This window comes from Candidatus Latescibacterota bacterium (assembly GCA_020633725.1).
GTDB lineage: Bacteria > Krumholzibacteriota > Krumholzibacteriia > JACNKJ01 > JACNKJ01 > VGXI01.
Genome location: JACKDC010000004.1, coordinates 287,235 through 329,223, shown reverse-complemented (window position 1 = coordinate 329,223; position 41,989 = coordinate 287,235). Strand labels below are relative to the sequence as shown.

Sequence of the window (41,989 nt, the reverse complement as noted above, 5' to 3'; positions counted from 1 at the left end):
AGCTGGTGGCCGTCGCGGCGGGCGACGCGCCGCTGCCCGCGCGCGCCGTCGTGCTCACCTTCGACGACGGCGACCGCAGCGTCTACACCCAGGCCTGGCCGCTCCTGCGCGAGTACGGCTTCAAGGGTGTGCTCTTCATCGTCGACGGCTGGATCGACGGCATCGATCCCCCCGAGGAACTTGACCTGATGAGCTGGGACGAGATCCGCGAGCTCGCAGCCAGCGGCGACTTCGAGGTGCAGAGCCACACGCACGCCATGCACTACAAGACCTGGCACGAAGACGCCTACTACGCCGTGGCCGAGGTCATGGACTGGCTGGATCGTCCCGACGCGCTCGACGCGGTGGTCACCGACCTGCGCGAGAGCCGCGAGAACCTGGAGGCCAAGCTGGGTGAAGCGCCGCGCTACCTGGCCTGGCCCTACGGCAGCGCGACGGCCCGCACGGACTCGCTCGCGCGCGAGGCCGGCTTCACGGGCAGCTTCGGGCTGCGCTTCGGACGCGTGTCGCCGGAGGACGTCTCGCCCATGAGCCTGCCGCGCTACGCCATCACGGCGCGCACCAGCCCCACGCTCTTCGCCGATCTGCTGCGGGGCGAGTAGCTTCCGCAATCTCCACGCCACGTTCATGCAAGCTTGATTTGCCTGAGTGACGGGGTCTCGGGGCAAGATGCGGCACGTCTCCACGCGCATCCGCGCGAACACCACACGTGCTCACGACCCCGAGAAGGAGAAAGCGAATGACCGCAGTCCGCCTGACGCGCACACCGCTGCTCGTGACGGGCCTCCTGTCCCTGCTCCTGGCAGCGACGACGGACGCCCTCCACGCGCGGCCCAGCCTCGACATCGAACTCACCCCTGTCGGCGAGTACCGGACAGGCATCTTCGACGATGGGGCAGCGGAGATCTCCGCCTTCTGCCCCTTGACGAAGCGTCTGTTCGTGGTCAACGGGTCGACCAACGCGGTCGACGTCCTGGACTTCGCCGACCCCTCGCAGCCCGCCTACCTATTCAGCCTCGACCTGTCGCCCTACGGCGACGGACCCACGCACGTCGACGTCAGCCTTGGCCGCGTGGCGGTTTCGGTGGAGTCGGGCCAGGCGCCGGGCAAGGTAGCCTTCTTCCGCACTGTCGGCGACTGCGACTTCGTGATCGCCGTCGAGGTGGGCGCGCTGCCCGACATGGTCGTCTTCAGCCCCAACGGCCGCTGGATGCTCACGGCCAACGAGGCCGAGCCCAGCGACGACTACGGCGTCGACCCCGCCGGCTCGGTGAGCGTGATCGATCTGCGCAGCGGCCTGGCCCACGCGACGGTCGCCACGGCGGACTTCACCGCCTTCGACGGCCACGAGGACGAACTCCGCGCCCAGGGCATCCGCATCTTCGGCCCCGGCGCCAGCGCGTCCCAGGACCTCGAGCCCGAGTACATCGCCGTCTCGCACAACAGCCGCACGGCCTGGGTGGTCATGCAGGAGGCCAACGCGATCGCCGAGGTCGACATCCACGACGCCAGGGTGACGGACATCTGGGCCCTCGGCAGCAAGGACCATTCGCTGCCCGGCAACGGCCTCGATCCCAGCAACCGCGACAGCGGCATCGAGATCGCGAACTGGCCGGTGCACGGCTTCTACCTGCCCGACGGTCTGGCCGCCTTCCGCAGCCGGGGCCACAGCTATCTGGTCACGGGCAACGAGGGTGACAGCCGCGACTACGGCGGCTACAGCGAGGAAGCACGCGTGGCGGACGTGGTCCTCGACCCGACGGCCTTCCCCAACGCCGCCGCGCTGCAGGACAACGCCGCCCTGGGCCGGCTCAAGATCACCACGGCCAACGGCGACGACGATGGCGACGGCGACTTCGACCGCCTCTTCAGCTACGGCGCGCGCTCCTTCAGCATCTGGAGCACCGACGGCGAGCAGGTCTTCGACAGCGGCGACGACTTCGAGCAGATCACCGCGACCCTTCAGCCCGCGGACTTCAACTCGGACAACACCGAGAACGACTCCTTCGACAGCCGCAGCGACGACAAGGGCCCCGAGCCCGAGGGCGTGGCCATCGGCGAGATCCGCGGCCGCAGCTACGCCTTCATCGGTCTCGAGCGGATGGGCGGCGTGTTCGTCTACGACATCACCCGCCCGGCGGAAGCGGAGTTCGTGAGCTACGTCACCACGCGAATCTTCAGCGGCGACCCCGAGGCGGACACGGCGGGCGATCTCGGCCCCGAAGGGCTGCGCTTCATCCCCGCCTGGCAGAGCCCGACGCACGAGCCGCTGCTCGTCTGCGCGAACGAGGTGAGCGGGAGCGTGAACGTCTACGCGATCTCGGTGGACGATCACCACGGCGGTCATCACGGCGGCCATCACGGCGACGACCACCTGGCGAACCGTCCCGGCGGCGTCAGCCTGGGGCAGAACAGCCCGAACCCGTTCAACCCGAAGACCACGATCCACTACTCGCTGCCCGACGCGGGCCGCGTGCAGCTGGCGGTCTTCGACGTGCAGGGCCGGCGCATCGCCCAGCTGGTGGACGACGTGCAGTCCTCCGGCGAGCACAGCGTCGACTTCGACGGCCGCGGCCTGGCCAGCGGCGTCTACTACTACCGGCTCAGCACCGAGCAGGGCTCGACCACGCGTCGCATGACCCTGCTGAAGTAGGGATTCCGGCCATCCGTGTGAGGAAGGGGAGCCGCGGGGCTCCCCTTCTTCGTTGCGCGTCTAGGGCGTGCCCAGCGTGATCACGTCGAGCAGCACTGCGGTGTCGTAGGTGCTGTCGCGCACGTCGAGCACCTCGAAGCGGATCGTCACCGTGCTGCCCGCGTAGGGCGCCACGTTGACGGCGCTCATGCGCCAGCCGGTGCTGTAGACGCCCGCGTCGTCCTCGCTGGGATACTGGTCGAAGGCGATGCCGGCGGGCGTGACGGCGTCGCAGAGATCGGCGATGCGGCGGTGGAAGAGCCGGTGGGGAATGCCGTTGGCGTCGGTGAGCCAGAGGTTGAACTCGTCCTGGTTGACGCTGTCGCACCACTCCAGGAACTCCTCCGAGAAGAGGTTCCAGTCGAAGCGCAGGCTGTCCACCGCCTCGGGCAGGCAGAGCGTCTGCGCGATGGACCCCTCGTCCACCGTGAAGCCGAGTCCCGTGGAGATGATCGCCATGTAACGGCCCACGGCGGCCGCGTCGCCCAGGCGGGCGATGACGCGCCCGTCGCCCTCCACCGTCCAGCCGGCCAGCTGCCCGCTGTCGAAGTCGCCGTTGCTCAGGCCGGGCCCGAAGTAGAGCTGAGGGTTGCCGTCGAGCGTGAACTGCGCGTTCGCGTGGCCCGGATCCACCTGCGGCGCGACGGCCGCGTGCGCGTCGCCGGCCGTGAGCCCCTCCTCCACCACGCCGCGCCAGAAGGCGCGCGTCACGTCCACGGCGTAGTCCAGGCCCACCGTGTCGTCGAAGCCGCAGACGGCGCCCGCGCCGGCGTCGAGCAGCATCTGCCCGAACCCGCCCGCGAGGCCATGGCAGGCGGCCACGTAGACGAGGCTGTTGGGAAAGCTCGTGTTGCGCGTGGCGATCCAGTCGACGGAGGCGGCGAAGCGCCACACGCCGTCGGCCTTGAGCAGGCCGAGCCCCGGCGTGCCGCCGCGCAGGTCCCAGTAGTTCGCGATGAACGCGTCGAGCGTGACGACCTCGCCCGTGAGCAGGCAGTAGCGCTGACTCGGCAGCTGCGAGCCGTGGGTGAGGATGCAGACGGCGCCGTAGGCGTCCAGGTTGGCGAAGGCCTCCAGGTCGGCGGCCGCGCCGTAGCGCGTGTCCGGCGAGAAGGCGGGGCAGTCCGCGGCGGCGAAGACGTCGGTGACCTCGTCCGCGGGGTCGCCGCCCTGATCGACCAGCCAGGCGTGCACGGGGCTCAGCACCAGCGCCTGATTCGCGCCGGCGAGGTCGGGGTCGTCCGCGCGGGGCGCGAGGGGCCGTGGGACGGCCGCGACGCCGGACTCCGGGCTGGCGTTGGCGGGCTGACGGCCGCCCCCGCCGAGCACGGGGCCGTCGTCGAAGCGAGGCAGGTAGAGGCCGGCGCCGAGGCCGCCCGGGTAGGTCGCCCAGAGCGTGGTGCTGTCGGCCGAGATGCTGGCGGACGAGACTCCCGGCTGCGCGGACAGCCAGCTCGCGAGCTGCGCCTTGGCCACGTGGTCCGCGGTCCCGGCCTCGACGAGGCCCGTGTAATCGCTCTCGGCCTGGTCGAGCAGGGCGAGGATCGCGTCCAGGTCGGTCGCGTCGGGCTGCGTGGCCACAGGGATCTGCAGCAGCTCCGACCACAGGGTCGCGCGGCCACCGTTGACGCCCTCGGCCGAGGCCAGCACGCGCAGGCGCAGGGTCTGCGGCGTGTGGTGGATCACGTCGTAGAGGCGGCCCGTGTAGACGCCGTCGGCCTCGATCTCGTCGCCGTGGATGAGATCGCCGTCGTCGTAGAGCCCGCCGAGGTAGGCGAGGCTGTCGCCCCCGGCGGTCACCGTGTAGAGGCGGAGCTCGGTGAGCGTCCAGTCGTCGAGCAGCTCCGGCTGCACCCGGAAGGTGAGCGTGGTGCTCTGGTCGACGAAGAGGCCCAGCGGCGTGACCTCGGGGCCCGCCCCGAAGCTGATGGGGTCGACCGGCGGGATGACCGGCGCGGACGGCGTGCCGCCCTTGTCGCAGCCCTGCGCCGCGAGCAGCAGTCCCGCGAGGAGTCCCAGACGCTGTCTCCAGAGTCGCGCCGGCTGGCGCATGCCGCTCTCCCCCCTTCGCCACCGCCGGACTGGGATGGCGAAAGGGAGTCTATCGGCTTCCCGGCGTGGACGTAAACCTCGAACCCGCCGCAAGCGCAGAATCCGGACCAAGCGGTCCTACTCGCCCCCGGGGGCGGCTACTTCAGCAGCAGCAGCTTCAGCTTGCGGCTTTCTCCAGCGACCTGCAAGTCCGCGAAGTAGACACCGCTGGGCAGGGCGTGGCCGTGGTCGTTCTCCGCCTGCCATTGCAGCCGCGTCTCGCCGGCCGGGAGCGACACCCCGTCGAGGATCGAGACCACGCGGCGCCCCGCCACGTCCAGCACGCGCAGGGTGACGCTGCCTGCCGCGGGCAGATTCAGGCGCAGCGTGGTCGCGGGATTGAAGGGATTGGGATGTGCCTGCAAGGTGAGCGCCGCAGACGTCGCGGGCGCAGCATCGGTGGGCTCGCAGCTGCCGAGTGCCCCCATGAGCACGCCGCAGCTGTTGTTCCCGGGCAGGCAGGGGGACTCTCCGAGGAGGTGCAGGTCGGGCAGAGCGAGGTCGCAGTAGGCCGGCCAGGCGCTGATGTTGCCGTTCAGCCCGGTCTGGTCCGCCAGCTCGCCGCCGTAGTTGCCCGGCGTGTTGCCGAACACGTTGCTGCACGAGACCCCCGGCAGACTCACCGCATCCTCGGCGTGGATCCCGCCAGCCCCCCCGCTCGCGACGTTCAGCGTCGCCAGCACGCCGTCGAGTTGCACGAGGCTGCCGCTGCCGGCATGGAGGGCACCGCCAGCTCCCTCGGCCCTGTTCTGGTGGAGGGTCACCTGTTCCAGGAGGGCAACCGCGCCGTCAGCAAAGGCCAAAGCGCCGCCGGCATCCGCGGACACGTTGCCGACGCACACGACGCGGCGTAGCGTGGGCGCGCTGGACTGGAGACAGCAGATGGCCCCCCCTGCGCCCGCAAGAGTTTCGTTGTTCTCGAGCCAGGCGTCCTCGAGCGTGAAGCTCGATCCTCCTCCGAAGATCGCACCACCCTCGGCGCTGAGGGAACGGCAGGACTCGAGTACCAGATCCTGCAAGCGTGGGGACGAGTCGATCATGCAGAGTGCGCCGCCGCGGCCATTGCCAGGGTACGCGCCGTTGACTCGGCCGTTGCGGAGGGTGAAGCCGCGCAGAGTCTCGTCGTCACCTGCGTCAACCATACGCACAAAGCGGCCGTCGTTCTCGAGGTCGATGATCGTCTGGGCCGCGCCGGCCTCGGAGATCAACACGAGGTCGAGGTCACCCCACTCGAGGTTGCGGAAGCCCGGACCGGCATAGGTGCCGGGCGCCACCAGGATCGTATCGCCGGGTGCGTAGGCCGCGAACGCGGCCGCCAGCGTGAGGTAGTCCCCGGGAACATGCAACACGCCACGGCCGGTGCCGAGATAGTCCTGCCCGAGAAAGTCGACCTGTGCATCGACGTAGTCTCGCGACGGCGGATCGAAGGCGAGGCCCTCACGCTCCGGCGTGAGCGTGCCGCTCCAGCCTTGGTCCACCACGAGGGAGTAGCTGCCGTCGACTGCCGTCAGGCAGTCTTCGGGGCCACCGAGGAGCGAAACATTGGCGAGCGGTACGCCGGTGGCGGATGACACGGCGCCGCTGATCGTGAAGTGATCGTAGGCCTGGTAGTCCTGATCGGCGTGATCGTCGCCGAGATTGTTGTATGTGCGCGACGCGGGTGTGAACCCAAGGTCCTCGCGCATCGGAGTGACAGTGCCCGACCAATGAACTGGCGCCGAGAAGCTGTAGGTTCCGTCCGCGGCGGTTTGCGCCGGCTCGTAGGCGCCCAGGAGCTCGACGAGTTCAACCGGCGCGCCGAAGAAGTCGACGACACGGCCGGAGACCTGCAACCAGAGGATGTCGCAGCCCACGTCGTGCCGGCCGATGGTCACGCCGCAGCCGTTGTTGGCCGCAGCGCATGGCGAGTCATCATCCAGGCCGAGGGGCTGATCTGGGTTGAACACGTCGGTGCAGAAGAGCGGGTCCTCGCTGAGGTTGCCATTGATGCCCGTCTGGTCTTCCAACAAGCCAGCGTAGTTGCCATCGAGGTTGCCGAAGACGTCGGAGCAGGCGACCGTGACTGTCCCGCCCGCGAGATGGATCCCCTCGCCATCGCAGTCGGACACGATCGTGGTCTCGATGGCGCAGCTGCCCGACGCGAGATGGATCGCTCCGTTCACGTTCGAACCACCGTCTATCGAGACACGTTCGATGGATGCGACAGACCAACCGTAGATGGCGGCGCCGGAACGGCCGCTACAGCCCCTGAACTCGCAGTCGGCGACCCCACTGCTCTCGCCGAGGAGATAGAGGGCCCCTCCCCGGCCGGCTCCCGATTGAGCCGGGTCGAAAGCCGCCCCGCACGTGTCGAAAGTGCATCCGCTGACCGTGGTCACCGCATAGGTGTAGAGGGCCCCACCGTTGCCGCCGTACCAGTTGTTGTGGAAGTCCACGCTGCCGATCGCCCTGCACAGATGGAAACTGCAACCCTGTAGCGTGACCTGAGCGCTGACGTAGTCCGGGAGGTAGCCACAGATGGCCCCTCCATGCTCCGCGCGGCAGTCCTCGAAGGTGGTGCCGACACAGGTGAACGAGGAGTCATCCTCGAGGTAGACAGCGCCGCCGAATACCTGTTCGCAGCGCTGGATGACCGAGTCCTCCAGCCGAGGGGAGGCACCGTCCGTGCACCGGATCGCCCCGCCACCGGAAACGATGTCGCCGATGGGATCGGCCCCGCAATCCTCGATCAGCAGGCCGCGGAGGGTGGGCGAAGTTCCGCTGCACCTCACCGCGCTCGCATCCCAGGCGCGATAGCGGCGGATGACGAAGTTCTCGAGCACAGCCGCCGGGCCTTCGCCCGACCCGAAGTACACCGCGTTGCCCAGACTGTCCTGGCCATCGAGGATCGGACGCCAGACGCCGCCGTAACGTCCTCTGACGACGATCTGCCGGCCGCCGAACGAGAAGCTCACCTGGTTGTAGTTGCCGGGCGCGACCGAGATCGTGTCCCCATCCGTTGCGGCCGTGATGGCTGACTGGATCGAGGTGAAATCCTCGGGGACCCGCAGAACGGTGGCGTTCACGGAAAGCGCGCGACTCACCAGAGCCAGGGTCAGGCAGCAGAACGCGGCGCCAGTTCTCATCACGCACCTCCCAGGATCGCAAATCATTATACCAGCGCCGGCGGCCAGCGCCAAACGTCCCCTTGGCAAGCGCCCGCCGACATGCTTGCCTCCGGTCGTCCCCCACCCGGAGGAAGCCATGCGACGACTCCCGCTCCTGCTGACCGCGAGCTGCGCCCTCGCCGCCGCCTGCTCGAGCCCCGCCAGCGACTACCGCGCGGAACTGCTCTCCGACGCGCTCCACAAGCCGCTCTACCTGGTCCAGGCCCCGGGCGACAGCGTGCGCAGCTTCATCGTGGAGCAGAGCGGGCGGATCCGCGTCATGGTCGGCGACGCCCTGCGCGAGGCGCCCTTCCTCGACCTGAGCGGCGAGGTCTTCGACCCCGACGCCCGGGGCGGCGGCGAGCGCGGCCTGCTCGGCCTCGCCTTCCACCCGGGCTTCGCCGACAACCGGCGCTTCGTGGTGGACTACACCGACCGCCGCGGGACCACGCAGATCGTCGAGTTCCGGGCCGCGAGCCCGGGCGCCGCCGACCCGGCCAGCGCGCGGACGATCCTCAGCATCGAGCAGCCCAACACGAACCACAACGGCGGCATGGTGGAGTTCGGCCCCGACGGCTACCTCTACATCGGCATGGGCGACGGCGGCGGCGCCGGCGACCCCGGCAACCGGGCGCAGGACCTCGGCAGCCTGCTGGGCAAGATCCTGCGCCTGGACGTCGACAACCCGCCCCCGGGGGCGGCCTACGGCATCCCGCCGGACAACCCCTTCGTGGAGACCGCGGGCGCGCGGCCCGAGATCTGGGCGTATGGGCTGCGGAACCCCTGGCGCTTCAGCTTCGATCCGGCCACGGACGAGCTCTGGATCGCCGACGTGGGTCAAAAGGCCTGGGAGGAGATCGACCGCCAGCCCGCGGGCGCCGGCGGCCTCAACTACGGCTGGCGCCTGCGCGAGGGCGCCCACTGCTACGACCCGCCCGAGGATTGCGAGCGCCCGGGCCTGGTGGACCCCGTCCACGAGTACTCGCACCGGATGGGCTGCTCGATCACCGGTGGGCACGTCTACCGGGGCGCGGCGCTGCCGGAGCTGGCCGGGCACTACTTCTACTCCGACTGGTGCGCGGGGAAGGTGTGGGCCTTCGACCCCGTTTCGGGAGCTACTCTGGAGATTCTCAAGGACTTGGGGCCGGTGACGTCCTTCGGCCGCGACCACAGGGGGGAGCTCTACGTCATGGAGGGGGGCGGGAAGGTCTGGCGCATCGTTCGAGGGATCTGACCCCTGGCACGGGATTCGCGATCGGCTATCTTGGTGGAAGTAAGATTTTCCAGACAAGGAGGCCCGCGATGACTCGATTGACAGCGACGACGATCCTTGGACTGGCGCTCAGCCTGGGCGCCGTGAATGGCGTTCAGGCCTACGAAGCGACCCAGGTGCTGAACGGCCTGAACGCGGCCGTCTTCGCCACGGCGCCCGCAGGTGACGACCAGCGGCTCTTCATCGTCCAGCAGGGCGGCGTGATCCGCGTCATGGACATGGCGACGGAGACCCTGCTGCCCTCGCCCTTCCTCGACATCAGCGCCATCGTCAACTACGGCGGGGAGCAGGGCCTCCTGGGCCTGGCCTTCCATCCCGACTACGCGAGCAATGGCTACTTCTACGTCTACCACAGCGCGGACAACGCGGACTGCGATCTCAGCAACCGCTGCAGCTGGATCGCGCGCTACTCCGTGAGCGCGAACCCCGACGTGGCCGATCCCGGCAGCCGGATGGAGCTGCTGGAGGTCACCCAGCCCGCCTCGAACCACAACGGCGGCATGCTGGCCTTCGGGCCCGACGGCTACCTCTACGCCGGCCTCGGCGACGGCGGCGGCAGCGGCGACCCCAACGAGAACGGCCAGAACATCAACACGCCGCTGGGCTCGATCCTGCGCCTGGACGTGGACGGCGCCATGCCCTACACGGTTCCCGCCAGCAACCCCTTCGTGGGCACGGCCGGCCTCGACGAGATCTGGGCCTACGGCCTCCGCAACCCCTGGCGCTTCAGCTTCGACCGCGGCACCGGCGACCTCTGGATCGCCGACGTGGGCCAGGGCAACTGGGAGGAGATCGACCACCAGCTCGCCGGCGCGGCCGGCGGCGTGAACTACGGCTGGAACACCATGGAGGGGACGCACTGCTACGATCCCCCCAGCGGCTGCGACCAGACCGGCCTCACCCTGCCCGTCCACGAGTACAACCACTCCGGCGGCAACTGCTCGATCACGGGCGGCTATCTCTATCGCGGCAGCGTGCCCGAGCTGCAGGGCAAGTACCTCTTCGGCGACTACTGCACCGGCTTCGTCTGGGCATATGATCCCGACACCGACATCGCCCAGCGCATCCTCACGGATCAGAGCGTGGGCAACGTGCTCTCCTTCGGCGAGGACACGGCGGGCGAGGTCTACATCCTCACCGGCGGCTCGCTGTGGCGTCTCGACACCGGCGATCAGACCGGCGTCGACCTGCTGCCGAACGGCCTGCGCTTCGCCCCGGCGACGCCGAACCCGTTCACCGAGCGCAGCCGCGTCGCGCTGAGCCTCGACGCGCCGCGCGCGCGGCTGGACGTGGGCATCTACGCCGTCGACGGCCGCCGTCTGCGCACGCTGCGCGCCGGTCCCGCCGCGGCCGGCACGCTGGATCTGAGCTGGGACGGCCGCGACGACGCGGGCCGCAAGCTCCCGGCCGGCGTCTACCTGCTGCGCGCCGAGACGGAGAAGGAGACCAGCGGCCAGCGGCTCACGCTGATCCGCTAGGGCTGGGTGCGCTCCACCAGCTCCGTGCGGGCGCCGGTGCGCGCGTTCACCTCGAGCACGAGGCCGACGCCCGGCGCGTAGAACTTGTGTTCCGACACCCCTGCCTCGAGCGGCGAGTACTCTCGCGTCTCGAGGCAGTTTTCGTAGCTGCCGGCCGGCACGGTGACACTGCGGCCGAGGCCCACGACCTCTGCCATGTCCTCGGCCTCGCAGGCGTAGTACTCTTGGCGGTAGGCCACGCCGGGCTCCGGCTGGACGGCGTGCATCACGATGCCGGGCTGGGCGCCGTCGACGCCGGCCTCCCACGAGCCCTCGCGGCCCACCACGCGACCGTGGCGCAGCTCGCGGCTGTCCTCGCCGAAGTACCAGACGTTGCCGTCCACGTCCTGCGCGAACCAGTCGGCGGTGTCTTCTTCCACCTCCCCGTCCACGGTCACCACGTCGCGCACCACGACGCAGCGGACGCCCAGGATGGTTCGGGTCTCGTCGGTCACCGTGATCGTCACGACCTCACCGCCGCCGCGCAGCACGGTCGTCGTGCCCGGCACGAGGGGCCAGAGCGGGTTGTCCACCTGGTCCACGAAACGCGCGGGATCGATGACCGGCGCGTAGCTGGTGTCGGGCTTGCAGCGGGCGGCGGCCGTGTCGGCCAGGGCCAGCGCACCGAGCAGGGCGAGGATGAGGACGCTGCGCATGGCGCTCCTTTCGCGGGTCCGCGGAGTCTAGCGCCGGCGGGCCGGACTGGCCAGTGAAAAGCGTCCTTGACATTTTGTAAAGCACGCTGTACACTCCTGGCATGTCACCGGGCAAGGGCATCACGGTTCACCTCAAGCGCCACCGGCAGGCGGCGGAGCTCACGCAGCAGGAGCTCGCCGACCGGGTGGGCGTGACGCGGCAGACCATCATCAGCATCGAGCGGGGGCGCTATCGGCCCTCGATTGAACTGGCGCTCGAGCTGGCAAGGGTGTTCCGCCTGCCGGTGGAGTCGCTGTTCTCCCTCGAGGAAGGAGCGCCCAACGATGAGCACCTGGACTGATCGCTGGCGCCGGCCCACGCCGGCCACTCTCGTCGCCGGCGGCATGGTCGTGCTGGGCTTCGCGCTGATGCAGGTCCACTCCGCCTTCCTCCTGCTCGCCGCGCTCGGGACCTTCGGCCCCGGCCTGCTGCGCGAGCTGGGCTGGCTGCGGGACCAGGACGAGTTCCAGCGCCGCGCCGCCCACCGCGCCGGCTACCACGCCTTCCTGGCGACGGGCTTCCTCGTCTTCCTGCTGGTGATCGCCTTCCGCACTCCGGAGGTCACAGAGACCCACTACGACGCCCTGGTGAACGGCATCCTCTCGCTGCTCTGGTTCACCTGGTTCCTCAGCTGGCTGCTGGCCTACTGGGGGCCGCGGCGCGGCGCGCAGACCCTGCTCATCGCCTTCGGCGTGGTGTGGCTGATCTTCAACGTCGTCGGCAACCTGGACAGCGCGATGGCCCTGCTCATGCAGTCCCTGCTGGCGCTGCCCTTCTTCGCGCTGGCCTGGCTCGCGCGGCGCTGGCCCCGCCTCGCGGGCGCGCTGCTGGTGGGCGTGGCCGTCTGGCTGGGCTGGTTCTTCGACATGGGCGCGTTGCTCGGTCCCGATCCGCTGACCAAGGGACGTCTCACGGTGCTGGTGCTCTTCATCGGGCCACTCCTCGCCGGCGGCCTGGCGCTCCTGACGGGACGGGAGGTGTCCGATGAGTCGTGATCCACGCTTGCTGGCCGGCCTGCCGCGATCGGCGTGGGTGGGCTTCGCGCTGCTCGTGCTGGCCGCGGCGGTGGCGGTGACGCGAACCCTCCTCCAGCCGGCGCTCGAGCGTCCCCTGTACCACCTTGCCGGCGCGCTGATCCTGGCGGGCCTCTTCGGCCCGGGGCTCTTGCGCGAGCTAGGGCTCCTGCGCGATCAGGACGAGTTCCAGCGCCAGGTGGCGCAGCGCGCCGGCTGGCGCGCCTTTCTCGCCGGGGGTGTTGTGCTCCTGGTCCTCGCGCACTTCATGCCCTGGCCCCAGCCACCGGCCTTCGGCCGCGAGCTGCCGAAGCTCCCGCTGAACGCCGCGCTGCTGGTGATGCTGCTCACCTACGTCTGCAGCACGCTCCAGGACTACTGGGGCGCGCGGCGCGGCGCCGCCTCGATTCTCCTGGCCCTGGCGGCGCTCTTCGCGCTGGGCGCGATCCTCGACGAAGCCCCCGACTGGCTCGGCGTGCTCGTCGACCTGCGCTTCAGCGCGGGCCTGCTGCTTGCCCTGCTGGTGGGAAGGCGCTATCCTCAGGTGGCAGGCGCACTGCTCCTGGTGCTCGCCCTGCTGACCCTGCTGAATCTCCGCACGGCGGAGCCCTCGCTCCGCCTCTCCTGGGGCGCACTCCTGCTCACGCCCCCGATCATCACCGGCGTAGCGCTGCTGCGCGAAGGAGGATCGGAATGAGAAGGGTCGCTGGCCTGCTCTTGGCACTGCTGATCGCGAACACCGCCGCCGCCACCGTGGCGCCTCGAAGCGACTACGACGGCCGATCCCGCCTCGTGCTCGGCGTGACCGTGAGCGGGCACGTCATGCTGAGCGCGGGCATCGAGCGCCTCGCCACGGAACACCTGTCGTTGCGCGCTGAGCTCCTCTGGGCCATCGCGGACGTCCCCGCCTTCGGCCTGCAAGCCGGCGGCAGCTACCGCTTCCGCATCGACGGCGCGTCGCAATCGGAGGACGCTCCCACCGGCCGCTGGGGACTCTTCAGCGTGGGCGCGCTCGGGCTCCTCGCCCGCGAGAACCCCGGCCACTGGCGCACGCTGACGCTCCCGCTCTTCTCACCCGGGCTGCGCTGGGGGCTCGGCGACTCGGGCGGCCTCGACGTCGAACTGCCGATCGCCTGGATGGCCGAGCAGCACAAGCCCATGCCCCTCGGCGTTCAGACCCGCTGGTGGGCGAACACTCCCCCACCGCATGCCCAGGGGCTGGTCGGATGGTAGTCGCCCGCTTCGACAAGGTGATCCTCTACGTCGAGGACATGGAGCGTATGGTCGCCTTCTACCGCGACGCGCTCGGCCTCACCCTCACCTATCCCACGGGCATCGCGGAGCTGGCCAGGGAAGTCTGGGTGACGCTCGACCTCGGCTGCGGTTGCGCGCTCGCCCTGCACGGCGGCGGCAGGCGGCGCTTCGGCGAGGACGCGCCGAGCCTGGTCTTCCGCTGCGACGACCTCGCCACCGCCGGCGCGGCGCTCAGCGCCGCCGGCGCGCGGCTGGCCGAGCCCTTCGAGGCGGCGCCGGGGACGCTCGTCGCCAAGGGCCGCGACCCCGAAGGCAACGCGTTCTCGCTGGAAGCGTCCGCCTAGACCCACAGGTCCAGCGGCGGAAAGACCTGCTCGAAGCCCAGCGCTTCGTAGCAGCGGCGCGCGGCGGGATTCTCCTCGAAGACCATGAGGAAACAGCGGTCGATGCCCTGCGCATGGAGCGCGGCGAGCACCCGGGTCACCGCGGCGCGCGCCAGGCCGCGCCGCCGGTGCGCCTCCAGCGTGTAGACCTGGTTCAGATAGCCCGCGCTGGAGCAGAGCGCGAGGGCCACCAGCGTGTCGCCGGCGTAGACGAGCTGCCCGCGCCCCTCGGGAAAGTCGCCGTTGAGATCGGCGCCGAAGGCCATGCAGCGCTCGCAGAGCCCGCGGTCCCAGGGACCGGCCGTGTAGCCGGGATCGGGGCAGGCGAGCATCAGGGCGACGCAGGCGTCCCAGTCGGACGGCGCGAAGTCGCGCAGGTGATAGCCCGCGGGCGGGGCGGCGGGCTGGACGTCGCCCAGCCGCGTGTGATCCATGCGCAGCATGCGCACGGCGTCTCCTCCTACTTCGCGCCGGTGGGGCCGCCGCGCTCCAGCAGATCCCAGAGCGCGGACACGGCCACGCGCAGGCCGATGGGCAGGGCGCGCTCGTCGGGGTCGAAGCCGGAGCTGTGCAGGCTGGGCGGATCGGTGGCGCCCGGCGGCGCGACGCCAAGGCGGAACTGGAAGCCCGGCACCTGCTGCCCGAAATAGCCGAAGTCCTCGCCGCCCATGCCCGGCGGATACTGCACCCAGGCCGCGTCGCCCAGCAGGCGACGCACCACGCCCCCCACGCGCTCCACCAGCGCCGGGTCGTTGTAGCCGGCCGCGGTGCCGAAGTAGTACTCGAGCACGGGCTCGGGCGCGCCGGCCGCGGCGGCGAGGCCGTCCACGGTGCGTTTCACCTTCTCGGCCAGGGCCTGGCGCGTGGCGTCGTCCTGGCTGCGGACGGTGGCCTCGATTACAACCTCGCTGGGAATGACGTTGCTCTTCGCGCCGCCGTCGATGCGGCCGACGGAGATCACGGCGTGGCTGTTCACGTCGATCTCGCGCGCGACGATGCTCTGAAAGGCCAGCACCATGCGCGCCGCGAGCGTCACCGGATCCACGCCACGGTGCGGATAGGCGCCGTGGCCGCCGTCGCCCTTCACCGTGAGGACGAAACCGTCGACGTTCGCCGTGGCCCAGCCCGGGCAGTAGCCGATGGCGCCCAGCGGCAGCGTGGGGTGATCGTGCAGGGCGAGGATGCAGTCGGGCTTGCGGCCGTCTGCGAAGACGCCGGCGTCGAGCAGCTGCGTCGCGCCCGCGCCGATCTCCTCGCCCGGTTCGAAGAGGAGCAGCAGGCTGCCCGGCATCTCCGCGCGCAGCGCGCTGAAGACCCGCGCCACGCCGAGCCCGATGGCCATGTGCAGATCGTGCCCGCAGGCGTGCATCACGCCGGCCGTGCGGCCGCCGCTCAGCGTGTCAACGCGCTCGCAGGCGAAGGGCAGGCCGGTGGCTTCGGTCAGCGGCAGGCCGTCCATGTCGGCGCGCCAGGCCACCAGCGGGCCCGGCTTCGCGCCGCGGATCAGGGCCACGAGGCCGGTGCCCCAGTCGCCGTCGACGAGTTCGAGGCCGGGGAGCGCCGCGAGCTGTTCGCGCAGGTAGGCCTGGGTCTCGACCTCGCGCAGGGACAGTTCGGCGTGGGCGTGCAGCCAGCGGCGGTCGGCGATGAGCTGGCTTTCCACCGCGTGGGTGCTTGCATCGAGGTCGGCGGCGGCGTGGGCTGGAAGCGGCAAGGCCAGGATGACGAGCAGCAGGGCGCGGCGAAACAATTGTGCTCCCTTCGGAGGGGACTCCCTTCGGCGCGCCCAGTCTAGCGCAGCCGGGGCCCGGCGGGAACCCCCTGCGGTGGCCGGCGTAGTCCTGGCGTCCCCCACCTGGAGGCCCCGATGAACAGCACGCCCTCCCGCCGCGTCCGCTGGCTTCGCGCCGGGCGCGAGTGGGTGCTGACCTTCCTCGTCATGGCCGCGATCCTGGGCTCGGTGCGCTCGGCCGTGGCCGACTGGAACGACGTCCCCAGCGGCTCCATGCGCCCCACCATCCTCGAAGGCGAGCGCATCGCCGTGAACCGCCTGGCCTACGACCTCAAGGTGCCCTTCACGCGCGTGCGCCTGGCCCGCTGGGCGGAGCCGGCGCGCGGGGACATCGTGATCCTGCAGTCGCCCACCGACGGCACGCGGCTGGTGAAGCGCGTCATCGGGCTGCCGGGCGACCTGCTGCAGCAGCGCGACGGGCATCTGTCCATCAACGGCGCGGCGGTGGAGTACAGCCCGATCGAGGGGAGCTTCTGGCGCGAGGACCTGCCCGGCCATCCGCACACCGTGCGGCGCGACGACCGTCGGCCCTTCCTGCGCGAGTTCGGCCCCGTGCGGGTGCCCGAGGGCCACTACTTCGTGATGGGCGACAACCGCGACAACAGCGCCGACTCGCGCGTCTTCGGCGTCGTGGAGCGCGACGCGATCATGGGCCAGGTGAAGGCCGTGGTGGGATCGCTCGATCCCGAGCGCCACTACCTGCCGCGCTGGAACCGCTGGTTCACGGGGTTGGAGTAGCGCGTGAACTTGCGAGCGGCTCGCTCAATGGAGCACGACGAACCTCCGCGCCGCGCTGGCGTCGCCGGTACGCACCTGGAGCAGATAGACTCCCGCGGGGAGCTCCGAGGTGTCCACCTGCAGCGGATGCCGCCCAGCGGCCAGAGATCGGCCACGAAAGACCTCGCGCAGGACGCGCCCCTGCATGTCGATTAGACTCGCCGCGTAGCTTCCATCCCGATCGAGGTCCAGTTCGAACGCGACGCGTGCGGTTGCCGGCTGGGGCGACGGCGCCGAGAGCCTGAGGCCACCCGGAATCGCAAGGGGTAGCGCGGCGAGGGGATCCTGGCAGTCGCCGCCGCCTGTGGTTGTTCGCAGCAGGAGACCGCCCTCGCCGGCCACGAGGTATTCCATCGTGCTGACGGCCTCCACTGCGTTGAATCGCGCCGTAGTCATCGACGAGAGACGGCACCAGGTCTCACCTCGATCAACGGACTTCAAGATCACGCCCTCGTCGCCGACCGCGACCATCACGTTGAAGTCGTTCTTGCTGACGCTGATCGCGCGTAGAGTGGCCTCCGTAGCGCTCATACGCGGCGACCAGCTCGCTCCACCATCCGCGCTGCGCAGGATCGTCCCCCCCTGTCCAACGACGAAGAGGAGGTTCAGGTTCTCGGCGATGGCAAGCAGGTCGGCGGTCGTGCCGCTGACCCGCGGGATCCACTGTGTCGCACCGCTCTCGAGCTTGAGGATCAGCCCGTCGTCTCCCACCGCCCAGGCGGGGCCCGTCGTGACACCGGTCGCACCATGCAGAGCCGCCTGCGTGCCGCTGCTCTCGGGCGTCCAGGTTTGGCCGTAGTCGGTGCCATGGTAGATCGCCCCCTGGCTACCGACTGCCAGAGCCTCACCAACGACGCGCGTGTGAAGGACGAAGTCCTGTGCATCGGGAATGTCCCGCTGCGCCCATACTCCATTGTCAAGATACCGCACGACCCCACCGCCGGCGCCGACCCAGACTTGACTGACGGCAGGTTCGACGACCGAGAACAGATCCGCGCTCGTGCCGACGTCGACGAGAGTCCAGACGGTGTGGTCAGCGTTGGAGCGAGCAACGAGTCCCGCGCGCCCGGTCAGCCAATGCTCAGGGGACGTTGTCTGCTGAATGGCGAGAATGTCCCCCACGGATCCCAGTGGTACCGGCGTCCAGTCTTGGGCGAAAGCGGCGGCGGCCATGAGAAGGACGAGGAGCACTGGCAGTGAGGGGGAGCAGAGCTTCATGATGAGAGGCTCCTGGTGGCGGGGTAGCGGGTCCTGGTCGCTGTTGTGGCCGGCAGAAGCCTAGCACGGCGCGGGGACGTCAAAGGAGAAAACCTATAGCCGCTATCTGGATCCGGGATCGGGTCGATCGAGTCGTCTGGCTACGTCCTGGCCTCACACGCCCACAAAGCGCGCGAGCGCGACCGAGAGCTCCGCGGGATCGTCGACGGTGAGATCCGGCGTGGACTCCGGCCCCCGCGGCTCCTGAGCGATGTGCGAGCCATGGCGCAGGCGCACGGTGGCGAGGCCGAGCGCACGCGCCGGCGCGACGTCGTTGTCGATGCGGTCCCCCACCATGATCGCGCGCGCGGGGTTGCCCGCCGCCGCGAGAAGCGCCTCGAAGAAGCGCGGATCGGGCTTGGCCAGGTCCAGCGTCTCGGAGACCTCCTTCACCGCGAAGTGGCGCAAGAGACCCAGCGTCTCCAGGCGCGCGAGCGCCCGCGGCGAGTTGTTGCTGGCGAGGACGAGTGTGTGGCCTCCCTCGGCGAGTGACTCCAGCAGCGGCGCGGTGGAGGGAAAGGGTGTGGTGAAGGCGGCGTAGTCGTCGTCGCTGAGGGCGTCCCAGCGGGCGCGGACCTCGCGCGTCACGGCCGCCGCCTCGACGGGGTCGCGCGCCAGGCCGTGGATCACCGCGCGCCAGGCGCTGGGCGCCCAGTCGGCCACGGCCTGGGCCTGGGCCGCCGCGATCACCCCCTCGCTCACGGCCTGCCCGCGCGCGGCGAGCACGCGTCCGATGTTGGTCAGCGTGAAGGCGTCGCCGTCGTCGTCGCTCCAGAGCACGTTGCCGATGTCGAGGAGGATCGTGGCCATGCCCCAGCCTAGCAGGCGCGGGCGCGGCGCGAAACCCCTGGCGGGCCGCGACTTGCGGCCGTCTTGACACCGGCCCCGGGTTTTTGCTTACTATGCCCTCGATGTCACTGCGTGTGCGTAAGTGACTGAAACATGCCGCCGTAGCTCAGTTGGCTAGAGTGCCTGGTTGTGGCCCAGGAGGTCATGGGTTCAAGTCCCGTCGGCGGTACCTCGTGGCGAGCGCCACGCTGACCACAGTGAACTAGGATTCCCGTCATGGCTGCGCCCGAACGTCCCACACCGCGCCTGCCCCGTGGGTTTCGCGACGTCTTCGGCGACGCCCTGGTGCAGCGCCAGCGGATGATCGAGCGCATCGTCGCGGTCTATCGCCGCTACGGGTTCACCGCGCTCGAGACGCCCATCGTCGAGTACCTCGAGACGCTGGGCAAGTATCTCCCCGACACGGATCGTCCCGAAGGCGGCGTCTTCGCCTTCCGCGACGAGCGCGACGAGTGGCTGGCCCTGCGCTACGACCTCACCGCGCCGCTGTCGCGGGTCATGGCGCAGTACCCCGACCTGCCGCTGCCCTTCCGCCGCTACCAGGTGGGTTCCGTCTTTCGCGACGAGAAGCCCGGCCCGGGCCGCTTCTGCGAGTTCATCCAGTGCGACTTCGACACGGTGGGCACGGCCTCCATGCTTGCCGACGCCGAGGTCTGCAGCGTGCTGGGCGACGTGATGGAGGCCCTCGGCTTCCAGCCCGGCGACTACCGCATCCGCGTGAACAACCGCAAGGTGCTGAACGGCGTGCTGGAGAAGGCGGGGCTGAACGTCGCGGACTCCCGCGAGGACGTGGCCGGCCCCTGGCTCACCGTGCTGCGCGCCATCGACAAGCTCGACCGCGTGGGCCTTGACGGCGTCGCCCAGCTCCTCGGCAAGGGCCGCATGGACGAGTCCGGCGACTTCACCAAGGGCGCCGCGCTGGCCACGGGCCAGATCGACACGATCCTCGGCTACCTGCAGCTCGTCGGTCAGGAGCGCGGCGCGCTCGTGACCGCGCTGGGCGCGCTCACCGCGGGCTCCAAGGTGGGCGAGGAGGGCGTGGCCGAACTCGCCGAGATCGACCGCCTGCTCACGGCCGCGGGCGCGGGCGACGAGCGCATCACCTTCGACCCCACGGTCGTGCGCGGCCTGGCCTACTACACGGGCCCTGTTTACGAGGCCGAACTCACCTTCGAGGTGAAGGACGAGAAGGGCGAGGTCACCCGCTTCGGCAGCGTGGCCGGCGGCGGGCGCTACGACGACCTCGTCGACCGCTTCCTCGGCAAGGTCGTGCCGGCCACGGGCGCGTCCATGGGCGTGGACCGCCTGCTCGCCGCGCTCGAACTCGCGCGTCCCGAGGCGGGCGGCGGCCCCGACTCCGTGCTCGTCGTCGTGATGGACCCGAACTTCATGGCCGAGTACATGGGCCTCGCCGCCGAGCTGCGCGCCGCGGGCGTCGCCGCCGAGCTCTACATGGGCGAAGGCCGCGTGGGCGCCCAGCTGCGCTACGCGGACCGGCGCGGCCTGCCCGCCGTGGTGATCTGCGGCGAGAACGAGTTCGCGTCGAACGAGGTGTCGGTGAAGGACCTCGCCGTGGGCCGCAAGCTCGCGCAGGGCATGAGCGACCGCAAGCAGTGGCAGGAAGAACGCCCCGCGCAGGTGACGATCCCGCGCGGCGAGCTGGTGGCCACCGTGCGGCGGATCATCGACGGCGAATAGCGTCCGGCGATTCCGGTGTCCGCCCCCGAGGCCGACACCGCCCGTGCCCACCAGGCCGCCTGCCTCGGCATGTTTTCATTGCCAAATCGCCGCCCCCCCCCTGTACAGGTGCTGATTCCTGAGCTATGATTACCACTAGCCAGGAGGGCCGATATGACGAATGGACCGAATCCCGCCAATTCGCGCCGGCAACTGCTGGCGCTTTTTGTTTGGCTCCTGCGCGCTTTGAGCTTGGTAGCGCTGCTCTCCCTCTCTTCGCTGGTCCACGCGACCCAGTTCCGAGATTGCGATGATGGCCTCCAGCTGATTTGCGCCGATGGAGATTCTCTCGCGCCCGTCGACTCGACGGTCTTTGCCGGGAACCCCATCTTCAACAAGCACTTCACGGTCTTCCTCTGCTGGGAGCCGGGCGCCCCTGGGGCCACTGGGGCCCCTGGCTCCCGATGGGACGAAGACGACTTGCGCGAGTTTGCCAACATCGTCGTCGACTCGCTGGCGGGTGATGTGAGTGGAATGGCGAAGTCGATCCTCGACTACTTCGGCGAGGACGCGTTCGCTTCCGTCGATACGCTCTTCGGAATCCAGACCAAGACTGGTGCCCCCGCGGGGCAGGACACGACCTACACCCACTTCGGAATCTACATCTTCGACACCTGCCGGGTTATCAATGCGACACATGAGTACGTGACAGCCCACATCGAGGGCCAAGACGGGCAGTTCTTGACACCTTGGGAGGTCGCGCGCGACGCCTTCGCACACGAGTGGCAGCATGTTTGCCACCACAGCTGGCAACGTGTGGATCGGAGCACATCGATATTCGAGAGCTTCGACGAAATGTGCTCTGTGCTTTCCGCATCCAAGTACGGCCTGGATGGCTCCGATACGCACACGTCTCCCTATGATACCCCGGTCAGCAATAACGGAAGCGGCTCTCACTACGCCTCGGCCTGCCAGAACGCGGTACCCGTGACCCAGGACAGCCTCCTCGGGTCGGGGTGCCTTTCGAGGTTTGGCAACGTCTACAATGACTGGGCGATGTTCGCGATCTACCTGGACAACGTATTCACGTTGCCCGGCGAAGCGCTAGAGGACAGCCTGGTCTACCGCTGGATCCGCACCTACACGGAAGATGAGGGCCATCGGACCTACTTGCACAATTTCCCGGGACTGGGGATTGCGCTGGATGTCCCAGACCTCGATGCCTTTTTCTCGTCTTCCAGTGCGAGCCCGCACCAGCGTGTCAACGAGGTCTTCCGCGCCTATGGCCTCGCGAAGTTTCTCAACCTTCAGAGTCCCACATCGGATGAGGAAATCTACCAGTGGCTCGGAGAGGGCGACGATCCCGATGGCTACCAGCCTCAGGCGCTGTACAACTTCCTTCAGGACTCGAACGGGGTTTGCTACGACAACATCCAGGCGTTTCCTCCCTACCACACGTGCTCGTCCGATCGTCAGGTGGTGTCCGGGTGGCAGTTCAGCTCAGATTACTGGCCCACGGACTGCGACGCGGATGACTACAGCTGGTTCGTTCCGGAGTGGAACAAGCGACGCTTGGTAGGGGTCCAGACCTTCGCTAGCAACTACCTTGTGTTCCAGCCCCCGGACACTTCTGGGGTGGACCTCAGTGTCAGCTTCCGCTTCCTCGATGAGTATCCTTGCATGATCTGCCCCACCGATCCAGACAGCGCCTATGCACTGCAATCGGTGACGGCGGCGTACGAAGGCAAAGTCCGACTCGCCGTGGATCTGATTGGCTATGACCTGCCCTTCGCACCGGACGACCTAGATCCACGCGACAATGGCCTGGATGTGTACGGCGAACGGAAGCGCAGCATCGAGACCCACTGGATCGAGCCTGCGCCAGGGCAGGTCGTTGATTTCAACGTGACGGACTTCGGCAAGGGGAATAGCGATGCTGTTGCGCTAGTGCTCACGCTTGTTCCCAAGGAAGGGGTCGCGGGGAACCTCAATCCCATCATGCTGCCCTACGAGTACCGCTTTCAGACCGTTCCGGACACAGTCGTGAGCCTCCCCGACACGATTGGTGGTACCGACTGCCATGTCGTCGTCGAAGCTGGTGAAACGGCCTGGGTCGACGGTGAGGTACGGATCCTGCCGGGTTGCGACCTCACGGTTGAAGAGGGAGCCAGGGTCTACTTCCGAAACGCTACGTCCAAAATCGTGGCCGATGGAGGCTCCCTCCTGGTGAGAGGCACCGCCGAAGCGCCAGTGGAGTTTCTCCCGTCGATTCTTCCGGGGGACACGAACACAGACTACGCAGGGCTTTTCGCAGAGAATCTCGGGCTATTGGACCTCGACTACTGCCGGCTGAATGACGCGGAGCAGATCGTCGCCGACAGCGCCCTCGTGAGAATAAGCTACTCCACGCTCTATCTGGCCGACACCAACGACAACGCAATCGTCCTTGATCTTCAGAATGGCCCGCGGGAGCCCGCGCTGGAGTACTGCGAGATCCCGAGTGTCAATCGAATCTGGATCGACTCGGGAGTCGGCAGGTCGGCTGAGATCGCGAATTGTACGATCTCTCAGCGGGAGAACTTCCAGTCTCTCCTCTCCCTGCCTCCTCCCCTGGTCTACTGCATGAGGGGTACCCTCAGTGTATCCAACACGGAGATGTACTTCCTTAGGACGGGCATTCAGATCGGTGAGAAGTTCATGCCGCACCAGCCGATGGCGTACCTTGGGCCAAACCTAACGATCGAACCGCACTCAGCTGCAGTTGCTCCTGAAACCGGGATCCAATGCAGGGGGAGTTCTAGAGTCTACGCCCAGTACTGCGACATTGCGGGTCCACGGGTCGGGGCTAAGAACTGGGACTCCGCCCAGCTCAGCCTGGACCACGTCGACATCCACTTGTGTGACTACGGCGTTATCAACTACGCCTGGAGCGGTACCGTTGACCTTGGCGCGCCGGGTCAGAGCGCGGGCGGAAACTTCATCGCGCCGCTAACCACCAGTGCGGACTGCTGGACGTACGTGCAGGGAACACCAGCTTCCTGCTACGAGGACGCTGCCGAAGTTGAGATGGTGCGCATCTACAACGCCACGACCAACGTCATTCCGGCGGAGGGCAATGCCTGGGGGACCTGCGAGGGCTTTGGGGAGGACTATGGGATTGACTGCATGTGCCCTGACGCGTTCTTCAAGCCCGATTCAACGCGCGTCGATTTCGGACCCTGGACCGCTCAGAACTCTCTCTTCGCCTGCGGGACGAGTCCTACTGACCCCGGTTTCTACATCGGTATAGAGTCCGCGGCTCCACCACCTGAGGGCGCTTGGCCGAACCCGTTCAACGGGCAGATTCACTTCCGCTATAGGGCACCCGGCGCTCCGGCAAGACTCCAGGTCTTTGACATCCTTGGCCGGGAAGTCCGGAGGCTCTCGGCAACGATTGGCGAGAACGGTGATCAGCTCTTCATTTGGAGGGGCGACTCCGAACAGGGCCAGCCTGTCAGCTCGGGAGTCTACCTGTACCGCATCGTCGGAGAAGCCAAGACACTCAAGGGGAAGGTGATCTATGTCAAGTAATCCCAGAAGCTTGAGGTTGGGCAAGGTCGTTCTTGTGGTCGCCGTTGCCACAGCTTCCATTCACTCCTCACACTGCAGAGCACTCGAGATCGAGGAGACGGCCCTTGCCTTTGCTGCGGACGCCAGCAGCGGGGGGTTCGTGACTGTCGTAGGCGGCGCAGGCATCGTGGCGACTGGTCGGCAGATCGTGCTAGAATGGTTACTCGTCACTCCGGTTTCTCTGAGTGACGACGATGTCCTTCTCGGCCTTGAGGTCCTTTGCCGTAGCGGAGATGACGAAGTGTCCATGCTCCAGCTCCTCGACCTGTTCCCCGCCAAGGAGGACGGCGAACACCGAGAGATTCTATTCGACTTGAGCCCTTTGGCGATGCTGGATTCCTTGCCGTGTCCTGGGGACAGCCTGCTTCTTCGGCTTGCGCCACAGGAGGAATCGGTTGTCCTCACGGTCGATGTGGAGGCCCCTAATGCGAATCTGCAGATCGTTCAGTTTTAGCTACGCCATCTTGCTTTCGGCCATGCTTGCTGCCCTTGGCCTAGGAGTTCCTTCCAGCGCCACGGCCGCGCCGACAGAACGCGGTTTTCTGTCGATTGACATCCACGATGGCGTCCCTTACTCGCCGATCTGGGGGCCAACCAGCACTACAGTGGTGGGGAACTTCATGACCTGGCCGGACGACACCTTTGACGAGGGTTTCATCGTTCAGCGGATCTGGTTCTACCATGGCGGCGACTACGCCGAGTCTGGCATCCCCTATGAGGTACATCTGATCTACCGGATTCGCTACAGCGACGGATCAGAGGGCTTTTCCTTTCAGCGACTCAACGAGTATACGACCACTTGCAACTACTGCTGGGAGGAGCTTGATGTATTTCACTGGTTCGCGCTGGGTGGTTCGAACGAGGAGGAGACCTTCGGGGTGTTCATCCGGCCCCTCGCCGGTGGAGGTGCCGACGGCCACCATCCCATGCTTTGGCGAGACCAATCCTCGGACCATGTGCACCTGTCTGCCATACTAAACACATGGTTTGGCCGAGACACCGCCCCTGCCCCCGAGCCTCCGGGGGACCGCGACCTCTATACGCTAGGCATCTACTTCAGCGACTACGGGATGGGCGAGATTCTCCTCGGGATGGAGATCGAGAGCGACGGGATCGTCGTCGTAGAGCCCACGAGCTTCTCTGCAGTAAAGTCGCTGTACTGAGCTCGCGCCGGACACCCACCGTCCGCGCCGAAGGACCCGCAGGACCATGCCCCGCTGCATCGCCTTTCTCCGCGCCATCAACGTCGGCGGTCACACCGTCACCATGGACGCCCTGCGCGGCCACTTCGTCGACCTGGGCATCGCCGCCCCTGAGACCTTCATCGCCAGCGGCAACGTGATCTTCACCACCCGCGCGCGCTCGCTGCCCGCGCTGGAGACGAAGATCGAACGCCACCTCGAGGCCGCCCTCGGCTACGCCGTGGCCACCTTCCTGCGCACCGACGTGGAGCTGGCGGCGATCGTCGCGCATGCGGACGCGCTGCCCGCGGCCACGGCCCACAACGTGGGCTTTCTCAAGGCGCCGCTCACCGCGCCCCAGCGCCGCGCGCTCGCGGGCCTGGAGACCGCCATCGACCGCTTCCACCTGCACGGCCATGAGCTGCACTGGCTCTGCGATGCAGAGCAGAGCGACTCGACGTTCTCCAACGCGGTCTTCGAGAAGACGCTCGGCCAGCGCGCCACCTTCCGCGGGCTGAACACGCTGCGGCGACTCGTGGCGAAGTATCCCGCGACCTAGAGGTTCGACTCCACCTGCCCCCGCAGCCAGCGCAGGTAGTCGGCGCGCGCAGGCTCTTGCTCCGCGCGGGCCAGCCCCTCCAGCCAGAGCAGCGCGTCCTGGCCGCGGCCCAGGTCGATGAGGCAGGCGGCCCGTCGCAGCACCAGCGCGCGGTAGAGCGAGTCCCGCGGCACGGGGTAGCGCAGGCCGAGGCCGTAGCAGTCCACGGCGGGGACGAGCTGCCCGTAGACCTCGCAGACCGTCCCCCACTCGTAGTAGAAGGTCGCCTCGGAGCCCGTGGGTCCCGCCGGCCCCAGTTGCAGCGCCGGAGGTTCGGGAATCGCGTCGCGTTCGGCGAAGGGCGTCTGCCAGCGCGGATTGCGGTAGACGACGATCTCCGGCCCGCCGCCCGTGGGCGCGAAGTCCGCCACGCGCTCCCAGTCGCGATCGAGTCGCGCGTAGAACGCGCACTGCGCGGCGAACTGCGCCGGGTCGCGCGCGTAGCGGCCGCGCACTGCGTCCGAGGTGACGAGCAGGTCGGCCATGGCGTAGAGGTCGAGGTCGTAGAGCGGGGCCGTGCGCTCGGGGTAGACCTGGTACATGGGGATCAAGAGCGCGCCGAAGTCGGGCCGCGTTTCGAGCGCCTCGGCGCGCGCGCCGATGGCCCTGGGCAGCGAGAGCGTCTGCTGCGGTCCCGACAGCTCGGGCCCGTAGAGCTCGCTGACCACCAGCGAACCGCGCGGCACGTTGGCCTCGATCCAGCGCGTGGACGTGGCCCGCGTGTCGCTGCCGATGCTCCGCAGGTAGCCGGGGTAGGCGAGGAGCGAGGGCGCCGCGGCTGCGAGGAGTAGCGCCGCGGCCAGGCCCGCCCGTGCGGGCGCGGCGAAGGCGCGGAGCCGGGGGAGATCCAGCAACGCCTTCGCCCCCGCCGCCGCGAAGAGCAGCAGCAAGGGCAGCGCCGGCAGCAGGTACCGTTCGGCGTGGAGCGTCCAGGTGTTCACTACGAGCAGGTAAGGCAGCAAGAAGGCGGCGAGGATCAGCGCCGCGGGGCGCCGCCGCGCAATGCCGTGCGTCAAGCCGGCGAGCGCGAGCAGCGCGGCCGGCCAGCCGAGGAAGCTGCCGGCCAGCACGCGGCCGTAGTAGGCCAGGCTCGACGTCCCCGCCAGCCCGAACTGCCCCAGGCTCAGATGCTGCTGCTCGTAACCGAAGTGCTCGCGGAAGGTGCCGAAGTCGATGAGCACGTAGGGGCTAGTTGCCGCGAACACCAGCGCCGCGGCAGCGAGCGCGGCCACCGGCCACCACGCGCGCAGGGCCGCGCCGTGTTCGCGCCGCGCGACGATCGCCGCCGCCCCCAGCGGCAGCGCCAGCAGCGCGCCCGTGTACTTCGTGGAGGCAGCCAGGCCCATCGCCGCGCCGGCCGCGAGCCAGGCGCGCAGGCTCGGCCGCTCGGCGGCCCGCAGCAGGGCGAGCAGGGTGAGCAGCGTGAAGCAGGTGAGCGGAACGTCCACCTCGATCATCTGCGAGCGCGCGATGTGCGTGGTGCTCAGCGCCAGCAGCGCCGCGCCGCCCGCGGCAGTGAGCGCCCCGCCGAGGCGGCGGCCCAGCGGCCAGGCGAGGGCGACCGTCGCCGCGCCGAAGAGCGCCTGCAGCGCGCGGCCCGCCAGCATGACGGCACTGGGATCCACGACGTAGTGGGCGGCGAAGTCCGTCGCCGAGTCCACCATGCCGGCGAGGCGCTGGACGCCGAAGACCGCGCCCTGGAGCGCGAGGTGCAGGTAGAGCGTGAGGCTGGGGTAGTTGAAGAACTCGGGGTCGAGGTGGAGCGTGCTCTGCCCCCACCGCCACATGTACCAGGCCTTCTTGAGAGGAACGGCTTCCTCGAAGACGAAGGGCAGACCCCAGTTCAGCAGGTACAGCCGCAGGCCGAGGGAGAGTCCAACGAGACCAGCCCACAACCAAAGGCGCGCGGTGCGGGTCACTGCCAGGCCTCCGAGTCGTAGTTGGAGCTGAGTTCGAGGAGGGAGTCGCCGTCCGCGCCCACGAAGGGGGCGAGCTGGGCTTCCTGGAAGCGGGGGTCGTCAGTGGCCAGATCGGCATACCAGACGATGGGCGCTCCTCGCGACACCAGACGCCGCTGCATCCTCAGCAGGGCCGCAGGGTCGGCCAGGAGCGCTCGCGGCGCCAGGTCGGAGGCGACGCACTCGGCCGCGGCGGCCCCCGCCGCTTCACCGATAGCCCACTCGATGGGATGGAGGCGCGTGCAACTCGCCGTGATGTGCGTGACGCCGAGACAGCGCCCCGCGGCGAGGAGGTTCTCAATCCGCTCGGGGACCAGCGCTACCAGGGGGATCTGGAAGGGGCGCGTGGCCTCGGAGGATATGGTCTCGGCGCAGGGCCCGGGGTGAAGGTCCAGCCCGTAGTGCCCGATGGCGACCGCGTCCCGAAAGAAGCGGCCCCGGCGTCGCCCGGGAAGCAGGGCCTTGGCGACATCCTGCTCACGCAGGGTGGTCCAGGCGGCAAGCCGCCTGGACTCGCGGACATAGGGGTGGAGGGCGAGGCCGTCGTCGGAGCCCATGGCGGCGATGAGCAGGCGCAGCTCGGGATGGCCGACACCGCCGTCGGCGCGGGGCATCGCGGTCTGCATCCAGTGGAAGAAGGCAAGGCTCAGCGCCTTCGCCTCACGAAGGGCGGCCAACTGCTGCTCGGGATCCGCGCTGAGCAGTCCGCCCCCGCGGTAGTCCATGGTCGGCCAGTTGACGAGAGTCAGCGCGCAGGCGTGGGCGGCGGGATCGAACTGCGTGGCGTCAATCAGGCGACGGTAGGTCCAGAGGGATCCCGGCGCGCCGGGGAGCGTGGCGTGCAGCGTCGGGGGACCGGCGTCGCCAGACGCGCTCCCGAGAGGCAGAGGCCAGGGGTCGTCGAAGCCGGCGTCAGCCACGACGCGCGCGTAGTCGGGCGGCGCAGGCCAGGGGCGGCTTTCGCCCGGACGCGCCTCGACGACGAACGGGTAGGTGAACGCCGCCTCGCAGCGCGAGTCAGCCAGCGCTGGAGCGCTCGGCTCCCCGGTGACGTTGCGGGACTCCGCGCCAACCGTGTAGTGCGCGCCGACCAGCGGCAGCAGGTCGCCGAGGGCGGTGGCGTCGAGATAGTAGGCCGAGCGAACGCGACAGCGGGCGGCGGAGTCGAGTTGTACCAGGTCCACCGCGACGACCCGCGCGCCCGCGACCTCGGCGCGATAGGGCTTCCAGCGGCGGAGGATGCTCAGCGCTCCACTTGCGCAGTGCGGGGCCAGAAGGCTGTCCAGGGCCGCAACGCCCACGGCAGGCTCGAAGGCCAGCGCACTGGCCCAGCAGTTGCCGGGGTTCAGTCGCGCGGGCGGCGGCGTCGCGCGGCAGAGCGGGCGGTAGTGATCGCGTATGAGCGCGCGGAAGCGCTGGTAGCTGCGAGTTGCGCCGCTAGTTTCGACCCAGTAGTTCTCGTCCAACGCGGAGACGCCCTCGGCAGTCGCTTGTCCCCCCAGCCACCGGGTCTCCTCGCTGAGCAGGACCCGCAAGCCGGCGTCGCAGGCCGCAAGCGCGGCCGCGCAGCCGCCGAGTCCCCCGCCGGCGATGTAGACGTCGACCGCAATTGAATCAGGGGGCGCAGACTCGGCGACGTGCACCAGGCTCAGGCATTGCACGTCGAGCACGGTGGCCGGCGTCGCTCTCTGGGCAAGACCAGCGAGCAGCGTCAGCACAAGGAAGAGTGGGCGGCCCATGCCGCAAGCATAGCGGGAGCGATCGCCGCGGGCAATGCGACCCGCCCCCGGGGGCGGGCTAGTAGACGCTCTCGACCCGCGTGACCTCGGGGATCTGCTGCTTGAGCGTGGCCTCGATGCCCGCGCGCAGGGTCATGGTGCTGGCCGGGCAGCCGTCGCAGGCGCCGACCAGGCGGACGAGGACGACGCCGTCCTCGGTCACGTCCACCAGGTCCACGTTGCCGCCGTCCATCATCAGCGCCGGCCGGATGATGTCCAGGGCCGCCTCGACGCGATCGTTCAGCGTTGCCTCCGTCATCGCACACCTCACTCTGCCGGGCGCGCCCGGGCGAAAGGTCTAGGCCGTCTGGGTCGCCGGCAGGGCCGCCAGCGCCGTCTCCAGGTCCGCGAGGATCTCGTCGCCGTCCTCGATGCCCACGCTGAGGCGCACGAGGCCGTCGGTGATGCCCGCCTGCCGCCGCAGTTCCGGCTTCATGCTGGCGTGGGTCATGCTGGCCGGGTGCTGGATCAGGGTCTCCACGCCGCCCAGGCTCACCGCGAGCTGGGCCAGCGTCACGCCCTCCATGAGCGCGCGGCCGGCCTCGAGGCCGCCCTTGAGCTCGAAGCTGATCACCCCGCCGCCCCCGCTCGCCTGCTTCCTGGACACGGCGTAGCCGGGATCGCTGGCGAGACCGGGGTAGCGCACCCAGGCCACCGCCGGGTGCTGCTCGAGCCGCTCGGCCACGCGCTGCGCGGTCTCGCAGTGCCGCGCCATGCGCAGGCTGAGGGTCTTGAGGCCGCGGTGCACCAGGAAGGCGTCGTGGGGCGCCAGCGTGCCGCCGGCCAGGTTCAGCGCCGGGCGCAGCAGCTTCCAGTCGGCCTCGGTCCTCGGGATGATCGCGCCGCCCACCACGTCGGCGTGGCCGTTGAGGAACTTCGTCAGGCTGTGGACGACCACGTCCGCCCCCAGCTCCAGCGGACGCTGCAGCACGGGGCTCAGGAAGGTGTTGTCCACGGTCAGGCGCGCGCCGGCCGCGTGGGCCAGCTCCGCCGCGGCGGCGAGGTCGGTGACCGCCAGCGTCGGATTGCCCGGCGTCTCAATGTGAACCACGGCTGTGTCTTTGCGGATCGCCGCCTTCAGCGCGGCGAGGTCCGAGCTGTCCACGAAGGTCGTCTCGACGCCCAGCTTGGCGAACATGCCGTTCAGCAGGCTCGTCACCGGGCCGTAGACGGACTCGCTACAGACCACGTGGTCGCCGGTCTTGAGAAATGCCGCAAAAGTCGTGTGGATGGCGGCCATGCCGCTGGCGCAGGCCAGGCCCATGAAGCCGCCCTCGAGCTCGGCCAGCGCCTGCTCGAGCGCCCGCACCGTGGGGTTGCCCAGGCGCGTGTAGATGAACCCCTCGCCCCGGTCGTTCCCCCCGGCGAAGAGCCCGGCGCCGTGCTCCACGCTGTCGAACTTGAAGGTGGAGGTCTGGTAGATGGGCGGCACCACCGCCCGGTGCTCGTTGTCGCCCACGCCGGCGTGCACGCAGCGGGTGTCCATGCTCTCGTGATCGGGGTGCTTGCTCGCGCTCATGGAAGGGCTCCCTTGGATGGAATCGGCCGGGTGGGCAGGGGTCCGGGCGAGACCAAGATAGCCCCCCCGCCGTCGTTTGTCACGCCTCCACGGCCCGCTGCCCCGCGGGTTCTTTGCCCCGCCCCGCGCCCTTCCCCTATAATTAACTAGACTCGGCTGTCGCTCACCGAAAGCCATTGCAGGGGGGGAATGACATGACTACTGCTCGCAAGCGGATGCTGTCGCTCGTACTGGGCGGTCTGATCACTCTCGGGACGGGCGCTGCCATGGCCCAGAACTGCGCCGACTACCACGGCCACATGGACCTGCTCTCCCTGGAGGCCACGAGCGGGCTGTCCGAGGGCTTCGCCTTCGACCCGGTCGCCGGGCGCGCCTACGTCGCCAGACGCGCCAACACCTACTACGAGTGGGGCGCCGGAATCATGGTCGTGGACACCAGCGATCCCGCGCACCTCGGCGAACTCGGCGCCTGGGCCGGCACGGACGCCGACATCTACGGCCTCGACCACGTCAACGGCCTCCTGCCCCTGGGCGACGTCCTCTGGGCGGGCATCACCGGGCAGGACCTGGTGGTGCTGGACGTGACGGACCCCGCCGCCATCGTCCCGCTATCCACGCTCGATCTGCCCGGCGTGCCGCGGGACTTCGTGAAGGTGGGCGATCTGGTCTACGCGGCCGTCTCCGAGGCGGGGCTGCAGATCCTCGACGCCGTCGATCCGCTCGCCCCCGCGCTCGTCGGCTACGCGGACAGCTACGGCGACGCTCGCGCCCTCGCTCTCCTGGGCGACTACGCCTACCTCGCCGCGGGACCCTTCGTGGGGCTGCAGGTGGTGGACGTGAGCAATCCCGCCGCGCCCGTGCACCTGCTCGACCCCGCCGTGCCCGGCGACATTCTCGACGTCACCGTGGCCGGCGGTCTCGTCTACACGGCCGGCACCGAGGGCCTGCGGATCTGCGCGCCGGCCGGCGGCGGCGCGCTGACGGTGCTGGGCAGCTTCGCGCCGGCGGGCGTCGACACGATCTTCAGCGTGAGCGTGGAGGGGAACCGCGGCGTCGTCAGCGGCGGCGGCCAGCTCTACCTCCTCGACCTGAGCGATCCCGCGGCGCCGGTCGTGCTCGGCGTCACCAACACGACCCGCGGGCTGCGGAGCGTCGCGCTGCGGGACGGCCTCGTCTGGGGAGTGTCCCACGAGTCGCAGCTCGACAGCTACTACTCGGCCTTCTTCACTCTCGATCCCGCGGACGGCAGCATGGTGCCCACGAGCGAGTACCTGCCGACGTCGGGCAACGTGCGCGCGATGGCGCTGGGCAGCGACGGCTATCTCTACCTGCTCACGCAGTCCGGCGGCAACGTCGTCCGCTTCGACGTGAGCGCACCGGGCGCCACCGCGCAGGCCGGCCTGGTCGATCTCTACGGCAACGGCATCGCCCTGGCCGCCGGCAACGGCTTCCTGCTGGCGTCCACCGTCGACGTGGGCATCTACACGGTGGGGCTCGATCCCTTCGAGCCGGTCCACGACTTCGACCCGGGCGATTACGTCGAGGGCATCGTCATGGACGGCGACCTGGCCTACCTCTCGGTCAACGACGCGGGGCTGCAGATCTACGACTACAGCGACCCGCTCGCGCCCGTGCAGCGGGGCGTCCTCGCCGGCGAGGGCATCTTCCAGGCCGTTCAGCGCGGCGACCGGCTCTACATCCAGCAGTACTTCCTGAGCGCCAACGACCACCTCTGGACCGTGGACGTGAGCGACCCCGATGCGCCTGTGCTGCTCGACGACCTCACGATGCCCTTCGATCGCATCGGCGAGCTCGCGATCGTCGGCGACTACCTCTACGTCGGCGGGCTCGAGGACGGCTACGGCCTGAGCTGCTACTCCCTCGCCGATCCCGACGCCCCGGCCCTGGCCAGCAGCATCGAGCTGCCGGCGTCGCCGAGCTGCTTCGCGGTGGACGGCGACATCGTCTACGCGGGCTACAACCGCTACTTCATGAACAAGGTGGAGGTGCTGGACGCCACGGAACCGGCGGCCCCCCTGCGCGTGGGGCAGCTCGACTGCCTGAACATCCCCAGTTCCCTGCGCACGCTGGGCGATCGACTCTTCGTGGGGCTCTGGGGCGCGTTCGTGGACGGACTCGAGGTCGGCCCCGTGCAGTGCCAGCCCACGGCGGTCGAGGACACGCCGCTCGCCGCGCCGCTCCTCGTCGCCCATCCCAACCCCTTCAACCCCAAGACGCGCGTGAGCTTCGCGCTGCCCGAGGCGGCCTTCGCCACGGTGAGCATCCATGACGTCACGGGACGCCACCTGCGCACGCTCACACGGGCGATGCTGCCCGCGGGGCTCAACCAGCTCGACTGGGACGGCGCCGACGACCGCGGCCGCCCGCTCGCCTCGGGGCTGTACTTCGCCCGCCTGGAGGCGGGGACGCTCCACGCGTCCTGCAAGCTCGCGCTGATTCGCTGACCGTCGCTCACCGGGGAGGTCTCGCGATGTTCGCAAGGAAGCTCCGTGTCCACCGCGCCGTCCTGACGGCGGCGATTTGCCTGACCCTGGCCGCCGGCGCGCGTGCTCAGGACTGCGGCGACTACGACGAGCACCTCCGCCTCGGCGCGGGCCGCATCTTCAGCACCGGCGTCCCCTTCCGCATGGACCGCGCGGGCGATCTGGCGGTGGTGGTGAACGGCCTGGACGACGGCCACGGACCGCTCTGGGACGGCGTGGACGTCTTCTCCCTCGCCGACCCCGACGCGCCGGTCCTTCTGAGCAGCGTCGACGTCCACATGCCGCGCGACGTTCGCCTGCACGGCACCGTGGCCTACGTCCTGCGCAGCGAGTACTACAGCACGCCGGCGCGGCTGATGGTGCTCGACCTCAGCGATCCCGGCGCGCCGCAGTTCCTCGCCGGCGGGATCGATCTGCCCGGGGACGCGCGGCGGCTCTGCCTCGACGCGGACGGTGACCGCATCCTCGTGACCTGCGCCGCAAACGCCATGCTCGTGGTCGACGTGAGCACGCCCACCGATCCCCAGCTCCTCGGCACGGCGACCTTGCCCTCAACCCCGCTCGACGTGGCGGCGGCCTGGGGCTACGCCTTCGTGAGCGACGAGATCGACAACCTCCGCATCCTCGACCTCGCCGATCCGTCCGCGCCGGTGCTGGTCGGCACGCTGCCGCTGGGCGACAGCTACCCCGAGGTGGAGGCGGAGGGCGGGTACGTCTACGTGGCGGGCGACGGCCTCAAGATCTTTCTCTGGCAGGGCGGCGGCCAGCTCGAAGTCCGTGGCGGCGTGCCGCTGAGCAGCTACGGAGTCCGCGTCCGCAGTCTCGAGCTGAACGGGAATCTGGCGGCGATGTGCAACGAGTGGGGCGTCTACGTCGAGGACGTCAGCGTCGCCGCAGATCCGCAGCGCCTCGTCGACCTGCCGCTGTCCTACACCGATGCACTGCTGCCCCGCTGCCTCAACCTGGACGACGGCTCCTGCGCCATCGTCCTCGGCGGCACGGATGGCTGGGACATCCCCCCCACCGAGTGGCCCGTCTCTCAGGTCCAGGTGCTGCAGCTGGGGGATCTCCAGGACGCCACGCTGCCCTGGACCGCCCCCGTCTCGCCCAACGCGATCTGCGCCGGCGCCACACCGGGGCTGTACTACGCGGTGGGCCCGACCGGATTCGTCGAGCTCGACATCAGCGACCCCGCCGCCGTCTCCGTGCTGCGCGAGCTGCCCCTCGACTACAGCGAAGCGCTGGCGGTGGACGGCTCCCTGGCCTGCGTGGGCGTCGACCCCCTCAGCTCCGGGCAGGGCTTCGCGCTGATCGACCTGGTGAACTGGGAGATCGTCCATCAGGCGGACTGGGGCTACTCCGGCCACGTCTTCGCCTGCGCGCTGCGCGATGGCTACGCCTACCTGGCCGCCGGCACCCGCGGCTTCGAAGTCTACGACGTGAGCGATCCCGCGCAGCCGGCGCTGGTCGCGCACTTCGACCACTTCAGCAACGACGTCGACCTGCGCGGCGACACGGCCTTCGTGATGTCCCGCGCCGAGCTCTACGCCTACGACGTCAGCGATCCGCAGGCGATCCCCGCCCCGGCGGTCTGGGAGCACCCCGACGCGGAGTACAACTTCAATGGTCTCGGCCTCCTCGGCGGTACGGGCTACATGTACTGGAGCGGGCCCTACGGGGCCACGGAGCTGGCCGCCGTCGACCTGGCCCAGCCGGCTGCGCCCATCCCAGCCGACAGCCTCCGGCTGGTCGGCGAAATGCAGTCCTTCGACGCCCGGGGCGTGCTCGGTCTCGTGGGCGGCGGCTACGACCCCGACCTGCTCTACCTGCTGGACCTGAGCCTGCCCCTACACCCGCGGATCGCCGCCACGCTGCGGGGCCACTTTGACCTCGTCCACGTCGCGGACAACTGCCTCATCGCCGTGGGGAGCAGCGGCGGATCGATGCGGCTGGGACCGCTGCCCTGCTGGCTGACGGCGGCGCCGGACACGCCCGTGCTCGCCGCGCGGCACCTGCTCGCGCCACACCCCAACCCCTTCAACCCCACGGTCACGCTGACCTTGCGCATGCCGTCGGCGGGTGCGGGAAGCCTGGCCATCCACGACGTCAACGGTCGCCGCGTGCGCCAGCTCCTCGCGGGGAGCCTGCCGGCCGGTGAGCGAAACGTGCAGTGGGACGGCCGCGACGAGCACGGCGCCGCGCTGGCCTCGGGCGTCTACTTCGCGCGCTTCGAGGGCGGCGGCGTGAGCGAGGCCGTGAAGCTGGTCCTGCTGCGCTGAACGCAGTCGCATTCAGCCAGACGCTCAGGTAGGGGGTCAGGCGCCCTTGCGCCGCACGTGGAGGGTCTTCGTCGCGTCCGGGGGGCGCGCCGGGCCGGCGTCGGCGGCGGCCAGCGATTCCCGCGCCCGATCCACCACGAAGGCGTGAACCCCGAAGGTGGCGGCGACGGCGTCCAGTGAGCCCTTGAGCAGGAAGCCCCGCCCCAGGGGGTGCCCGTCCGCGCGGCGGATCAGGGACTGCACCGCCTCCTCGGACGGCTGAAAGGGCCTGGCCTTCGGCATGCGGTCGCACCTCCTCGCCAACACGCCGGCCGCCCGGCGCCGGGCGGCGCCTTCATCCGGCTTTCACCCTGATACGCCTCCCCGCGCCCGCCTGTCAAGCCGAGGCGGCGTTGCCGGTTTTTCACAGATTCGACGCTTTGTCGTGATTCTCCGCGGCCGTGGCGCGTCCCAGCTCCATGTAACGGCGCCTCGGCGCCCCGTCCCCGGAGGATCCCGATGTCCTGGCTTCGCCGCCTTCCCGCCCTGCCGCTGCTGCTGCTGCTCGTCCTCGCCCTTTCCGGGTCCAACTGCCCGCTGGCCAACGACGAGGGCAGCCAGCCGCCTCCCGACGATACCGAGGACTGCGACGACGTTTACATCGACGGCTTTGGGGCCAGTGCCATCGTCAGCACGGGGGGCGCCTGGAGCGCGGCGTGGCACATCCAAGATGGCCTGCCGCCCTTCTCCGCCGCGGTCGCCGCCGGCGCCCTGCCCGAGGGTGTCCAGGTCACCGTGGAAGGGGACACGCTGCGCTTGAGCGGGAGCCCGCTCGAGGACGGCATCTTCCAGGCCACGCTGCGGGTCACGGACAGCTGCGCGGGGTCCCGCCCGGACGACGTCACCGTCAAGCTGACGGTCATCTATCCCGGCAGCTGCCCCCCGCTCGCCTACCTCGGCCTGGACAGGAGCATCCTGACCCTCGGCGCCTACGTCGGGGTGCACTTCCAGCTCGAAGGCGGGTTCGGCCATCGCGACGCCGAGGTCGTGAGCGGCATGCTGCCGCCCGGACTCGGGCTCGCGGGGGGCGACCTGCTGCTCGGCACGCCGTCCGCGGTGGGCGTCTACGACTTCCGCCTGCGGTTCTCGGACGACTGCCCCGACGGGGGCTCCTCCGTCGAGGCGGACATCTCGATCGAGGTGTCGGCCGACTTCTGCGAACCCCTGACGACGCGGCCCCTGGTGCCCGACGTCGCCGTGGTCGGCGAGCCGTTCGGCGTGTCGCTCTTCATCGGGCTGGGCGTCGAGCCCTTCACCTTCGAGTTGCTCGATCCGGAGAACCTGCCGCCGGGGCTCGCCCAGAGCGAGGTGAATTCGAACGTCGTCCATGGGACGCCGACCCAGGCCGGCGTCTACACCTACGTCATGCGCGTCACCGACGGCTGCCCCCTCGGAGCGCAGGTCCTGGATCAGCCCTGCACGATCACGGTGCTGCCGGCCGCGGGAGAGTGCGAGCCATTGCAGGCCGGCGCGCTGGACGTCGCCACGGCCGTGCGGGGCGAACCCTACGCGGGCAGCTTCCCCATCAGCGGCGGCACCCCGCCCTATCGCGTGAGCTTCGGGGTGGGTCAGTTGCCGCTGGGAATCACCCAGGACAGCTCCGGCGGCAATCATCTGGTCGGCCGCCCGGTCTTCGCCGGCGTGTACGACATCGCGGGCACGGTCAGGGACTTCTGCCCCTACGGCGATCAGGAGCTCCCCGTGACGCTGACGCTCACGGTGACCGACCCGGGGGGCGGCTGCGCGCCGCTGGTCTACGCCGACACCCCGCTGCCGGTGGCCCACGTCGACGCGCCCTACGACTACACGCTGCCGGTCACGGGCGGCGAGGGGCAGCGCTCCTGGACGCTGCTGGAGTTCGCCGCGCCGGCGATGGAGTTCGTGGATGGCAGGATCGTCGGCACGCCCTTCGCGAGCGGCACGTTCCCGCTGGAGTGCTACGTCATCGACTCCTGCCCCGGCGAGCCGGGCTACGTGTACATCAGCACCACGCTGACGATCGAACCCTGAGCCGCGCTAGGCGCCGCCGGCGAACTGGAGCTCGTGGAGCTGCTTGTAGAGCCCGCCGGCCGCGAGCAGCTCCTCGTGCCGGCCCTGCTCGACGATGCGCCCCTCGGCCAGCGCGACGATCCGATGCGCGCCCTGCACCGTGGACAGCCGGTGGGCGATCACCAGCGTGGTGCGCCCGCTCATGAGCCGCTCGATGGCCTCCTGGACGAGTCGCTCGCTCTCGGTGTCCAGGGCGCTGGTGGCCTCGTCGAAGATGAGGATCTCCGGATCGCGCAGGATGGCGCGCGCGATGGCCAGGCGCTGGCGCTCGCCGCCGGAGAGCTGCAGCCCGCGTTCGCCGATCACCGTGTCGTAGCCCTGGGCCGTGGCCGCGATGAAGCCGTGCGCCCGCGCCGCGCGCGCCGCCGCCTCCACCTGCGCGTCGGTGGCGTCCGGTCGGCCGTAGGCGATGTTGTTGCGGATCGAGTCGTTGAAGAGCAGCACGTCCTGCGTGACGATCCCCAGCTTCGCGCGCCAGTCGCGCAGGCTGAACTCGCGCAGGTCGCGGCCGTCCATGCGGATCGCGCCTTCGCCGGGCTCGTGGAAGCGCGCCAGCAGGTCCGCCAGGGTGCTCTTGCCGCCGCCGCTCGGGCCCACCAGGGCCACCACCTGTCCCTTGGGAATCTCCAGGGTGACGTCCGCCAGCACCGGCCGGCCGGGCTCGTAGGCGAAACCCACGTGCTCGAAGCGGATTGCCTCGGCAAGCGGCCCCGGCGCGACCCCGCCCGTGAGTAGCGCGGCCTCGCCCTCCTCGTCGAGCAGACCGAAGACGCGCCGGCCGGCGGACAGGCCCTCCTGGAGCACCTGATTCAACTCGGAGATCTTGCGCAGGGGCCCCACCAGCGACACGGCCGCCACCAGGAAGAGGATCAGCGCGCTGGCGCTCATGTTCCCCTGCAGCACCTGGTGCCCGCCGTAGCCGACGATGAAGACCACCGAGAGCGTGGAGAGCATCTCGCTGGCCGGGGCGTTGAGCGCGCCCAGGCCGCGCAGGCGCACGAAGCCGCGGAAGTAGTCCCAGTTGTAGTGGCGGAAGCGCTCGATCTCGTCCTGTTCGCGACCGAAGGCCTTCACCACGCGCGCGCCGCTCAGCGTCTCCTGCAGGTGACCGGCCATGTCGCCCATGCGCACCTGGATGCGCGTGCTGTCGCGCTGCAGCAGCTGCCCCAGGCGGCGCATGAGCCAGGCGTTGATCGGCACCACCAACAGCGCAGCCAGCGCCAGCCGCCAGTTGAGCACCAGCAGGAAGCCCAGGAAGATCACCAGCAGCAGCCCCTCGCGCAGCAGCGTCGCCGTGGCGCCGATGATGGCGCCGCGGAGCATGTTCACGTCGTTCACCACGCGGCTGATCAGCTCGCCCGTCTTCTGGCGGGTGATCCACCCCAGCGGCTGCTGCTGGAGGACGCGGCAGAGGTCCTGGCGCAGGTCGAAGAGACAGCGCTGCTCGAGCCAGTTGACCAGGTAGGGATCGAGGTAGCCGAAGAGGTTCTTGGCCAGGAAGACCAGCACGATCAGCACGACGATCCGCCGCAGCCGCGTGAAGGGGTCGCCCCGGTCCAGCCAGGCGCGGGTCGCGTCCACCCTCCGCTCGATCCCGGCCTTGGCGCGGGCCAGGAAGGGCAGCCGGCCGGCCAGGACCTCGTCCAGGTCGCCGCCGCCCGGCTGCGCCTCCATCTGCTCGGTGGACGGCGGCGCGCCGCCGGACTGGAAGAGGTTGTCGAGGAAGGGCACCAGCAGGGTCAGGGAGGCCCCGCTGAGCACGGCGTAGAGGACGATGGCGCCGAAGGCGAGCACCACCCGCCGCCAGTAGGGGCGCAGGTAGCCGAGGAGGCGCGTGTAGATCCGGAGCATGGCGGTCCCTGGGGTCGGCGCCCGGCCCGGGCGCGGATCGCCGGGACCCTATCACCCGCCTCTGTGCCGCGCAAGCAAACGGGCGGCCCGGCTGAGGCCGCCCGTTCTTCCGCTTTCCTTATGCAATCCCGAGAGACAAGGAGGTCACAAGTGTTTTTCGATGCGATCCTGCAGGTTCATGCGAGGCGGAACTCCCGTGATCGAGTCCACGGGCCGCCCCTCGTTGAAGACCAGCAGCGTGGGGACGCTCTGAATGCGGTAGCGGATGGCGATCTGACGCGCCTCGTCCACGTTCACCTTCACGAAGCGAACCCGGCCGCCCAGGAGCGTGCTCATCTCTTCGAGCATGGGCTCCATCGCCTTGCAGGGAGCGCACCAATCCGCCCAAAAGTCAACCAGGACAGGGACTTGCGAATCCTGGATCACCGCATCGAAGTGCTGACTGCTCACGTCCTGGATGCTGGCCATGCACGAAACCTCTCTGCGCTGGGGTGCTGTCACGATCGCCACAATAGCCCCGCCCCCCGCGGTCAGCACAAGGGGATTTTGGGAGGAAAATTCATCCCGGCTTCATCACCAATGGCCCCGGACAAGTCCAAGCGTCGGGCCGGCTTAGCGCCGGCAAACAGGCCGCCGCAAAAGGTCTTCCGCATGTTACAGGCTCAATAACTCATATGCGACCGCCGACCCCCACGCCGCGACGTCCAATCCCTTGACGGTGAATCACTTGTCCGCACCCACCCGCCGTGATATATCTTCCGGAACTTCGCCGCCGGTCCGGCGTTGAGTTCCTCGCCGTGCCTCACATCCAATCCGCGAAATGGCAAACACTTAAGCTCAGACAGGGGACTGCGCCGTCATGGAGAGCAACTACGACATCGACGTGCTGAACGAACGGGTCGAGCGGGAAAGCCGCTTCCTCAGGGAGATCGGCGACGAGCTGGGCAAGGTGATCGTCGGCCAGCGCTACCTCGTGGAGCGTCTGCTCATCGGCCTGCTCTGCAACGGGCACGTCCTGCTCGAGGGCCTGCCCGGCCTGGCCAAGACCCTGGCCGTGAGCAGTCTCGCCGGCGCCATCCGCGCCCAGTTCCGGCGGCTCCAGTTCACGCCCGATCTCCTTCCCGCGGACCTGCTCGGCACCCAGATCTACGACCCCCGCAGCGGGGACTTCAGCACGCGCAAGGGGCCCATCTTCGCCAACCTGATCCTGGCCGACGAGATCAACCGCGCCCCCGCCAAGGTTCAGAGCGCGCTGCTCGAGGCGATGCAGGAGCGGCAGGTCACGCTGGGGGCGGAGAGCCACCCGCTGCCGGAGCCCTTCCTCGTGCTGGCCACCCAGAACCCCATCGAGCAGGAGGGCACCTACCCCCTGCCCGAGGCGCAGGTCGACCGCTTCATGCTCAAGGTCAAGGTGGACTACCCGAACCGCGGCGAGGAGAAGGAGATCCTGGCGCGCATGGGCGGGATGGAGCAGCCCCGCGTCACGCCCGTGATCGAACTGTCGCGCATCTTCGAGGCGCGCAAGCTCGTCAGCGAGATCTTCATGGACGAGAAGGTGAAGGACTACATCATCGAGCTCGTCTTCGCCACGCGCGAGCCGTCGCGCGCGCTCAAGCCGCTGATCAGCTACGGCGCGAGCCCGCGCGCCACGCTCTTCCTCGCCGCGGCGAGCCGCGCGCACGCCTTCCTGCGCGGACGCGGCTACGTCACGCCCGAGGACGTGAAGAAGGTGGGCCTGGACGTGCTCCGCCACCGCATCATCGTCAGCTACGAGGCCGAGGCGGAGGAGCTGGACAGCGACGCCGTCATCCGCCGCATCTTCGACACAGTCGAGGTTCCCTAGGCTCCATGGCCGAGCAAGAGCGCATACCCCCCGAGATCCTGCGCAAGGTCCGGAAGATCGAGCTGGCCACCCGCCACCGGGTGGACGACCTCTTCGGCGGCGCGTACCACTCGGTCTTCAAGGGCACCGGCATGGAGTTCGACGAGGTCCGCGAGTACGCCGCGGGCGACGAGGTGCGCTCGATCGACTGGAACGTCACCGCGCGCATGGGCCGGCCCTTCATCAAGCGCTATCGCGAAGAGCGAGAACTCACCGTGCTGCTGGTAGTGGACGCCAGCGCCAGCGGCCTCTTCGGCAGCCGCGAGCGCCTCAAGAGCGAGGTCATCGCCGAGGTGGCCAGCGTGCTGGCCTTCAGCGCCATCCG

General features: G+C 69.3%; 34 protein-coding genes and 1 tRNA gene (1 of these 35 running past the window's edge). 21 read left to right on the top strand and 14 right to left on the bottom strand.

Annotation, left to right across the window (positions count from 1 at the left end):
* Both H6693_11125 and H6693_11120 read left to right on the top strand, forming a co-directional pair.
* On the top strand, positions 1 to 602 hold a 602-nt coding region (locus H6693_11125), incomplete at its 5' end, for a polysaccharide deacetylase family protein (GenBank protein MCB9516735.1).
* Between the two features lie 137 nt (positions 603 to 739).
* Positions 740 to 2,653, top strand: a complete 1,914-nt coding sequence (locus tag H6693_11120) for a T9SS type A sorting domain-containing protein (protein ID MCB9516734.1) — start codon at positions 740 to 742, stop codon at positions 2,651 to 2,653.
* Positions 2,654 to 2,713: 60 nt separating this feature from the next.
* Here the strand turns inward: H6693_11120 and H6693_11115 are convergent, their stop codons facing one another.
* Both H6693_11115 and H6693_11110 read right to left on the bottom strand, forming a co-directional pair.
* The gene (locus tag H6693_11115; protein ID MCB9516733.1) at positions 2,714 to 4,744 is read right to left on the bottom strand and encodes a hypothetical protein; all 2,031 of its coding nucleotides are present in this window, start codon (positions 4,742 to 4,744) and stop codon (positions 2,714 to 2,716) included.
* Between the two features lie 137 nt (positions 4,745 to 4,881).
* Entirely contained in the window at positions 4,882 to 7,908 is a 3,027-nt protein-coding gene (locus H6693_11110; GenBank protein ID MCB9516732.1) for a hypothetical protein, read from the bottom strand.
* Between the two features lie 118 nt (positions 7,909 to 8,026).
* Between H6693_11110 and H6693_11105 the strand changes: the two genes are divergently transcribed.
* Together H6693_11105 and H6693_11100 are read left to right on the top strand one after the other, a co-directional pair.
* Positions 8,027 to 9,163, top strand: a complete 1,137-nt coding sequence (locus H6693_11105) for a PQQ-dependent sugar dehydrogenase (protein MCB9516731.1) — start codon at positions 8,027 to 8,029, stop codon at positions 9,161 to 9,163.
* Between the two features lie 68 nt (positions 9,164 to 9,231).
* Complete coding sequence (locus tag H6693_11100; GenBank protein ID MCB9516730.1) at positions 9,232 to 10,680, top strand: PQQ-dependent sugar dehydrogenase; 1,449 nt, start codon at positions 9,232 to 9,234, stop codon at positions 10,678 to 10,680.
* Here the strand turns inward: H6693_11100 and H6693_11095 are convergent.
* Positions 10,677 to 11,375: a hypothetical protein gene (locus H6693_11095; protein ID MCB9516729.1), complete on the bottom strand. Its 699-nt coding sequence runs from the start codon at positions 11,373 to 11,375 to the stop codon at positions 10,677 to 10,679. The two genes, H6693_11100 and H6693_11095, sit on opposite strands and share 4 nt — an antisense overlap.
* A gap of 101 nt (positions 11,376 to 11,476) precedes the next feature.
* Here H6693_11095 and H6693_11090 point away from each other — a divergent pair, with 101 nt between their 5' ends.
* The 5 genes from H6693_11090 to H6693_11070 are packed head-to-tail and all read left to right on the top strand — an operon-like array spanning position 11,477 to position 14,026.
* Positions 11,477 to 11,716 carry a helix-turn-helix transcriptional regulator gene (locus tag H6693_11090; GenBank protein ID MCB9516728.1) on the top strand — a complete coding sequence of 80 codons (240 nt, stop codon included), beginning with the start codon at positions 11,477 to 11,479 and terminating at the stop codon, positions 11,714 to 11,716.
* A complete protein-coding gene (locus H6693_11085) occupies positions 11,700 to 12,410 on the top strand; it encodes a hypothetical protein (GenBank protein ID MCB9516727.1) in 711 nt (236 codons plus the stop codon). The genes H6693_11090 and H6693_11085 overlap by 17 nt, the downstream gene beginning before the upstream one ends.
* Positions 12,400 to 13,125, top strand: a complete 726-nt coding sequence (locus H6693_11080) for a hypothetical protein (GenBank protein MCB9516726.1) — start codon at positions 12,400 to 12,402, stop codon at positions 13,123 to 13,125. The genes H6693_11085 and H6693_11080 overlap by 11 nt, the downstream gene beginning before the upstream one ends.
* Positions 13,122 to 13,661, top strand: coding sequence for a hypothetical protein (locus H6693_11075; protein ID MCB9516725.1), 540 nt, complete (start codon positions 13,122 to 13,124; stop codon positions 13,659 to 13,661). Before H6693_11080 ends, H6693_11075 begins: the two co-directional genes overlap by 4 nt.
* On the top strand, positions 13,655 to 14,026 hold the full coding sequence (locus H6693_11070; GenBank protein ID MCB9516724.1) for a VOC family protein: 372 nt from the start codon (positions 13,655 to 13,657) through the stop codon (positions 14,024 to 14,026). Before H6693_11075 ends, H6693_11070 begins: the two co-directional genes overlap by 7 nt.
* On the opposite strand, the gene H6693_11065 is transcribed toward H6693_11070, so the two are convergent.
* Both H6693_11065 and H6693_11060 read right to left on the bottom strand, forming a co-directional pair.
* Positions 14,023 to 14,514 carry a GNAT family N-acetyltransferase gene (locus H6693_11065; GenBank protein ID MCB9516723.1) on the bottom strand — a complete coding sequence of 164 codons (492 nt, stop codon included), beginning with the start codon at positions 14,512 to 14,514 and terminating at the stop codon, positions 14,023 to 14,025. The two genes, H6693_11070 and H6693_11065, sit on opposite strands and share 4 nt — an antisense overlap.
* An 11-nt stretch (positions 14,515 to 14,525) precedes the next feature.
* Positions 14,526 to 15,815 carry an amidohydrolase gene (locus H6693_11060; GenBank protein MCB9516722.1) on the bottom strand — a complete coding sequence of 430 codons (1,290 nt, stop codon included), beginning with the start codon at positions 15,813 to 15,815 and terminating at the stop codon, positions 14,526 to 14,528.
* A gap of 117 nt (positions 15,816 to 15,932) precedes the next feature.
* Between H6693_11060 and lepB the strand changes: the two genes are divergently transcribed.
* A complete protein-coding gene (lepB, locus tag H6693_11055) occupies positions 15,933 to 16,595 on the top strand; it encodes a signal peptidase I (protein MCB9516721.1) in 663 nt (220 codons plus the stop codon).
* A gap of 24 nt (positions 16,596 to 16,619) precedes the next feature.
* On the opposite strand, the gene H6693_11050 is transcribed toward lepB, so the two are convergent.
* Positions 16,620 to 17,852, bottom strand: coding sequence for a T9SS type A sorting domain-containing protein (locus H6693_11050; GenBank protein MCB9516720.1), 1,233 nt, complete (start codon positions 17,850 to 17,852; stop codon positions 16,620 to 16,622).
* 153 nt (positions 17,853 to 18,005) lie between these two features.
* Positions 18,006 to 18,701, bottom strand: a complete 696-nt coding sequence (locus tag H6693_11045) for an HAD family hydrolase (GenBank protein MCB9516719.1) — start codon at positions 18,699 to 18,701, stop codon at positions 18,006 to 18,008.
* A 134-nt stretch (positions 18,702 to 18,835) separates the two neighbouring features.
* Between H6693_11045 and H6693_11040 the strand changes: the two genes are divergently transcribed.
* The 6 genes from H6693_11040 to H6693_11015 all read left to right on the top strand — a co-directional run bounded on the left by H6693_11040 (position 18,836) and on the right by H6693_11015 (position 25,766).
* Positions 18,836 to 18,909, top strand: a tRNA-His gene (locus tag H6693_11040).
* Between the two features lie 47 nt (positions 18,910 to 18,956).
* A complete protein-coding gene (locus tag H6693_11035; GenBank protein MCB9516718.1) occupies positions 18,957 to 20,438 on the top strand; it encodes a histidine--tRNA ligase in 1,482 nt (493 codons plus the stop codon).
* A 231-nt stretch (positions 20,439 to 20,669) separates the two neighbouring features.
* Positions 20,670 to 23,987, top strand: a complete 3,318-nt coding sequence (locus H6693_11030; protein ID MCB9516717.1) for a T9SS type A sorting domain-containing protein — start codon at positions 20,670 to 20,672, stop codon at positions 23,985 to 23,987.
* A 16-nt stretch (positions 23,988 to 24,003) separates the two neighbouring features.
* Positions 24,004 to 24,480 (top strand): hypothetical protein, encoded by a 477-nt coding sequence (locus tag H6693_11025; protein ID MCB9516716.1) that lies wholly within the window; start codon positions 24,004 to 24,006, stop codon positions 24,478 to 24,480.
* Positions 24,452 to 25,189 carry a hypothetical protein gene (locus H6693_11020; protein ID MCB9516715.1) on the top strand — a complete coding sequence of 246 codons (738 nt, stop codon included), beginning with the start codon at positions 24,452 to 24,454 and terminating at the stop codon, positions 25,187 to 25,189. The genes H6693_11025 and H6693_11020 overlap by 29 nt, the downstream gene beginning before the upstream one ends.
* A 46-nt stretch (positions 25,190 to 25,235) precedes the next feature.
* On the top strand, positions 25,236 to 25,766 hold the full coding sequence (locus tag H6693_11015) for a DUF1697 domain-containing protein (protein ID MCB9516714.1): 531 nt from the start codon (positions 25,236 to 25,238) through the stop codon (positions 25,764 to 25,766).
* On the opposite strand, the gene H6693_11010 is transcribed toward H6693_11015, so the two are convergent.
* Genes H6693_11010 through H6693_10995 form a run of 4 tightly spaced genes read right to left on the bottom strand, consistent with a single transcriptional unit; the run spans position 25,763 to position 31,027 of the window.
* Positions 25,763 to 27,724 carry a glycosyltransferase family 39 protein gene (locus H6693_11010; GenBank protein MCB9516713.1) on the bottom strand — a complete coding sequence of 654 codons (1,962 nt, stop codon included), beginning with the start codon at positions 27,722 to 27,724 and terminating at the stop codon, positions 25,763 to 25,765. The two genes, H6693_11015 and H6693_11010, sit on opposite strands and share 4 nt — an antisense overlap.
* Positions 27,721 to 29,502, bottom strand: a complete 1,782-nt coding sequence (locus H6693_11005) for an FAD-dependent oxidoreductase (GenBank protein ID MCB9516712.1) — start codon at positions 29,500 to 29,502, stop codon at positions 27,721 to 27,723. The genes H6693_11010 and H6693_11005 overlap by 4 nt, the downstream gene beginning before the upstream one ends.
* Before the next feature lie 58 nt (positions 29,503 to 29,560).
* Positions 29,561 to 29,785 carry a NifU family protein gene (locus H6693_11000; protein MCB9516711.1) on the bottom strand — a complete coding sequence of 75 codons (225 nt, stop codon included), beginning with the start codon at positions 29,783 to 29,785 and terminating at the stop codon, positions 29,561 to 29,563.
* A 54-nt stretch (positions 29,786 to 29,839) separates the two neighbouring features.
* Positions 29,840 to 31,027: an aminotransferase class I/II-fold pyridoxal phosphate-dependent enzyme gene (locus tag H6693_10995; protein ID MCB9516710.1), complete on the bottom strand. Its 1,188-nt coding sequence runs from the start codon at positions 31,025 to 31,027 to the stop codon at positions 29,840 to 29,842.
* Positions 31,028 to 31,275: 248 nt separating this feature from the next.
* On the opposite strand from H6693_10995, the gene H6693_10990 reads away from it, so the two are divergent.
* Both H6693_10990 and H6693_10985 read left to right on the top strand, forming a co-directional pair.
* The gene (locus H6693_10990; GenBank protein MCB9516709.1) at positions 31,276 to 33,525 is read left to right on the top strand and encodes a hypothetical protein; all 2,250 of its coding nucleotides are present in this window, start codon (positions 31,276 to 31,278) and stop codon (positions 33,523 to 33,525) included.
* A 26-nt stretch (positions 33,526 to 33,551) separates the two neighbouring features.
* Positions 33,552 to 35,843, top strand: a complete 2,292-nt coding sequence (locus H6693_10985; GenBank protein MCB9516708.1) for a T9SS type A sorting domain-containing protein — start codon at positions 33,552 to 33,554, stop codon at positions 35,841 to 35,843.
* Positions 35,844 to 35,879: 36 nt separating this feature from the next.
* Here the strand turns inward: H6693_10985 and H6693_10980 are convergent, their stop codons facing one another.
* Positions 35,880 to 36,125, bottom strand: a complete 246-nt coding sequence (locus H6693_10980; protein ID MCB9516707.1) for a hypothetical protein — start codon at positions 36,123 to 36,125, stop codon at positions 35,880 to 35,882.
* A gap of 216 nt (positions 36,126 to 36,341) precedes the next feature.
* Between H6693_10980 and H6693_10975 the strand changes: the two genes are divergently transcribed.
* Entirely contained in the window at positions 36,342 to 37,892 is a 1,551-nt protein-coding gene (locus tag H6693_10975) for a hypothetical protein (protein ID MCB9516706.1), read from the top strand.
* A gap of 6 nt (positions 37,893 to 37,898) precedes the next feature.
* Here the strand turns inward: H6693_10975 and H6693_10970 are convergent, their stop codons facing one another.
* Together H6693_10970 and trxA are read right to left on the bottom strand one after the other, a co-directional pair.
* Positions 37,899 to 39,782, bottom strand: coding sequence for an ABC transporter ATP-binding protein (locus H6693_10970; protein ID MCB9516705.1), 1,884 nt, complete (start codon positions 39,780 to 39,782; stop codon positions 37,899 to 37,901).
* A gap of 144 nt (positions 39,783 to 39,926) precedes the next feature.
* Positions 39,927 to 40,250 (bottom strand): thioredoxin, encoded by a 324-nt coding sequence (gene trxA, locus H6693_10965; GenBank protein MCB9516704.1) that lies wholly within the window; start codon positions 40,248 to 40,250, stop codon positions 39,927 to 39,929.
* Between the two features lie 391 nt (positions 40,251 to 40,641).
* On the opposite strand from trxA, the gene H6693_10960 reads away from it, so the two are divergent.
* Positions 40,642 to 41,625 (top strand): AAA family ATPase, encoded by a 984-nt coding sequence (locus H6693_10960; GenBank protein ID MCB9516703.1) that lies wholly within the window; start codon positions 40,642 to 40,644, stop codon positions 41,623 to 41,625.
* 5 nt (positions 41,626 to 41,630) lie between these two features.
* Positions 41,631 to 41,989, top strand: partial view of a DUF58 domain-containing protein gene (locus H6693_10955; GenBank protein ID MCB9516702.1) — the 5' end (the start) only. Its footprint extends 1,801 nt past the window's final position; 359 of the gene's 2,160 nt are visible here — the first part of the coding sequence; it begins with the start codon at positions 41,631 to 41,633; the stop codon falls past the right edge of the window.

What these genes read in the sequence shown, in the direction of transcription:
- H6693_11015 (MCB9516714.1), top strand. Translation starts at nt 25,236, where the DNA reads ATGCCCCGCTGCATCGCCTTTCTCCGCGCCATCAACGTCGGCGGTCAC.
- H6693_11100 (MCB9516730.1), top strand. Translation starts at nt 9,232, where the DNA reads ATGACTCGATTGACAGCGACGACGATCCTTGGACTGGCGCTCAGCCTG.
- H6693_10980 (MCB9516707.1), bottom strand. Translation starts at nt 36,125, where the DNA reads ATGCCGAAGGCCAGGCCCTTTCAGCCGTCCGAGGAGGCGGTGCAGTCC.
- H6693_11090 (MCB9516728.1), top strand. Translation starts at nt 11,477, where the DNA reads ATGTCACCGGGCAAGGGCATCACGGTTCACCTCAAGCGCCACCGGCAG.
- H6693_10975 (MCB9516706.1), top strand. Translation starts at nt 36,342, where the DNA reads ATGTCCTGGCTTCGCCGCCTTCCCGCCCTGCCGCTGCTGCTGCTGCTC.
- H6693_10960 (MCB9516703.1), top strand. Translation starts at nt 40,642, where the DNA reads ATGGAGAGCAACTACGACATCGACGTGCTGAACGAACGGGTCGAGCGG.
- H6693_11110 (MCB9516732.1), bottom strand. Translation starts at nt 7,908, where the DNA reads ATGAGAACTGGCGCCGCGTTCTGCTGCCTGACCCTGGCTCTGGTGAGT.
- H6693_11095 (MCB9516729.1), bottom strand. Translation starts at nt 11,375, where the DNA reads ATGCGCAGCGTCCTCATCCTCGCCCTGCTCGGTGCGCTGGCCCTGGCC.
- trxA (MCB9516704.1), bottom strand. Translation starts at nt 40,250, where the DNA reads ATGGCCAGCATCCAGGACGTGAGCAGTCAGCACTTCGATGCGGTGATC.
- H6693_11085 (MCB9516727.1), top strand. Translation starts at nt 11,700, where the DNA reads ATGAGCACCTGGACTGATCGCTGGCGCCGGCCCACGCCGGCCACTCTC.
- H6693_10995 (MCB9516710.1), bottom strand. Translation starts at nt 31,027, where the DNA reads ATGGACACCCGCTGCGTGCACGCCGGCGTGGGCGACAACGAGCACCGG.
- H6693_11120 (MCB9516734.1), top strand. Translation starts at nt 740, where the DNA reads ATGACCGCAGTCCGCCTGACGCGCACACCGCTGCTCGTGACGGGCCTC.
- H6693_11050 (MCB9516720.1), bottom strand. Translation starts at nt 17,852, where the DNA reads ATGAAGCTCTGCTCCCCCTCACTGCCAGTGCTCCTCGTCCTTCTCATG.
- H6693_11105 (MCB9516731.1), top strand. Translation starts at nt 8,027, where the DNA reads ATGCGACGACTCCCGCTCCTGCTGACCGCGAGCTGCGCCCTCGCCGCC.
- H6693_11115 (MCB9516733.1), bottom strand. Translation starts at nt 4,744, where the DNA reads ATGCGCCAGCCGGCGCGACTCTGGAGACAGCGTCTGGGACTCCTCGCG.
- H6693_11075 (MCB9516725.1), top strand. Translation starts at nt 13,122, where the DNA reads ATGAGAAGGGTCGCTGGCCTGCTCTTGGCACTGCTGATCGCGAACACC.
- H6693_11020 (MCB9516715.1), top strand. Translation starts at nt 24,452, where the DNA reads ATGCGAATCTGCAGATCGTTCAGTTTTAGCTACGCCATCTTGCTTTCG.
- H6693_10990 (MCB9516709.1), top strand. Translation starts at nt 31,276, where the DNA reads ATGCTGTCGCTCGTACTGGGCGGTCTGATCACTCTCGGGACGGGCGCT.
- H6693_11005 (MCB9516712.1), bottom strand. Translation starts at nt 29,502, where the DNA reads ATGGGCCGCCCACTCTTCCTTGTGCTGACGCTGCTCGCTGGTCTTGCC.
- H6693_10985 (MCB9516708.1), top strand. Translation starts at nt 33,552, where the DNA reads ATGTTCGCAAGGAAGCTCCGTGTCCACCGCGCCGTCCTGACGGCGGCG.
- H6693_11070 (MCB9516724.1), top strand. Translation starts at nt 13,655, where the DNA reads ATGGTAGTCGCCCGCTTCGACAAGGTGATCCTCTACGTCGAGGACATG.
- lepB (MCB9516721.1), top strand. Translation starts at nt 15,933, where the DNA reads ATGAACAGCACGCCCTCCCGCCGCGTCCGCTGGCTTCGCGCCGGGCGC.
- H6693_11080 (MCB9516726.1), top strand. Translation starts at nt 12,400, where the DNA reads ATGAGTCGTGATCCACGCTTGCTGGCCGGCCTGCCGCGATCGGCGTGG.
- H6693_10970 (MCB9516705.1), bottom strand. Translation starts at nt 39,782, where the DNA reads ATGCTCCGGATCTACACGCGCCTCCTCGGCTACCTGCGCCCCTACTGG.
- H6693_11045 (MCB9516719.1), bottom strand. Translation starts at nt 18,701, where the DNA reads ATGGCCACGATCCTCCTCGACATCGGCAACGTGCTCTGGAGCGACGAC.
- H6693_11035 (MCB9516718.1), top strand. Translation starts at nt 18,957, where the DNA reads ATGGCTGCGCCCGAACGTCCCACACCGCGCCTGCCCCGTGGGTTTCGC.